The sequence below is a fragment of the Pantoea sp. NPDC088449 genome, assembly GCF_044753225.1.
Taxonomy (GTDB): domain Bacteria; phylum Pseudomonadota; class Gammaproteobacteria; order Enterobacterales; family Enterobacteriaceae; genus Pantoea; species Pantoea floridensis.
The window spans coordinates 1,317,760-1,375,430 of record NZ_JBIVMT010000001.1; the positions used below are offsets into that span (position 1 = coordinate 1,317,760).

Annotated in this window: 54 protein-coding genes and 2 tRNA genes (1 of these 56 running past the window's edge); 29 read left to right on the top strand and 27 right to left on the bottom strand. The window is 50.5% G+C overall.

Features of this window, described 5'->3' with window-relative positions:
* Positions 1-43: 43 nt before the first annotated feature.
* The 3 genes from trpB to ACIP6T_RS06240 all read left to right on the top strand — a co-directional run bounded on the left by trpB (position 44) and on the right by ACIP6T_RS06240 (position 2,647).
* Positions 44-1,237, top strand: a complete 1,194-nt coding sequence (trpB, locus tag ACIP6T_RS06230) for a tryptophan synthase subunit beta (protein WP_097097195.1) — start codon at positions 44-46, stop codon at positions 1,235-1,237.
* Positions 1,237-2,040 carry a tryptophan synthase subunit alpha gene (gene trpA / locus ACIP6T_RS06235; RefSeq protein WP_400455986.1) on the top strand — a complete coding sequence of 268 codons (804 nt, stop codon included), beginning with the start codon at positions 1,237-1,239 and terminating at the stop codon, positions 2,038-2,040. Before trpB ends, trpA begins: the two co-directional genes overlap by 1 nt.
* 292 nt (positions 2,041-2,332) lie before the next feature.
* Positions 2,333-2,647 (top strand): BON domain-containing protein, encoded by a 315-nt coding sequence (locus ACIP6T_RS06240; protein ID WP_097097193.1) that lies wholly within the window; start codon positions 2,333-2,335, stop codon positions 2,645-2,647.
* Positions 2,648-2,694: 47 nt separating this feature from the next.
* Here the strand turns inward: ACIP6T_RS06240 and ompW are convergent, their stop codons facing one another.
* Positions 2,695-3,327 (bottom strand): outer membrane protein OmpW, encoded by a 633-nt coding sequence (ompW, locus tag ACIP6T_RS06245; RefSeq protein ID WP_400455988.1) that lies wholly within the window; start codon positions 3,325-3,327, stop codon positions 2,695-2,697.
* A 245-nt stretch (positions 3,328-3,572) separates the two neighbouring features.
* Here ompW and ACIP6T_RS06250 point away from each other — a divergent pair, with 245 nt between their 5' ends.
* The 4 genes from ACIP6T_RS06250 (at position 3,573) to yciA (ending at position 5,824) form a co-directional block, all read left to right on the top strand.
* On the top strand, positions 3,573-3,932 hold the full coding sequence (locus ACIP6T_RS06250; protein WP_097097191.1) for a YkgJ family cysteine cluster protein: 360 nt from the start codon (positions 3,573-3,575) through the stop codon (positions 3,930-3,932).
* A gap of 84 nt (positions 3,933-4,016) precedes the next feature.
* Entirely contained in the window at positions 4,017-4,751 is a 735-nt protein-coding gene (locus ACIP6T_RS06255; RefSeq protein WP_097097190.1) for a YciC family protein, read from the top strand.
* 59 nt (positions 4,752-4,810) lie between these two features.
* Positions 4,811-5,350 carry a septation protein A gene (locus ACIP6T_RS06260; protein ID WP_097097189.1) on the top strand — a complete coding sequence of 180 codons (540 nt, stop codon included), beginning with the start codon at positions 4,811-4,813 and terminating at the stop codon, positions 5,348-5,350.
* 54 nt (positions 5,351-5,404) lie between these two features.
* Positions 5,405-5,824 carry an acyl-CoA thioester hydrolase YciA gene (gene yciA, locus ACIP6T_RS06265; protein WP_400455991.1) on the top strand — a complete coding sequence of 140 codons (420 nt, stop codon included), beginning with the start codon at positions 5,405-5,407 and terminating at the stop codon, positions 5,822-5,824.
* A 54-nt stretch (positions 5,825-5,878) separates the two neighbouring features.
* On the opposite strand, the gene tonB is transcribed toward yciA, so the two are convergent.
* Complete coding sequence (gene tonB / locus ACIP6T_RS06270; protein ID WP_400455992.1) at positions 5,879-6,607, bottom strand: TonB system transport protein TonB; 729 nt, start codon at positions 6,605-6,607, stop codon at positions 5,879-5,881.
* A gap of 204 nt (positions 6,608-6,811) precedes the next feature.
* Between tonB and ACIP6T_RS06275 the strand changes: the two genes are divergently transcribed.
* On the top strand, positions 6,812-7,108 hold the full coding sequence (locus ACIP6T_RS06275) for a YciI family protein (RefSeq protein ID WP_007892393.1): 297 nt from the start codon (positions 6,812-6,814) through the stop codon (positions 7,106-7,108).
* Between the two features lie 189 nt (positions 7,109-7,297).
* Here ACIP6T_RS06275 and ACIP6T_RS06280 read toward each other — a convergent pair whose 3' ends face one another.
* Entirely contained in the window at positions 7,298-7,471 is a 174-nt protein-coding gene (locus ACIP6T_RS06280) for a YciY family protein (RefSeq protein ID WP_097097186.1), read from the bottom strand.
* Between the two features lie 162 nt (positions 7,472-7,633).
* Between ACIP6T_RS06280 and cls the strand changes: the two genes are divergently transcribed.
* Positions 7,634-9,094: a cardiolipin synthase gene (gene cls, locus ACIP6T_RS06285; RefSeq protein WP_097097185.1), complete on the top strand. Its 1,461-nt coding sequence runs from the start codon at positions 7,634-7,636 to the stop codon at positions 9,092-9,094.
* A 37-nt stretch (positions 9,095-9,131) separates the two neighbouring features.
* The gene (locus ACIP6T_RS06290) at positions 9,132-9,461 is read left to right on the top strand and encodes an HI1450 family dsDNA-mimic protein (RefSeq protein WP_196250121.1); all 330 of its coding nucleotides are present in this window, start codon (positions 9,132-9,134) and stop codon (positions 9,459-9,461) included.
* Between the two features lie 43 nt (positions 9,462-9,504).
* On the opposite strand, the gene oppF is transcribed toward ACIP6T_RS06290, so the two are convergent.
* The 7 genes from oppF to ACIP6T_RS06325 all read right to left on the bottom strand — a co-directional run bounded on the left by oppF (position 9,505) and on the right by ACIP6T_RS06325 (position 18,117).
* The gene (oppF, locus tag ACIP6T_RS06295) at positions 9,505-10,509 is read right to left on the bottom strand and encodes a murein tripeptide/oligopeptide ABC transporter ATP binding protein OppF (protein WP_345829583.1); all 1,005 of its coding nucleotides are present in this window, start codon (positions 10,507-10,509) and stop codon (positions 9,505-9,507) included.
* Positions 10,506-11,525 (bottom strand): ABC transporter ATP-binding protein, encoded by a 1,020-nt coding sequence (locus ACIP6T_RS06300; protein WP_097097183.1) that lies wholly within the window; start codon positions 11,523-11,525, stop codon positions 10,506-10,508. The genes oppF and ACIP6T_RS06300 overlap by 4 nt, the downstream gene beginning before the upstream one ends.
* 11 nt (positions 11,526-11,536) lie before the next feature.
* Positions 11,537-12,445, bottom strand: coding sequence for an oligopeptide ABC transporter permease OppC (oppC, locus tag ACIP6T_RS06305; protein WP_400455996.1), 909 nt, complete (start codon positions 12,443-12,445; stop codon positions 11,537-11,539).
* A gap of 15 nt (positions 12,446-12,460) precedes the next feature.
* Positions 12,461-13,381, bottom strand: a complete 921-nt coding sequence (gene oppB, locus ACIP6T_RS06310; RefSeq protein WP_007892378.1) for an oligopeptide ABC transporter permease OppB — start codon at positions 13,379-13,381, stop codon at positions 12,461-12,463.
* 80 nt (positions 13,382-13,461) lie between these two features.
* The gene (gene oppA / locus ACIP6T_RS06315; protein WP_345829581.1) at positions 13,462-15,102 is read right to left on the bottom strand and encodes an oligopeptide ABC transporter substrate-binding protein OppA; all 1,641 of its coding nucleotides are present in this window, start codon (positions 15,100-15,102) and stop codon (positions 13,462-13,464) included.
* A 157-nt stretch (positions 15,103-15,259) separates the two neighbouring features.
* Positions 15,260-16,873, bottom strand: a complete 1,614-nt coding sequence (locus ACIP6T_RS06320) for an ABC transporter substrate-binding protein (RefSeq protein ID WP_400455998.1) — start codon at positions 16,871-16,873, stop codon at positions 15,260-15,262.
* A gap of 596 nt (positions 16,874-17,469) precedes the next feature.
* Positions 17,470-18,117, bottom strand: coding sequence for a YchE family NAAT transporter (locus tag ACIP6T_RS06325; protein WP_097097181.1), 648 nt, complete (start codon positions 18,115-18,117; stop codon positions 17,470-17,472).
* 446 nt (positions 18,118-18,563) lie between these two features.
* Between ACIP6T_RS06325 and adhE the strand changes: the two genes are divergently transcribed.
* The gene (gene adhE, locus ACIP6T_RS06330) at positions 18,564-21,239 is read left to right on the top strand and encodes a bifunctional acetaldehyde-CoA/alcohol dehydrogenase (protein WP_097097180.1); all 2,676 of its coding nucleotides are present in this window, start codon (positions 18,564-18,566) and stop codon (positions 21,237-21,239) included.
* A gap of 53 nt (positions 21,240-21,292) precedes the next feature.
* On the opposite strand, the gene tdk is transcribed toward adhE, so the two are convergent.
* On the bottom strand, positions 21,293-21,913 hold the full coding sequence (tdk, locus tag ACIP6T_RS06335; RefSeq protein ID WP_345829573.1) for a thymidine kinase: 621 nt from the start codon (positions 21,911-21,913) through the stop codon (positions 21,293-21,295).
* 413 nt (positions 21,914-22,326) lie between these two features.
* Here tdk and hns point away from each other — a divergent pair, with 413 nt between their 5' ends.
* The gene (gene hns / locus ACIP6T_RS06340; protein WP_097097178.1) at positions 22,327-22,734 is read left to right on the top strand and encodes a histone-like nucleoid-structuring protein H-NS; all 408 of its coding nucleotides are present in this window, start codon (positions 22,327-22,329) and stop codon (positions 22,732-22,734) included.
* Positions 22,735-22,830: 96 nt separating this feature from the next.
* Here the strand turns inward: hns and ACIP6T_RS06345 are convergent, their stop codons facing one another.
* From ACIP6T_RS06345 to rssA, 5 genes are all read right to left on the bottom strand, one after another.
* The gene (locus tag ACIP6T_RS06345; RefSeq protein ID WP_400456002.1) at positions 22,831-23,838 is read right to left on the bottom strand and encodes an NAD-dependent epimerase; all 1,008 of its coding nucleotides are present in this window, start codon (positions 23,836-23,838) and stop codon (positions 22,831-22,833) included.
* Positions 23,839-23,852: 14 nt separating this feature from the next.
* Positions 23,853-25,196, bottom strand: coding sequence for a UDP-glucose dehydrogenase family protein (locus tag ACIP6T_RS06350; RefSeq protein WP_400456004.1), 1,344 nt, complete (start codon positions 25,194-25,196; stop codon positions 23,853-23,855).
* A 23-nt stretch (positions 25,197-25,219) separates the two neighbouring features.
* Complete coding sequence (gene galU, locus ACIP6T_RS06355) at positions 25,220-26,128, bottom strand: UTP--glucose-1-phosphate uridylyltransferase GalU (protein WP_007892362.1); 909 nt, start codon at positions 26,126-26,128, stop codon at positions 25,220-25,222.
* A gap of 193 nt (positions 26,129-26,321) precedes the next feature.
* On the bottom strand, positions 26,322-27,338 hold the full coding sequence (rssB, locus tag ACIP6T_RS06360) for a two-component system response regulator RssB (protein ID WP_097097175.1): 1,017 nt from the start codon (positions 27,336-27,338) through the stop codon (positions 26,322-26,324).
* A gap of 102 nt (positions 27,339-27,440) precedes the next feature.
* Positions 27,441-28,346: a patatin-like phospholipase RssA gene (rssA, locus tag ACIP6T_RS06365; protein WP_097097174.1), complete on the bottom strand. Its 906-nt coding sequence runs from the start codon at positions 28,344-28,346 to the stop codon at positions 27,441-27,443.
* Positions 28,347-28,442: 96 nt separating this feature from the next.
* Between rssA and ACIP6T_RS06370 the strand changes: the two genes are divergently transcribed.
* The 5 genes from ACIP6T_RS06370 to xthA all read left to right on the top strand — a co-directional run bounded on the left by ACIP6T_RS06370 (position 28,443) and on the right by xthA (position 31,083).
* Positions 28,443-28,898 carry a YchJ family protein gene (locus tag ACIP6T_RS06370; RefSeq protein WP_097097173.1) on the top strand — a complete coding sequence of 152 codons (456 nt, stop codon included), beginning with the start codon at positions 28,443-28,445 and terminating at the stop codon, positions 28,896-28,898.
* Between the two features lie 57 nt (positions 28,899-28,955).
* Positions 28,956-29,804, top strand: coding sequence for a formyltetrahydrofolate deformylase (gene purU, locus ACIP6T_RS06375; protein WP_097097172.1), 849 nt, complete (start codon positions 28,956-28,958; stop codon positions 29,802-29,804).
* A gap of 144 nt (positions 29,805-29,948) precedes the next feature.
* Positions 29,949-30,033, top strand: a tRNA-Tyr gene (locus tag ACIP6T_RS06380).
* Positions 30,034-30,073: 40 nt separating this feature from the next.
* A tRNA-Tyr gene (locus ACIP6T_RS06385) sits at positions 30,074-30,158 on the top strand.
* A gap of 118 nt (positions 30,159-30,276) precedes the next feature.
* Positions 30,277-31,083, top strand: coding sequence for an exodeoxyribonuclease III (gene xthA / locus ACIP6T_RS06390; protein ID WP_400456007.1), 807 nt, complete (start codon positions 30,277-30,279; stop codon positions 31,081-31,083).
* A gap of 33 nt (positions 31,084-31,116) precedes the next feature.
* Here the strand turns inward: xthA and ACIP6T_RS06395 are convergent, their stop codons facing one another.
* The 4 genes from ACIP6T_RS06395 to ACIP6T_RS06410 all read right to left on the bottom strand — a co-directional run bounded on the left by ACIP6T_RS06395 (position 31,117) and on the right by ACIP6T_RS06410 (position 35,105).
* Positions 31,117-31,413, bottom strand: coding sequence for a YnjH family protein (locus tag ACIP6T_RS06395; RefSeq protein WP_097097170.1), 297 nt, complete (start codon positions 31,411-31,413; stop codon positions 31,117-31,119).
* Positions 31,413-33,335 carry a DNA topoisomerase III gene (locus ACIP6T_RS06400; protein WP_345829562.1) on the bottom strand — a complete coding sequence of 641 codons (1,923 nt, stop codon included), beginning with the start codon at positions 33,333-33,335 and terminating at the stop codon, positions 31,413-31,415. The genes ACIP6T_RS06395 and ACIP6T_RS06400 overlap by 1 nt, the downstream gene beginning before the upstream one ends.
* A gap of 21 nt (positions 33,336-33,356) precedes the next feature.
* Complete coding sequence (gene selD, locus ACIP6T_RS06405; protein WP_400456010.1) at positions 33,357-34,400, bottom strand: selenide, water dikinase SelD; 1,044 nt, start codon at positions 34,398-34,400, stop codon at positions 33,357-33,359.
* Positions 34,401-34,553: 153 nt separating this feature from the next.
* A complete protein-coding gene (locus ACIP6T_RS06410) occupies positions 34,554-35,105 on the bottom strand; it encodes an NAD(P)H nitroreductase (protein ID WP_097097167.1) in 552 nt (183 codons plus the stop codon).
* Positions 35,106-35,274: 169 nt separating this feature from the next.
* Between ACIP6T_RS06410 and sppA the strand changes: the two genes are divergently transcribed.
* From sppA to pncA, 3 genes are all read left to right on the top strand, one after another.
* A complete protein-coding gene (gene sppA, locus ACIP6T_RS06415; RefSeq protein WP_097097166.1) occupies positions 35,275-37,134 on the top strand; it encodes a signal peptide peptidase SppA in 1,860 nt (619 codons plus the stop codon).
* Between the two features lie 85 nt (positions 37,135-37,219).
* Positions 37,220-38,233, top strand: a complete 1,014-nt coding sequence (gene ansA / locus ACIP6T_RS06420) for an asparaginase (protein ID WP_097097165.1) — start codon at positions 37,220-37,222, stop codon at positions 38,231-38,233.
* 15 nt (positions 38,234-38,248) lie between these two features.
* Positions 38,249-38,857: a bifunctional nicotinamidase/pyrazinamidase gene (pncA, locus tag ACIP6T_RS06425; RefSeq protein ID WP_097097164.1), complete on the top strand. Its 609-nt coding sequence runs from the start codon at positions 38,249-38,251 to the stop codon at positions 38,855-38,857.
* 35 nt (positions 38,858-38,892) lie between these two features.
* On the opposite strand, the gene ACIP6T_RS06430 is transcribed toward pncA, so the two are convergent.
* Together ACIP6T_RS06430 and msrB are read right to left on the bottom strand one after the other, a co-directional pair.
* The gene (locus ACIP6T_RS06430) at positions 38,893-39,174 is read right to left on the bottom strand and encodes a DUF1315 family protein (protein ID WP_345829553.1); all 282 of its coding nucleotides are present in this window, start codon (positions 39,172-39,174) and stop codon (positions 38,893-38,895) included.
* Positions 39,175-39,176: 2 nt separating this feature from the next.
* On the bottom strand, positions 39,177-39,587 hold the full coding sequence (gene msrB / locus ACIP6T_RS06435; RefSeq protein ID WP_097097162.1) for a peptide-methionine (R)-S-oxide reductase MsrB: 411 nt from the start codon (positions 39,585-39,587) through the stop codon (positions 39,177-39,179).
* Positions 39,588-39,925: 338 nt separating this feature from the next.
* Here msrB and gapA point away from each other — a divergent pair, with 338 nt between their 5' ends.
* Together gapA and ACIP6T_RS06445 are read left to right on the top strand one after the other, a co-directional pair.
* A complete protein-coding gene (gene gapA / locus ACIP6T_RS06440; protein ID WP_007889697.1) occupies positions 39,926-40,924 on the top strand; it encodes a glyceraldehyde-3-phosphate dehydrogenase in 999 nt (332 codons plus the stop codon).
* A gap of 74 nt (positions 40,925-40,998) precedes the next feature.
* Positions 40,999-41,871 carry a D-hexose-6-phosphate mutarotase gene (locus ACIP6T_RS06445; protein WP_400456014.1) on the top strand — a complete coding sequence of 291 codons (873 nt, stop codon included), beginning with the start codon at positions 40,999-41,001 and terminating at the stop codon, positions 41,869-41,871.
* A 12-nt stretch (positions 41,872-41,883) separates the two neighbouring features.
* On the opposite strand, the gene ACIP6T_RS06450 is transcribed toward ACIP6T_RS06445, so the two are convergent.
* Both ACIP6T_RS06450 and ACIP6T_RS06455 read right to left on the bottom strand, forming a co-directional pair.
* Positions 41,884-42,735 carry an aldo/keto reductase gene (locus ACIP6T_RS06450; protein WP_345829550.1) on the bottom strand — a complete coding sequence of 284 codons (852 nt, stop codon included), beginning with the start codon at positions 42,733-42,735 and terminating at the stop codon, positions 41,884-41,886.
* An 80-nt stretch (positions 42,736-42,815) separates the two neighbouring features.
* On the bottom strand, positions 42,816-43,565 hold the full coding sequence (locus ACIP6T_RS06455; RefSeq protein WP_097097159.1) for a MipA/OmpV family protein: 750 nt from the start codon (positions 43,563-43,565) through the stop codon (positions 42,816-42,818).
* Positions 43,566-43,972: 407 nt separating this feature from the next.
* Here ACIP6T_RS06455 and yeaG point away from each other — a divergent pair, with 407 nt between their 5' ends.
* From yeaG to ACIP6T_RS06485, 6 genes are all read left to right on the top strand, one after another.
* A complete protein-coding gene (gene yeaG, locus ACIP6T_RS06460; protein ID WP_097097158.1) occupies positions 43,973-45,907 on the top strand; it encodes a protein kinase YeaG in 1,935 nt (644 codons plus the stop codon).
* Between the two features lie 90 nt (positions 45,908-45,997).
* Positions 45,998-47,272, top strand: coding sequence for a YeaH/YhbH family protein (locus ACIP6T_RS06465; RefSeq protein ID WP_097097157.1), 1,275 nt, complete (start codon positions 45,998-46,000; stop codon positions 47,270-47,272).
* A 231-nt stretch (positions 47,273-47,503) separates the two neighbouring features.
* Positions 47,504-49,231, top strand: a complete 1,728-nt coding sequence (locus ACIP6T_RS06470) for a potassium/proton antiporter (RefSeq protein WP_097097156.1) — start codon at positions 47,504-47,506, stop codon at positions 49,229-49,231.
* Between the two features lie 77 nt (positions 49,232-49,308).
* Positions 49,309-49,542 (top strand): DUF1480 family protein, encoded by a 234-nt coding sequence (locus ACIP6T_RS06475; RefSeq protein WP_097097155.1) that lies wholly within the window; start codon positions 49,309-49,311, stop codon positions 49,540-49,542.
* 376 nt (positions 49,543-49,918) lie between these two features.
* On the top strand, positions 49,919-51,385 hold the full coding sequence (gene wbaP, locus ACIP6T_RS06480) for an undecaprenyl-phosphate galactose phosphotransferase WbaP (protein ID WP_400456018.1): 1,467 nt from the start codon (positions 49,919-49,921) through the stop codon (positions 51,383-51,385).
* Positions 51,386-51,503: 118 nt separating this feature from the next.
* Positions 51,504-52,697 (top strand): multidrug effflux MFS transporter, encoded by a 1,194-nt coding sequence (locus ACIP6T_RS06485; protein WP_097097153.1) that lies wholly within the window; start codon positions 51,504-51,506, stop codon positions 52,695-52,697.
* On the opposite strand, the gene dadX is transcribed toward ACIP6T_RS06485, so the two are convergent.
* Together dadX and ACIP6T_RS06495 are read right to left on the bottom strand one after the other, a co-directional pair.
* Positions 52,690-53,760: a catabolic alanine racemase DadX gene (gene dadX / locus ACIP6T_RS06490; protein WP_345829543.1), complete on the bottom strand. Its 1,071-nt coding sequence runs from the start codon at positions 53,758-53,760 to the stop codon at positions 52,690-52,692. The genes ACIP6T_RS06485 and dadX overlap by 8 nt on opposite strands.
* Positions 53,761-53,781: 21 nt before the next feature.
* Positions 53,782-55,083, bottom strand: a complete 1,302-nt coding sequence (locus ACIP6T_RS06495) for a D-amino acid dehydrogenase (protein WP_097097151.1) — start codon at positions 55,081-55,083, stop codon at positions 53,782-53,784.
* A 494-nt stretch (positions 55,084-55,577) separates the two neighbouring features.
* Between ACIP6T_RS06495 and ACIP6T_RS06500 the strand changes: the two genes are divergently transcribed.
* Positions 55,578-57,113, top strand: coding sequence for a SpoVR family protein (locus ACIP6T_RS06500; RefSeq protein WP_097097150.1), 1,536 nt, complete (start codon positions 55,578-55,580; stop codon positions 57,111-57,113).
* Positions 57,114-57,146: 33 nt separating this feature from the next.
* Here ACIP6T_RS06500 and fadR read toward each other — a convergent pair whose 3' ends face one another.
* On the bottom strand, positions 57,147-57,671 hold the 3' portion of the coding sequence (fadR, locus tag ACIP6T_RS06505) for a fatty acid metabolism transcriptional regulator FadR (protein ID WP_097097149.1). It continues 195 nt past the right edge of the window; the window shows 525 of its 720 coding nt (coding positions 196-720); its start codon lies beyond the right edge, outside the window; the stop codon is at positions 57,147-57,149.

A 57,671-nucleotide genomic window follows, 5' to 3' on the forward strand; every position in this document is an offset into this window, starting at 1 on the left:
CGCTTGCCCGCCATCGTGCGGGCCGAATAAGGAAGATGAAAAAATGACCACGTTATTGAATCCCTATTTTGGCGAGTTTGGCGGCCAATATGTGCCGCAAATCCTGATGCCAGCGCTGCGCCAGCTGGAAAATGCCTTCGTCGAAGCACAGCGCGATCCGGAGTTTCAGGCCGAGTTTACTGACCTGCTGAAAAACTATGCCGGGCGTCCAACGGCTTTGACGCTGTGTAGTAATCTCACCAAAGGCACAAAAACGCGCCTTTATTTGAAACGTGAAGACCTGCTGCACGGCGGCGCACACAAAACCAACCAGGTGCTGGGTCAGGCATTGCTGGCGAAGCGCATGGGTAAAAATGAGATCATCGCTGAAACCGGCGCGGGTCAACACGGCGTGGCCTCGGCGTTAGCCTGCGCCCTGCTCGGCATGAAGTGCCGCATTTATATGGGTGCTAAAGATGTTGAACGCCAGTCGCCAAACGTATTTCGTATGCGTTTGATGGGTGCGGAGGTCATTCCGGTACACAGCGGCAGCGCAACATTGAAAGATGCCTGTAATGAGGCATTGCGTGACTGGTCTGGCAGCTACGAAACCGCGCACTATATGCTCGGCACCGCGGCGGGTCCGCACCCGTTCCCGACCATCGTACGTGAATTCCAGCGCATGATTGGTGAAGAGACAAAAGCCCAGATTCTGGAACGCGAAGGCCGCCTGCCAGATGCGGTGTTAGCCTGTGTTGGCGGCGGTTCGAATGCGATCGGCATGTTTGCTGACTTTATCGACGAAACCAGCGTGGGTCTGATCGGCGTTGAGCCTGCTGGTCACGGTATCGAAACCGGGGAACACGGCGCACCGCTAAAACATGGTCGCGTGGGGATCTATTTCGGCATGAAAGCACCCATGATGCAGACAGAAGAAGGCCAGATTGAAGAGTCCTACTCGATTTCCGCCGGTCTGGACTTCCCGTCAGTTGGCCCGCAACATGCACATTTGAACAGTATTGGCCGTGCGGAATATGTCTCGATTACTGATGACGAAGCGCTCAGCGCCTTTAAAGAGCTATGTCGCTCAGAAGGGATTATCCCTGCGTTAGAGTCATCGCATGCGCTGGCTCACGCGTTGAAAATGATTCACGAGAATCCGGATAAAGAGCAGCTGCTGGTGGTTAACCTCTCCGGCCGCGGCGACAAAGACATCTTCACCGTTCACGATATTTTGAAAGCCAAGGGAGAGATCTGATGGAACGTTATAATCAGCTGTTTCAACGTCTGTCGGCGAAAAAAGAAGGCGCTTTTGTGCCCTTCGTCACCCTCGGCGATCCCTCGCCTGAACTGTCGCTGAAGATCATTGATACGTTAGTCGCTGGCGGCGCAGATGCTTTAGAACTCGGTATTCCGTTTTCCGATCCGCTGGCAGATGGTCCAACCATCCAGGGCGCTACGCTCCGTGCCTTTGCCTCCGGTACCACCGTGGCTCAGTGTTTTGAAATTCTGGCAACCGTACGCCAGAAATATCCTGACCTGCCGATTGGTCTGCTGATGTACGCTAATCTGGTGTTCAGTAAAGGTATCGATAATTTTTATGCGCAGTGCGCCGCCGTGGGTGTGGATTCGGTGCTGGTAGCGGATGTTCCGGTGGAGGAGTCGGCGCCATTCCGTCAGGCAGCAATGCGCCACAACGTGGCACCGATCTTTATCTGTCCGCCGAATGCGGACGATGCGCTACTGCACGAAATTGCTCAGCACGGTCGCGGTTACACCTATTTGCTGTCCCGTGCTGGTGTTACCGGCTCAGAGAATCGTGCAAGCCAGCCGCTGCATCATCTGGTTGAGAAGCTGCGTGAATTCAATGCGGCTCCGCCGCTGCAGGGGTTTGGTATTTCCGAGCCAGGTCAGGTAAAGGACGCCATTGCAGCAGGCGCTGCAGGTGCAATTTCCGGCTCAGCGATTGTGAAAATCATTGAACGTAAACAAAACGATCCCGCCAGCCTGCTCAGCGAACTGAAAACCTTCGTTAGCAACCTGAAAGCAGCCACCCTCTAAAATCACGAGGCCTTATTCGCGCACGCGGATAAGGTCTCGTTTCTACATTTTGTTTCCCTGCAACGTCTGTGCTGCCGCTCAGATCTGCTCGTTTTAATCAATCAAAATCACTTTTAACCTGCACCACCAGCCTAACCTGGTTGATAAACGTGTAATTGGATCAATAAGTGGCAAAAATCACGCATTTCTAACTTTTTCGCATCGAGGGGTTTGCCGATTGCGCAAGCTCAGACCACAATTAACTGCGCCGCCCCATTGCGGCGAAACATCATCTAAGACAGGGAGATAACCAATGAATTTTTTCAAAGTCGTTGCAGGATTTTTGATGGCTGCAGTAGTGGCACTGACGCTGAGCGCTTGTGCACCAACAGCAACAAAAGAAGGCACGGGTGGATACATCGACGATACGGTTGTCACCACCAAAGTTAAGGCACAGTTGTTAAATGATGAATCGCTGAAATCTACTGAGATCAACGTTGAAACCTTCAAGGGCAAAGTCCAGCTGAGTGGTTTTGTTAGCTCACCACAGATGGCTAACCGTGCCGTTGCAGTAACGCGCAGCGTAGCGGGTGTTAAATCTGTGGTTAACAATATGCAGATTAAATAACACAACGGGCGACCATCTGGTCGCCCGTTTCCTTTACGGCATCCCCGTTAGAAACGGTAACCCACGCCGAAGAAGAATACCCAGGGATCGATGCGAGTATTAATATTTTGCTGCTCACCGTTGGCTTTGAATTTCACCTCTGTATCAATGTCCATGTACCACAGCGATGCATTCAGCATCCAGTCGCGGTTGATTTGATAATCTAAACCAACCTGCCCCGCCAGACCCCACGAATCTTTCACACTGAGATCGCTTAAACCGGCGTCTTTGCCTGTCTGATTAAATTTTGCATCATAAAAAGTGGTGTAGTTGATACCCGCGCCGACATAAGGACGCACTTTGCTATGGCTATCAAAGAAATAGTATTGCGCCATTAATGTCGGTGGCAGCTGGCGCACGGTGGCGAGGTTGCCGGTGGCGCCGAGGCCAACTTTATGACGGAAGGGGGTTGCTGCTAACAATTCAACGCCAATGTTGTCCGTCGCCATATAGGTAAAGGTTAAACCAAGTTGGGTATCGTTACTTACATTGAAGCCGCCCATTCCCAGCACATTGTCAGAGCCTTCGGTCGGACGTACGGTCGCGCTACCTGCGCGCATAAAGAAATCACCTGCTTCATGAGCCAGTGCCAGTTGCGGGATGGCCAGTGCCATTAGCAGCGCGCATTTTGCCAGTTTCATAATCACTCCTTTGCCAAATAAAGTAGGGTCTTAATCGTGTTCGCGGCACAACATTTACCCCTTTTTTGGTAAAAGATCATCTTCCTCAATATAAATTAATCACTTAAAAAACAATGAATTGATTCAGATCAATTTTGGCTTTACACGGCGCAATAATTGTCTGCTTGCGAAAATTTTTTGGGGTGATTATTTTACTTTTTCCTGAGTGATTTTGGTTCGATGCATGAGGAGTGGCGGGCGATCAGATGAGCGATTTACTTAACCCCTGTATGACGTGTGGCGCATGTTGCGCGTACTTCCGTGTCTCCTTTTACTGGGCCGAAGCCGATGATGGCGCCGGTGCCGTACCCGTTGAGTTAACCGAACCGTTAGGCCTACTGATGCGCAATATGCGCGGCACCAACGATCGTCAGCCGCACTGTATTGCGCTGCAAGGGGACGTTGGCGGCTGCGTATCCTGCGGTATTTATCAGCAACGTCCGTCGCCTTGCCGTGAATTTTCGATGTCTGGAGAGAACGGGGAGGTGAACGAAGCCTGCGATCGCGCCCGTGCGCGCTATGGCCTTCCCGCCCTTTTTCACCCTTCTTTACCTGAGATGACATAAAGTTATCGCAATGCGGGTGCCAGCACGCCAATAGAACATGTACAATCGCCGGGTTAATTAATCCGGTTCTTTCAAGGAGTTTACATGTCTATCACGGCAAGCTCGTTATACCGTGACACAGGAAATTTTTTGCGCCATCAGTTGGTTACTATTTTACTGATGGCGCTGCTGACCTCGTTCATTACTGTGATTGTCGGCCATGCGTTAACGCCTGGTGAAGAGCAGCTATCGTTGTTAAGTCAGTCAGATGACAGTGCATCGTCGCTGTTTGAGCTCGTGCAGAATATGTCACCCGATCAGCAACGAATTCTCCTGCGTGCATCTGCGGCGGGAACCTTCGCGGCTCTGATTGGCAACACGCTGCTGCTGGGTGGCATGCTATGCCTGATCCCCATGGTTTCTGGTGGACAACGCGTCAGTGCGCTGCGTGCGATTGGCGCTTCTGCGCCCATGCTGCCAAAGCTACTGTTGCAAACTTTCCTGATCACGCTGCTGGTGCAACTGGGCTTTATGGTACTGATGGTACCGGGCGTGATTCTGGCGATACTGTTTTCGCTGGCGCCAGTGATTCTGGCCAGTGAAAAGCAAGGGGTCTTCGCTGCCATGCGTGCCAGTATGCGTCTCGCGTGGAAAAACATTAAGGTCATTGCGCCAGCGATCGTGCTGTGGCTGCTGGCAAAAATCGTTTTAATGTTCTTCTTTTCATCGCTGACCGTACTTCCTGCGAACATCGCTTCCGTGGTGTTAAACGCGCTGGGCAATCTGGTCTCCGCTGTATTGATTATCTATCTGTACCGGCTCTATATGCTGTTACGTTAATCGTTAAGGCGCTCAATTGGGCGCCTTAACTGTACGCTCCTGCCCTAATTGGAAACGCTATGAAGCAGTTACTCGATTTTCTTCCCCTGGTAGTTTTCTTCATCTTCTACAAGCTGTACGACATTTTTGTGGCATCTGGCGCACTCATTGTTGCGACTGGCTTGGCGCTGGTCGTCAGCTGGGTGCTGTATCGTAAGCTGGAAAAGATGACCATTTTTACCTTCGTGCTGGTAGCCGTTTTTGGCACGCTAACGCTGGTGTTCCATAACGATGAGTTCATCAAATGGAAAGTCACCGTGATCTACTCCTTGTTCGCACTGGCGCTGCTTTATAGCCAGTGGTTCATGAAACAACCGTTGATCCAAAGCATGCTAGGTAAAGAGCTACAGCTGCCTTCAGGCGTTTGGCGTCATCTTAATATTGCCTGGGCGATTTTTTTCCTCGCTTGCGGTCTGGCAAATATTTATGTTGCGTTTTGGTTATCGCAGGAGTTTTGGGTTAACTTTAAAGTGTTCGGTCTGACCGGCCTGACCCTACTCTTCACCCTGCTAAGCGGCGTATATATCTGGCGACAGATGCCGCAACAAGAACAAAAATAAAGCGACTCCGCCCGATATTGTCGGGCTTCTCTTCACCTGCAGAAGAACTGAGCAATGGAAGAAAAACATAAGTCGCCGCAAGGCGAAATGGTATTGCGCACTCTGGCAATGCCCGCAGATACCAATGCCAATGGCGATATTTTTGGTGGCTGGTTGATGTCGCAGATGGACATGGGCGGCGCCATTAAGGCGAAAGAGATTGCCGAAGGTCGCGTTGTCACCGTGCGCGTTGATGGGATGACATTCCTCAAACCGGTAGCGGTGGGCGATGTGGTGAGTTGCTATGCTCGCTGCATCCGCACCGGCAATAGTTCGATGACCATCAATGTTGAAGTGTGGATTAAGAAAGTCTCGTCTGAACCTATCGGTCAGACTTACTGTGCCACTGAAGCGGTATTTGTCTACGTGGCCGTTGATAACACCGGGCAATCTCGCCCCCTGCCGCCCGGCAGAAGCAATCTAAGCGATGTTTAAAACGCAAAAAGCGGTCATCTGACCGCTTTCTTTTTGCTCATCAATCACATGATTTTACTCAATATTCGCGCCACCATTAATACGGAACACGATATTCATGGTCAGATTTTTACCTGGACGACCGGGTTGATAGCGCCATTTCTTCATAGCCTGTTTCACTTCTCGCTCAAACATATTGCGCGGTTCAGCAGATAAAATCTCCACGTTGTCTACGCGACCATCACTATCCACATCAAACTGCACGCGTACGCGTCCTTCTACGCGCAGCGCAAATGCACGCGCGGGATAGGCTGGCTTACTCACATTCATCGCTTTCGGGCCATCTGAAACGCTTGGGGTCGCAGTCGGATTTGCTTTAGGTGCTGTCGTTGGGCGTGTCTGCGTAGTAGGCGCCTCTTGTTTGATCGGATTTTCCTGTGGCTTCACTTCCTGCCGTGGTTTCGGCTCAGGCTTTTTCTCAACCTTAGGCTTCGGTTTGGGTTTAGGCTTCGGCTTAGGTTCAGGTTTAGGAATGGGCACTGGCTCAACCTTGGGCGGTTCAGGCGCCACTTCTGGCTCTGGTTCGGGCTCTGGCGGCGGCGGTGTCACCTCTGCGGGTGCAGGCTCTGGCTGCACTTCCGGCGCCACAAGGGACACGCTAATTGGCTGTGACGCTTTTGGAACTTCAATGACCTGATGAAAGGATGCATAGAGAATGCCAGCAATCAACGCACCGTGAAGTACCACGGATAAAATTACAGCAACAGGAGTACGTGTAGGAAAAGGCGTAGTCAACGTGGTCATATCATTCATGTTCATTGAGTGAAGCGCAGATTTTAAATGCAAATAGCAATCAGTTTCAATAAGCGATGTGTAAGGCACCCATTTTAAGGCTTTTTTAACCCTCTTTGCGCTGAATGACAGTGTAAATATCTTTCGTTTGCACTCTGATTAACGATCACTTAACGTGTCACGCAATTTCGGCAAGTCTAACGGGAGTATCCCATCGTGCTTTACGTCATTTATGCGGAAGATACCGCTGATTCACTGGAAAAACGCAATTCGGTACGTCCCGCGCATCTTGCTCGTTTGAAGCTGCTGCAGGATGAAGGCCGTCTGATTGCTGCAGGCCCGCTACCAGCGGTTGATAGTAATGATCCAGGTCCGGCGGGTTTCACCGGCTCCGTGATTATCGCTGAGTTCTCCTCACTGGAAGTCGCGGAATCCTGGGCCAAAGATGATCCCTATATTGCAGCAGGCGTCTATGAGAAAGTCGCGGTTAAGCCGTTTAAACGCGTTTTCTGATTTATGTGGCAGCCTGTTTTACTGCTTTTGGCGGTGTTTGTACTCATTGGCAGGGCACTCCTGGTATGGCGTCAGCAAGGCTGGCGCAACGCACGACAGCACATCGTCATGCTAATTGTACTAGCAGCAGCATTACAGATGGTCAACGTGATCGTGGTGCTACGCGGCGCATAAAGCCGCGTATGCCAATCAGACCATTTGTGAAATAAATAGAATAGAGCGCCGATGTTGTTGCGCCACCTGATGACGAATGGTGTGGATACGTTTGTATCGACGCGATTGCCCTTCCAGCCAGCGAGCACGGCGACGATGTACCTGACGTAACATTCTCCAGCGCGCCACTTCATTTTTGCTGCGTCTCATCACATCCTCTCAGACAGGCTAAACTCGGCAGGGATTATAAAGATCTGCTCCAAAATGCCAAATCGAAACCTTCATCGAAGTGTCATTCACGATTAAAGGTTTCACTACCTGTAATCAGCACGTAAACTTTGCACTTCAAAGCGCGAACAGGATGTCCACTTAATGACCACATTTTATACCCTTATCAGTTGGTTGCTGCTCTTTGGCTACTGGTTGCTGATTGCGGGTGTCACGCTACGCATTCTGATGAAACGGCGCGCGGTGACCTCGGCAATGGCCTGGCTGCTGATCATCTATATATTGCCGCTGGTGGGTATAATCGCTTATCTCTCATTTGGTGAACTGCATTTGGGCAAACGGCGTGCTGAACGTGCCCGCACCATGTGGCCTTCAACCGCTAAATGGCTTAACGATCTTACGCAGTGCCGCCACATTTTCGCCACAGAACATAGCGAAGTCGCGCGCTCGTTGTTTGAGCTGTGTCGTCATCGCCAGGGGATTGCCGGCGTTAAAGGCAATCAGTTGCAGTTGCTGACCAGCTCCGATGATGTCATGCATGCGCTGATTCGCGACATCCAGCTGGCGCGCCATAATATCGAGATGGTGTTCTATATCTGGCATCCCGGCGGGTTAGCCGATGAAGTAGCAGAATCACTGATGGCTGCATCGCGGCGCGGCGTACATTGCCGCTTAATGCTGGATTCAGCCGGTAGCGTCACCTTCTTCCGCAGCCCGTGGGTCAATATGATGCGCAATGCGGGCATCGATGTGGTTGAAGCGCTTCAGGTAAGCCTGCTACGTGTGTTCCTGCGTCGTATGGATTTACGCCAGCATCGGAAAGTGGTGCTAATCGATAACTACATCGCCTACACCGGCAGCATGAATCTGGTCGATCCACGCTTCTTTAAGCAGGATGCCGGTGTCGGACAGTGGATCGATCTGATGGCACGCATGGAAGGTCCCGTGGCCACCACAATGGGCATTGTGTATGCCTGCGACTGGGAAATTGAAACGGGTAAACGTATTCTGCCGCCGGCACCTGATGCGAATGTCATGCCATTCGAGCAGGAAAGTGGCCATACCATTCAGGTGATCGCCTCCGGTCCCGGCTTCCCGGAAGATATGATTCATCAGGCACTGCTCACCGCGGTTTACTCAGCACGTGAGCAGTTGATCATGACAACGCCCTACTTTGTACCCAGCGATGACTTGTTACACGCCATCTGCACCGCTGCATTACGTGGGGTTGAAGTCAGCATTATTGTACCGCGCCACAATGATTCGTTGCTGGTTGGTTGGGCTAGCCGCGCCTTCTTCACCGAACTGCTCGAAGCCGGCGTAAAAATTTATCAGTTTGAAGATGGCTTACTGCATACCAAAAGCGTTCTGGTGGATGGGCAACTGAGTTTAGTGGGCACTGTTAACCTGGATATGCGCAGCCTTTGGCTTAATTTTGAGATCACATTGGTGGTAGATGATGATGGCTTCGGCAGCGATCTCGCCACGGTACAAGATGATTATATCGCCCGCTCACGCTTACTGGATGGTGCGCGCTGGGCGAAACGTGCCTGGTGGCAGCGCATCGTTGAACGACTGTTTTACTTCTTTAGCCCTTTACTGTAAAACGAGCGAAAATATTACCGCCTCACGGCAAGCAGGAATGACCATGGATTTAAACAATCGCCTTACTGAAGATGAAACGCTGGAGCAGGCTTACGATATTTTTCTTGAGCTGGCAGGCGACAACCTTGATCCCGCAGACATCATTCTTTTCAATCTGCAGTTTGAAGAGCGCGGGGGCGCAGAGCTTTTCGATCCTTCTGAAGATTGGCAGGAACATGTGGATTTCGATCTGAACCCCGACTTCTTCGCTGAAGTGGTGATTGGATTGGGCGAAGCCGATGGCGAGCCGATTACAGATGTGTTCGCGCGCGTCCTGCTGTGCCGTGAAAAAGATCACAAGCTCTGCCACATTCTGTGGCGCGAGTAAGTATCCTATAAAAAAACGCCGGGCATCCACCCGGCGTTTTTATTTATAGCGGATCGACTTTTAAACACGAAACCGCATGGCGGAAGCTGCCTTCCAGCAGCGGCCGCGTTTTTGCACACTCTGGGCCAGCAATCGGGCAACGCGTACGGAATACGCAACCTGATGGCGGATTAATTGGCGACGGTAGTTCCCCTTCCAGCAGCTGGATCTGCTTATTCTTCTCCAGATCAGGGTCAGGAATCGGCACCGCCGACATCAGCGCACGCGTATAAGGATGCTGCGGATTGTTATACACCGCATCGTAGGTGCCCAGCTCCACGGCATGGCCAAGATACATCACCAGTACGCGGTCGGAGATGTGTTTGACCACCGCCAGATCGTGCGCGATAAAGATCAGCGACAGCCCCATTTCGCGCTGCAACTTTTGCAACAAGTTAACGACCTGCGCCTGGATCGACACGTCCAGCGCCGACACGGGTTCATCGCAGATGATCAGTTTCGGTTCAAGGATTAAAGCGCGCGCTATTCCAATACGCTGACACTGACCGCCAGAGAACTCATGCGGATAGCGGTTGATAAGGTTCGGCAGTAAACCGACCTTCATCATCATGCTTTTAACCTTATCCTTTACTTCCTGGCGCGGCATTTTCGGGTAATAGGTGCGTAGCGGTTCAGCAATGATATCGCCGATGGTCATACGCGGATTGAGCGACGCCAGCGGATCCTGGAAGATCATCTGGATATCGCTGCGTGCCTGGCGCCACTCTTCCTGGCTTTGCCCCAGCAGATCGCGACCGAGCCACGCTACGCGTCCCTCCGTGGCTTTTACCAGCCCGATAATTGCGCGAGCCAGCGTCGATTTTCCGCAGCCCGACTCGCCTACAACGCCGAGCGTTTCACCTTCGTAGAGACGCAAGCTGACACCATCAACTGCTTTTAGCGTGTGAGGCGGCTGCCAGAACCACTGTTTGCCATCCTTAATTTCGAAGTGCACCTTAAGATCGGCGATCTCGAGGAGGACTTTTTTCTCTTCAACTACGGCACTCATACTAACTCCTCCACCGGCTTGAAGCAGGCACGCAGACGACCTTCAGCAAAAGGTTCCAGCGGCGGTGCCTTGGCGCAAATGTCCATGGCGTAGGCGCAACGAGGCTGGAATGGACAGCCTTGTGGTAAGCGCAGCAGGTTTGGCGGGTTGCCAGGAATAGTGGTCAGCGACTCACCTTCTTCGGCATCCAGACGTGGCACTGCACTTAGCAGGCCAATTGAATACGGATGCGCAGGCTGATAGAACACATCGCGCGCGCGACCATATTCCATCGTTCGACCGGCGTACATCACCAGCACTTTGTCACAGATTCCCGCTACGACACCGAGATCGTGGGTAATCATCACGATCGCGGTGTTGAATTCGCGCTTGAGCTCATTCAGCAACGTCATGATCTGTGCCTGAACAGTCACGTCGAGCGCGGTGGTGGGCTCATCAGCAATCAGCAGTTTTGGCCGACACAGTAGCGCCATCGCAATCATTACACGCTGGCGCATACCGCCAGAGAACTCGTGCGGGAACATCTTCATGCGTTTACGTGCTTCCGGCATTTTCACTGCGTCCAGCATACGCACTGACTCTTCAAACGCCTGTGCGCTGTTCATGCCCTTATGTAACTTCAGCACTTCCATTAACTGCTCACCCACGCGCATATAGGGATTGAGCGAGGTCATCGGATCCTGGAAGATCATCGAAATCTGCTCAGCACGCAGCTTGTTGAGCTTGTTTTCCGGCAGATTAAGGATCTCTTCGCCATTAAACTTCGCCGAACCGCCTATACGTCCATTTTTCGCCAGCAGCCCCATCAAGGCAAACGCAGTTTGCGATTTACCTGAGCCAGATTCCCCCACAATTCCAAGCGTTTCACCCGCATGCAGCGAAAAGTTGAGATCGTTCACAGCTGTTACATCGCCATCATGAGTACTAAAGGTGACACGCAAATCTTTTACATCCAGTAGCAGGTTACCGTTTCCCGCACGCGCAGCTATTGCTGGCTGAAATTCATGGATAGTCATCGGGAAACTCCTTAACGATCTTTCGGGTCGAGGGCATCACGCAAGCCATCGCCGATAAAGTTAAAACAGAACAGCGTGACCACAAGGAAGCCTGCAGGGAACATTAGTAACCACGGCGACACTTCCATTGAGTTAGCACCGTCGCTAAGCAGCGCGCCCCAACTGCTCAGGGGCTCTTGCGTACCGAGTCCGAGGAAACTGAGGAAAGATTCAAACAGAATCATGCTCGGAACCAGCAGCGAGGCGTACACCACCACCACACCCAGCACATTAGGCACGATGTGACGCAGTACGATATTGAAAGTACTTACGCCCCCTACCTGCGCCGCTTCGATAAACTCTTTACGTTTCAGGCCCAGCGTCTGACCGCGCACGATACGCGCCATATCCAGCCACGACACCATGCCAATTGCCACAAAGATCAGCAGAATGTTGCGACCAAAAAAGGTTACCAGCAGGATGACGAAGAACATAAACGGGAAGGAGTTGAGGATCTCGAGGATACGCATCATGACTGAGTCAATTTTACCGCCCAGATAACCGGCTAATGAGCCATAGAGCGTGCCCACCAGTACCGCGATCAAGGCGGAAGCGATGCCGACCATCAGCGAGATACGGCCACCAATCGCGACGCGCACCAGCAGATCGCGTCCCGATGAGTCGGTACCAAACCAGTGGCCTGAAACCGTATCCGGCGCGGCAGACATCATCGCCCAGTCGGTATCGTCATATTTGAACTGCGACAACATCGGGGCAAGCACCACGAACAGCGTGATCACCAGTAATACCAGTAAACTGATAAAGGCGGCGCGGTTATGGATAAAGCGACGACGTGCATCCTGCCAGAGGCTGCGTCCTTCGACTTCCAGTTTTTCGCTGAAGGCATCCAGAGCTTCGCTGTTTTTCTTACTTAACATCATGGGCGAGCTCCACAATCAGTAACGGATTTTTGGATCGATAACGGCATAGAGCACATCAACGATCGCGTTAAACAGAATGGTCAGCACGCCAACCAGAATGGTTAGACTCATCACCAGCGAATAGTCACGGTTCAGTGCCCCGTTAACGAACAGCTGACCGATGCCAGGCAAACCATAGATAGATTCAATCACCATTGAACCGGTGATAATACCGACAAATGCTGGCCCCATGTAGGATAAGACTGGCAGCATAGCGGGCTTCAGCGCATGGCGCAGCACGATACGACGCAGCGGCAAGCCTTTAGCGCGTGCTGTACGGATGAAGTTTGAGTGCATCACTTCAATCATCGAACCGCGGGTAATACGCGCGATGCTGGCAATATAGGCCAATGAGAGCGCCACCATCGGCAGCAGCATGTAATTCCATTGGCCGCCGTTCCAGCCGCCGCCAGGCAGCCAGCGTAGGGTTATCGCAAAGACCAGCACCAGTAATGGTGCCACGACAAAGCTGGGGATCACCACGCCGGTCATCGCGACCCCCATCACGGCATAATCCCACAGACTGTTTTGCTTTAAGGCCGCGATGACGCCGGCCGTCACGCCCAGCACCACGGCGAGGAAAAATGCCGCCAGGCCGAGTTTGGCTGAAACCGGGAAGGCATGGCCTACCAGATAATTCACCGAGTAATCTTTGTATTTGAACGATGGCCCAAAATCACCGTGTGCTAACTGCACCAGATAGCTCAGGTATTGTTTGCCTATCGGATCGTTGAGATGGTATTTCGCTTCGATATTTGCCATCACCTCTGGCGAAAGCACACGCTCGCCGGTAAATGGACTGCCGGGTGCCAGTCGCATCATGAAGAAAGAGATGGTGATGAGAATAAATAGCGTCGGGATGGCTTCGAGGAGCCGACGCAGGATGAATTTTAACATTGCCGTACCTACCAGGCTGTTGCTTCACAAATTAAAAAGGCGGTGCCGCAGCACCGCCACTGTCGATAGCCTGAGTGCTATTAATGTTTAATGATATACAGGTTTTTATCGACGGTTTTATCCAGCGGATCGTTACCGGTATAACCACCCACGTAAGGCTTCACCAGACGTGCGTTGACGTAGTAGTAAACTGGCACGATGGTGCTGTCTTTATCCAGAATCTGCTCTGCCTTCTGATAATCCGCTACACGCGCCTTATCATCTGTGGCTTTAACGGCATCGTGGATAACTTTATCGAAGTCAGCGCTCTTATAATGTGAGGTGTTACTGCTGCTGTCAGACAGCATGATGTTCAGGAACGATGTGGGTTCGTTGTAATCGGCACACCATGCGGCACGGGAAACATCAAAGTTGCCCTGATGGCGCGTATCCAGGAAGGTTTTCCACTCCTGGTTCTCCAGCTTGATGTTCACACCGATATTTTTCTTCCAGATAGAAGACGCCGCGATCGCCAGTTTTTTATGCAGATCGGAAGTGTTATACAGCAGGTTGAAGGTCAGCGGCTTGTCTGCGGTATAACCCGCTTCAGCCAGCAGTTTTTTCGCTTCTTCATTACGCTTGTTCTGATCCCACTTGAACCAATCTGGTGGCAACAGTTCCATACCATCGGTGGCTGGCGGAGTAAAGCTGTAAGCCGGCTGCTGGCCTTGAGCCAACACTTTGTTCACCATGATGTCACGATCCAGACCAAGCTTCAGTGCGGTACGTACGCGTGGATCGGTGAACGGGGCTTTCTGGTTGTTAATTTCGTAGTAGTAGGTGCAGAGATACGGCTTCACCATCAACTCTTTGCCATTATCACGCTGCAGCTTTTTGAACAGCTCGATGGGCATGTTGTTATAAGTGATATCGCTGCCGTTTTCAGAGAAGTAACGGTTAACATCACTGACTTCAGAGTTGATAGGCAGGAACGTCACTTTGTTCAATACGGTGTGCTCGTTATCCCAATATTGCGGATTGCGCACCAGCGTCACACGCTCGTTAATTACGTGTGATTCAAGTTTAAAGGCGCCATTGCCCACCCAGTTTTGCGGTTGGGTCCACTGATCGCCAAATTTGTCGATGGCGGGTTTATATACCGGAGACATGACGGAGTTAATCAGCAACTTGTAGAAGTACGGCACCGGCTCGCTCAGCGTCACTTCCAACGTATGATCATCAATTGCTTTGACACCAAGATCGGAGGTTGGCTTTTTGCCAGCGATGATGTCATCAACATTCACGATGTGGCCATATTGTGGATAGCTAGCGTACGGGGATGCGGTTTTTGGATCGACCAGACGCTGCCAGCTGTAAACGAAATCTTGTGCGGTTACCGGCTCACCATTAGACCACTTAGCGTTCTTGCGCAGATGGAAGGTCCAGACTTTATAATCTTTATTTTCCCAGCTTTCAGCCACGCCCGGTACCGGCTTGCCATCGCTATCGCTGGTGATCAGGCCTTCATATAGGTCACGCGCGATGTTGTCTTCAGGCACACCTTCAATTTTGTGTGGATCCAGCGACTGTACCTCATCGCCGTTACCGCGGACCAACTCCTGTTTTGCTGCCAATTCAACGCCTGCTGGCACTGTTGCTGCCAGCGCGGCATTCCCTGCCAGCGCGCCGATTGCTGCTAATACGCCTGCAGCAATCAGGCTTTTTTTCGTGATGTTGTTCATTATTACGCTCCAGTTTTATTATCTTTACCAGGTCGATTCATCGCCTGGCGTCCCCTTTTCGGGTGGTCTTCGCCTGTCTGAACGAAGACCCGAATCACCCTTTAGGGTTTACCACGGTAAAGTGCCGTCCGACTGTAGCGTCGGATCGATACATTACTCAATGTTTCTTTATGTAATAGTATTTCAACGCCAGCATAACCTGCGGGTCTTTACCGGTGAAGCCGCCAACCCAAGGCTTAACCAGTCTCACGCTTACGCGGTAATAGACTGGCACAATGGGCGAGTCTTTATCGAGTTGCGCTTCCGCCTGCTGATAAAGCGAGGCACGGCCTGCTTCATCCGAATGCATGAGTGTTTGCTTCATTAATTGATCAAATTCTGGGCTGTTATAAAAGGCCGTATTAATCGACGAACCGCTTAATAACATATTCAGGAAAGTTGACGGTTCGTTATAATCGGCGCACCAGGTTGCACGGACCACGTCGTACTGCGCCTGATGCCGCGTTTCAAGTAGCGTTTTCCACTCCTGATTCTGTAATGTGACCACAGCACCGAGATTCTTTTGCCACATTGATGCTGCAGCGATCGCCTGCCTCTTATTCTGCTCAGATGTGTTATACAGCAGCGTAAAACGCAGCGGATTTTGTGGGTTAAAACCCGCCTGCGCTAATAATTCTTTCGCCATGGCATTTCGCTCTGCCTGGGTTTGTTGTGCCCAGGCAGGAGGAGAAAGTGTAATGCCATGGGTGAACGGCGGTGTTAAGCCATAGGCAGGAATTTGTCCTTGCCCCATAATCTTTTGCGCAATAATGTCGCGGTCAAGTGTTAACTTCAAAGCGGCACGCACCCGCCCATCATTGAAAGGCGCTTTTTTATTATTAATTTCATAGTAAAACGTGCATAAAAGAGGGCTGACTTTGACCTCGTCGCCGAGATCCTGCTGCAGTTTTTTAAACATCTCTGGCGGGACCGCGCTGTTAGTCATATCGGTCCCCCCGCTGCGATAGCGATTAATATCACTATTTTCCGAGGAGAGCGGTAAAAACACACCCTCCTCGATTACGGTATGTGCATTATCCCAATAGTCAGGATTGCGTTTAACTACGATTTTTTCATTCACCACCCATTCACTTAATGTAAAAGCGCCATTGCCTACATAGTGATTCGGCTGTGTCCACTGCTCACCCCACTGCTCAATGGCCGGACGATAAACCGGTTTCATGGCACTGTGCGCCAGCATGGCAACAAAATAGGGAACGGGTTCAGAAAGGGTAACCTGAAGGTGATGGTCGTCGAGAGCTTTAACGCCGAGTTCACCAGGCGCAGCTTTGCCAGATAGAACAGCGTCAATATTTTCAAGGTGTGCAGTTTGCAAATAGCTGGCGTAGGGCGACGCGGTTTTAGGATCGGCCAGACGCTGCCAGCTATAAACGAAGTCATGCGCGGTTACCGGTTCGCCATTACTCCATCGCGCATCGTTGCGCAGCGTAAAAGTCCAAATACGGCCGTTGTCACTTTGCCACGAACTGGCGACGCCTGGCACCAGTTGTCCGTTATTGTCGGTTTCAACGAGCCCTTCCAGTAAATTACGCATGACATTCGATTCAGGCACGCCTTCTGCCTTTTGCGGATCTAATGTTGCTACTTCACTGCCATTATTAATAACAATCCGTTGCACATCTGATAATGGGGTACCAGCCGGGATTTGTGCTGCCTGGCTCTGTGCCAGTATTCCCGCAAGGCATAAGGCTAGCACCGAAGGTGCAGCCATTTTCGCTACCATGCATTTCATCAACAAATATCAACCTTACTCATAAGCCTGATAGGATGTAAGCAAAAAGCGTACACATTTGTCGCTATCAGATAAAAAATTTGTGGATGAGCCGAAATTATCAGAACCGTTGCCCGCGCGCCAAAGCTAAACTGCAAAAATGTTAGCAGATTCTCTTTTATCACGATCGGACATGCAGTGAAAGAGTTAATTTTTATCCAGAATTATCATCTAATTTTTTGATTTTAAAATAATTTTTGATGATTTTGCATGTAATCTATCCATCTTAGCTATTTTTTAATAAGTTATTCCAATATAACCATATAACTCCTCATCATCCCTACTATTCGTTATTGAATTGGCGAATAACCTTTTAGACATGCTAATTAGTACGAATTAGGCAGAAGATTTATCTGTGATAATTATCACAATATTGAAGCGCTTTTAGATGCGGGCTACAAAAGTTAGTAGTAAAAGTGATGATGGCTGCGATGACTTTAGCAATAAGAATAAAATAACCAAAATGGTGCAATTAATCACTTGCGCGCACCATTTTGGGTCAAACATGCGGCGTTACAAAAAAAATAACTGTGGGGTCAGTTAAGGAGTCCAGGAAAAATCGATTTCATGCCAGTTACGATAAACTCGATACCTAAAGCCATTAATAATAAGCCCATGATACGCGTAATGACGTTAATCCCCGTTTGACCAAGTAACCGAACCATTAAAGGTGCAGCACGAAAAAGAAGCCAACAGCTAAAAGCAAAAATGGCAATCGCAATACTTAAGCCAAGTAAATTTTGCCAACTGTTATAGCGCGTGCTCCATACAATGGTTGAACTTATCGCACCGGGCCCCGCCATTAATGGTAAGGCCAGTGGCACCACGCCAATACTTTCACGAATGGCGCTCTCAGACTTCTCCTGCTTATTTTGCTTATCTTCCCCGAGCTTCCCGCTGATCATCGACATCGCTATGGTGACAACCAAGATTCCCCCCGCAATACGGAACGAATCAATTGAGATACCAAAGACATGTAAAATGCCATCCCCGAGAAAAAGGGAAGTCCAGAGAATGATGGCGACGGCCAAATTTGCCGTAAGATTGGTTTTGTTGCGCTCCGCTACACCCTGGTAGCTGGTCATACTGATAAAAACCGGGATGATGCCCACCGGATTCACTAAGGCAAACAACCCGACAAAAAACTTAATGTAGCCGGAAAGATCGAGTAGTACGGGATTCAAAGTGGGCTCCGGTAAGGTCTGAATTGAAAATCGCGCTTAATGTAGTGCAAAAGCCGGGCGTAAAACCAGAGGTAAAGGCAGAAAATTATGCTACCTGTCCCGGTCATAACCAGTTTATCTGACTACTGTTACTCAAAAGTTATAACGATGCAGCTTGAGCGTTCAGAGAATGTGGCAAAGCACACTAACTTTACTTGCGAAAGTTAGTGCTGAAAGGTGTCAGCTTAGGTTCGAATTGATCCAAATCATTATTTACCTACCTCAACAGGGGTAATCTTACCCCATCGAAACCACTTCCGGAGCGTTTAGGCATCTTGACCAGGAAACCCTTTTAGTAAGCAAAGACAATACAGTCGTTAACTTGAGCAATTTATAAGCTTAACGTGACTATACTTCTGGATCAGGCTTGTTTACTAAAAGAGTTTAACTTCCTTCAGGAGAGCACTATGGCCGTTACTAATGTTGCCGAACTTAATGCACTGGTAGAGCGTGTTAAAAAGGCACAGCGTGAATTCGCTAATTTTAGTCAGGAACAAGTGGATGCAATTTTCCGCGCTGCCGCCCTCGCCGCTGCAGATGCCCGTATTCCACTGGCCAAAATGGCCGTCGCCGAATCTGGCATGGGTATTGTTGAAGATAAAGTGATCAAAAACCACTTCGCTTCAGAGTACATTTACAATGCCTATAAAGATGAAAAGACCTGCGGTATCCTTGCAACCGACGACACCTTTGGCACCATCACCATTGCCGAACCCATTGGCTTAATCTGCGGTATTGTACCCACCACTAACCCAACTTCTACTGCTATTTTCAAGGCGTTGATTAGCCTGAAAACCCGTAATGGCATCATCTTTTCCCCACATCCGCGCGCAAAAGATGCCACGAATAAAGCGGCTGATATTGTTCTGCAAGCTGCAATCGCTGCAGGTGCACCGAAAGACATCATTGGCTGGATTGATGCCCCATCGGTTGAACTGTCGAATCAATTAATGCATCACCCAGATATCAATTTAATCCTTGCCACCGGTGGTCCAGGCATGGTGAAGGCGGCGTATAGCTCTGGCAAACCTGCCATTGGCGTTGGTGCGGGCAATACCCCAGTCGTGATTGATGAAACAGCCGACATCAAACGTGCAGTTGCATCAATTCTGATGTCGAAAACCTTTGATAACGGCGTGATTTGTGCTTCTGAACAATCTGTTATTGTGGTTGATTCAGCATATGACGCTGTACGCGAACGCTTTGAGAGTCACGGTGGTTATCTGTTGCAGGGCCAGGAGCTGAAGGCCGTTCAGGACATTATCCTGAAAAATGGTGCATTGAATGCCGCCATTGTAGGGCAGCCAGCAGCGAAAATTGCCGAACTGGCGGGGATTACCGTACCGGCAAATACCAAAATTCTTATTGGTGAAGTGAAGCTGGTAGACGAGTCTGAACCGTTTGCGCATGAAAAATTATCACCGACATTAGCCATGTATCGCGCTAAGGATTACCACGACGCCGTTGATAAAGCGGAAAAACTGGTAACTATGGGTGGTATTGGACATACCTCATGTCTGTATACCGACCAGGATAATCAGATTGAGCGCGTACACTACTTCGGCGATAAAATGAAAACCGCTCGTATTCTTATCAATACCCCAGCGTCACAAGGCGGTATCGGTGACCTGTATAACTTCAAGCTGGCTCCGTCACTGACACTGGGCTGCGGTTCATGGGGGGGTAACTCCATTTCTGAAAACGTGGGACCTAAACATCTCATCAACAAGAAAACCGTGGCCAAGCGAGCTGAAAATATGTTGTGGCATAAACTTCCGAAGTCTATCTACTTCCGTCGCGGCTCACTGCCGATTGCCCTTGAAGAAGTGGCAACTGACGGGGCTAAACGCGCCTTCATCGTTACTGACCGCTTCCTGTTCAATAACGGTTATGCCGATCAAGTTACTCGCGTACTGAAATCACACGGCATTGAAACTGAAGTGTTCTTTGAAGTTGAGGCAGATCCAACGCTGAGCATTGTGCGTAAAGGCGCGGAACAGATGAACAGTTTCAAACCTGACGTGATCATTGCCCTCGGCGGTGGTTCACCGATGGACGCTGCAAAAATCATGTGGGTCATGTACGAACATCCTGAAACGCATTTTGAAGAGCTGGCGCTGCGCTTTATGGACATCCGTAAACGTATCTATAAGTTCCCAAAAATGGGGGTGAAAGCACGTATGGTTGCCATCACCACCACCTCTGGTACAGGTTCTGAAGTGACTCCATTTGCGGTAGTTACTGATGATGCAACAGGCCAGAAATATCCGCTTGCAGACTATGCACTAACCCCAGACATGGCAATTGTTGATGCTAATCTGGTGATGGATATGCCGCGTTCTCTCTGCGCATTTGGCGGCCTTGATGCGGTGACACACTCACTTGAAGCTTATGTGTCAGTATTAGCCAATGAGTATTCAGATGGTCAGGCACTTCAGGCGCTGAAATTGCTGAAAGAGAACCTGCCTGCCAGCTATCGTGACGGCGCTAAAAATCCGGTTGCACGTGAGCGTGTTCACAATGCAGCGACTATCGCGGGTATTGCGTTTGCTAACGCATTCCTTGGAGTATGTCACTCTATGGCGCATAAACTGGGTTCTGAGTTCCACATCCCGCATGGCCTTGCTAATGCGCTGCTTATCTCAAACGTGATTCGTTATAACGCGAATGACAATCCAACTAAGCAGACGGCTTTCAGCCAGTATGACCGCCCTCAAGCACGCCGTCGTTATGCTGAAGTGGCCGATCATCTGGGACTTTCAGCTGTAGGCGACCGTACCGCGCAGAAAATTGAAAAACTGCTGGCCTGGCTGGAAGAGATGAAAACACAGCTGGGAATTCCAACCTCTATCCGCGAAGCGGGTGTACAGGAAGCTGATTTCCTCGCGAAAGTAGACAAACTGGCAGAAGATGCATTCGATGACCAATGTACTGGCGCCAACCCACGCTATCCGCTGATTGCTGAACTGAAACAAATTATGCTGGATACCTTCTACGGTCGTGAATTCTCTGAGTCTTACAGTGAAAAAGCTGCTGAGACAAAAGCAGAAGTGAAAATCGAGAAGAAAACCAAAAAAGCCTAAATAGTTTTAACTTAAAAAACCCGCTTCGGCGGGTTTTTTCATCTGCCTAAAAACTAAGCCTGCGGTTGTTGTGTCCCATATATCGCTCTTAATGAGCCTTCATCAATAGCTTGTTTATAATGTTTGCGGCACACAGAGATATAACGTTCATTGCCACCAATTACGACCTGCTCCCCCTCACTGAAAGGCTTTCCGTTGGCATCGAGGCGTAACACCATGCTAGCTTTACGGCCACAGTGACAGATGGTTTTTAGCTCGACAAGTTTATCAGCCCAAGCCAGTAAATATTGGCTGCCAATAAATAGCTCACCGCGGAAGTCCGTACGTAAGCCGTAGCACAATACGGGAATATCCAGATTATCTACTACATTAGACAATGCCCTAACCTGTTCTCGCGTGAGGAACTGGCTTTCATCGACCAGCACGCAATGCACGGGTTGCTTAGCATGCTCGTTGGCTATTTCCTGATCCAGTTGCGTGTTAGCGTTATATAAAAAAGCCGGAGACGATAGTCCGATGCGTGAACTGACCTTGCCGGCACCAAAGCGATCATCAATTTCTGCGGTATAAACCAGTGAACGCATACCGCGCTCATGGTAATTATAGGAAGATTGTAGTAGAGCCGTTGATTTACCTGCATTCATCGCAGAGTAATAAAAATAAAGTTGGGCCATTAGAAGAATCTCATCGCAACCTATATTCGTTGCGCCGCAGTTTACCATAAAGTTGTAAAGCTGTAGCGATGCATTATTTTTATCATCTGCTCAATTTAACAACAGCAACACACTCTTTAGATGTCTACATTACGAACATAGCACAATTTGATAAAGTAGTTCATGCGCTAATATTTGATTCATTACTATTACCACTGACGTGAAGGAATTCACGGAATGCCAAGCATACCGTACAAAATCACTACCAAAGAAAGTTACAAAACGCGTAAATATATTTTGCGCAGCGTTCAAAACCCACCTCTATTTTTTAATTTACGTTTTGCTTTTAAATCTGGCTATTGCAGTTATTTTTTTGCACCACTATTATGAGTTGGCAGAACCACTCCCATTTATTATATTTTGAGATTAGGACAATGAGCGAAGCACTTAAAATTCTTAATAATATCCGTACATTGCGCGCACAAGCTCGTGAATGCTCTCTGGAAACATTAGAAGAGATGCTGGAAAAGCTCGAAGTTGTGGTCAACGAGCGTCGTGAAGAAGATTCCCATGCACAAGCGGAAAATGCAGAACGTAATCGCAAACTGGAACAATATCGTGAGATGTTGATTGCGGATGGCATCGATCCAAATGAGCTATTGCAGGCTTTATCTGAAACGAAAGCACCGGGTAAAACCAAGCGTGCTGCTCGTCCAGCTAAATATTCCTATGTTGATGAGAACGGTGACAACCGCACGTGGACCGGTCAGGGACGTACGCCTGCTGTGATTAAAAAAGCTATTGAAGAACAAGGTAAAAAACTGGACGATTTCCTGCTGTAATCTCTCCAGTGCTTCGAATTGTGATTAGTGAAGAGCGCGTTCACTTTACACCAGATAAGAAAAAGGAAGCCAAAGGCTTCCTTTTTTCATAGAGATTTATTGTTGATAGAAGCTTCGGTACCAATCAACAAAATTTTTGACACCCTTCTCTACGCCGGTTTGCGGACGGAAATTAATCGCCTCATAAAGCGGTTGCGTATCAGCACTGGTACTCAACACATCGCCAGGTTGCATTGGCAGCATATTTTTCTTTGCCTCAATTCCCAGCGCTTTTTCCAGCGATTCAATATATGTCATTAAACTGACTGGCTGGCTATTACCAATGTTGTAAACACGATAAGGCGCAGAACTGCTTGCCGATGAGCCTGCTTCTACAGTCCAGGCTTCATCTGGCTGCGGGATAACATCCTGCAATCTAACAATCGCTTCGGCTATATCATCAATATAGGTAAAGTCGCGGGTCATTTGACCATTGTTATAAACATCAATTTTCTCACCTGCTAACATCGCACGCGTAAATTTGAAAAGCGCCATATCTGGGCGTCCCCATGGACCATAAACAGTGAAAAAACGTAATCCAGTGGTTGGCAGTTGATAGAGATGCGAATAAGTATGCGACATCAACTCGTTAGCTTTTTTTGTGGCCGCATACAGTGAAACAGGATGGTCAACGGAGTCATCCGTTGAAAAAGGCATTTTGCGGTTCAGACCATAAACTGAACTGGATGAAGCATATAGCAAGTGGCCAATTTTATGATGGCGACAGCCCTCAAGAATATTGAGGTGACCGATTAAATTAGCATCGGCATAAGCGTGGGGATTTTCAATTGAATAACGTACGCCAGCCTGCGCGCCTAAGTGAATTACACGCTCAAATTTGTGTTCTGCGAACAAAGAAGAAATGGCCTGGCGATCCGCCAGGTCCATTTTTACGAATATAAAATTGGGATGTGTAGCATTCTGATCTAAACGGGCCTGCTTAAGGCTGACATCATAGTAGTCATTCAGGTTATCGATACCGACAACCTGGTGACCCACTGCCAGCAAGCGCTGGCTGACGTGAAATCCAATAAAACCTGCCGCGCCGGTGACCAGAAACTTCATACATCCCTCATTATTTATTCTACGATTTGAATAGACGCTCCGCGGCCGATTGCATAGTACGTAAAGCCGCGCTTGCTGATACGCTCTGGATCATACAGGTTACGACCATCAAAAATCACGGGTTGTTTTAACGCGGTCTTGATGACATCGAAATCTGGTGCACGGAAGTTTTGCCATTCGGTGCAAATCACTAAGCCATCTGCTCCCTGTAGCGCAGCTTCCTTGGTGCCCATCAATTTCAGGTCATCACGATGGCCGTAAACGCGCTGAGCTTCATCCATCGCTTCCGGGTCAAATGCCTGAACTGTTGCGCCAGCTTCCCATAACGTTTCCATCAGCACACGGCTGGATGCTTCACGCATGTCATCCGTATTAGGTTTGAACGCCAGTCCCCACAGAGCGAACGTTTTGCCGCGCAGATCGTCGCCAAAATGGCGCTTAATGAAAGTCGGCAGTTTGTTCTTCTGCGAGTCGTTAACGTCCTCAACGGCCTGCAGCAGGCGTGGAGTGTAACCGATTGATTCAGCAGTGCGAATCAGCGCCTGTACGTCTTTCGGGAAACACGAACCGCCATAGCCACAGCCAGGATAGATGAAGTGATAGCCGATACGTGAATCAGAACCAATTCCCTGACGCACTTTCTCAACGTCGGCTCCCAGACGCTCAGCCAGGTTTGAGATCTCATTCATAAAGCTGATTTTGGTGGCCAACATACAGTTCGCTGCGTACTTCGTCAGCTCTGCACTGCGGATATCCATCAAGATCATACGATCGTGGTTACGATTGAACGGCTCGTAAAGTTCACGCAGCAATTCAACAACTTCATCGTTGTCAGTACCAACCACGATGCGCTCCGGACGCATACAGTCATTAACTGCAGCACCTTCTTTGAGGAATTCCGGGTTAGAAACCACGTCAAAAGCAATATTTACATCGCGTTTCTGCAGGGTTTCAGTCATTACCGCACGAACCCGATCCGCAGTACCAACGGGCACAGTGGATTTGTCGATAACGACTTTATGATCGTTCATGTGCTGTGCAATGGTGCGCGCAACTGCGGTCACATATTTCAGATCGGCAGAGCCATCTTCATCGGGAGGCGTCCCCACAGCGATGAATTGCATTACACCATGATTTACGCCCTCTTCCGCATTGGTGCTGAACTTCAGGCGACCAGACTCATAGTTTGACATTACGAGCGGCGTCAGGCCCGGTTCAAAGATCGGAATATGACCTTTCTTCAAGTTTTCGACTTTCTTTTCGTCGACATCAATACAGAGAACGTCATGTCCGACTTCGGCTAACACCGCAGCCTGAACCAGACCGACATAGCCGATACCAAATACAGTGACTTTCATTGAATTATCCTGTGTTTATTGAGTTACTTTTTATTGCCTACTGCGCCTTCAAGCCATTGGGTGAAATCTTTACCCAACACTGGATGACGAACGCCGTACTCAACAAAAGCCTGCATGTAACCCAGTTTGTTACCGCAGTCATGGCTTACACCGTTCAGGTGATAGGCTTCTACCGTCTCTTTTTCCATTAGCATAGCAATGGAGTCAGTCAACTGAACTTCGCCACCCGCACCTGGAGGTGTTTTCGCCAGCAGCGGCCAGATATCAGCAGATAACACATAGCGTCCAACCACAGCCAGGTTTGACGGGGCTTCAGAAGCTTTTGGCTTCTCAACGACGCCAACCATTGGTGCGCTCTGGCCTGGGGCAAGATCGGCACCCTGGCAGTCAACCACACCATAAGCGGTGACATCCGCAACCGGCTCAACCATGATCTGGCTACGACCACTCTCTTCATAACGAGTCAGCATCTCTGCCAGGTTGTCTTTGGTTGGATCAGATTCGTATTCATCAATGATTACGTCGGGCAGGATAACGGCGAAAGGTTCATCACCAATCAGTGGATGTGCACACATCACCGCGTGGCCCAAACCTTTAGCAATGCCCTGACGAACCTGCATGATGGTGACATGCGGTGGGCAGATAGATTGGATTTCATCCAATAGTTGGCGCTTAACACGTTTTTCCAGCATTGATTCCAATTCAAAACTGGTATCAAAGTGGTTTTCAATGGCGTTTTTAGAAGAGTGTGTAACCAGCACAATCTCATTAATGCCTGCTGCAATGCACTCATTCACGACATACTGGATCAACGGCTTATCGACAAGCGGTAACATCTCTTTTGGAATAGCTTTCGTCGCAGGCAGCATACGCGTACCAAGACCTGCAACAGGGATTACCGCTTTTTTTACTTTAGTCTTATAGGCAGACATCTAAATACCTCTCTTAATAGGCCGTTCAAGTTAATACTTGATATGTCGGTTTAAAAACGAAATGAGTATACCAGTTACTATCAGACGGATTTATCCTGGATGGAGTTAATCCGCGGAATTTAAGACTATTACCCAAGTGTAAAGCCTGCCCCTGGTCCTGTCTTCAACCCGCGAAAAATTTTAATCCGATGGGTTATTCTTCCGCTGATAGCATCAGGCGAAGCCTCCCACCGGCGCCCCAGATATGACACTGCCAGGCATCGGCACGTTGGCTGATTTGGTTGAGATGTGTGCTACCCATAGTACCAAGCGGCACACCATTACTGAGTTGAATTTGATGAGTATTAATATGCAACGTCGCATTAAGCCCAGCTGAAACCAGAATCAGATTCTTGAGCTGACGATGGTAATAGCCAACTAATAGCGGGAATTGTCCGCTCAAATTGGCCTGCCGCAGCAACATGTTAACCTGACGTAATAATCCATTAAGCTCTGGCAATCGCTGTTTCTGACCGGATAATTGTTCCTGTAGCAAGCCATTAAATAACGCCCGCAATAAAAGTGCGGCCAGAACCCCGTTGTCACCTGCCCTGGTAACATCAAGACAGTAGAAAGCAAGATCGTTATCAGACAGTGCCGCAATATCCAGCACTAAACCCGGCTGTTCTGCCATCGTCAACTGACGGTAGTTAATGCGGCAATTGGCGATCGTTTGCTGCACGGGTGGTTGCAACTGTTTTAGCAGCTTGGAGGCGGCAAGGGGATCGCTGACTAACGCATCCCAATCCTGGAAAAGCTGCTCGTCCTCCTCGACTTTCGACGTGAACATCGAGGGATAAAGACACTCAAAAACCGCCTCTCTGAAGCGTTCAAGGTTTTTTAGCGGCTTAAGGAGCACATCTTGTACCCCCAGTCGCAGCACATGGGCAATGTCAGCCATATTTTGCGTTGCCGAGATAATCAGTATGGGGACGTTATTGCCGCGGCTGCGAATACGCTCAACAAATGGAATGCCGCCCATACGCGGCATTTCAAGATCGCAGACAACCAAATCCACCGACTGCGCGGATAATAGTGTTAAGCCATCGAGACCATCACCTGCTGCTAATGTGCTGGCGCCCAAGTTGGTCAATAAGTTGTCAATTAATGAACGGAAAACGACCTCATCTTCGACAATGAGAATCTTTTTGCCGATTAGCGGTTTCTCCATTCTCTCCCCCTGCGTACCAGATAATTCAATAGTGGTTCATAAAATGCAGTTGCGCCTTTCAGAATTGGCTGAAGTAGCAACACCTGTGAATGAACAACCTGACTATCTGCTACGGACCAGCGGTAATAGTTCATCCATTTTTTTCTCAACGGCGGCCTTGCCAGCCGCGATGGCTTCTTCTGCACGATGAAAGTCCAATGTGGAAATTTGAGGACAAAACGGCTGAATCAGCACATCCGGCGGGTCGCCCGCCATGCGGTTACGTTTCAGGCGATTTTCCAGTACCTGGATGGACGTAGACATAATCTCCATCGCACCCGGCGTTTGAGTAGCTCGGCGTTGCGTCAAACCCACAATGCGCTGACGCAATTTTTTTCCCCAACTCAGCGCTTCAACTGCCGCCGCTTCTTCACCGCTTTGCGGTGTCACTGAAAGTAAATCTTGCTGCATCAGGTGTGCGTCATGCTGGAGATCCACAGCAATAACGATGTCGGCACCTAGCGCGCGGGTTAATGAGATGGGTACGGGATTCACTACTGCACCATCCACCAACCAATATCCATTGTAAGCGATAGGTGGTAGTAAGCCTGGCATACTACAGGACGCACGCACAGCCTGATGTAAATCGCCCTCCGTTAACCACACCTCTCTTCCCGTACTGAGATTGGTTGCCACAACGCCAAAAGGTTTATCGCATCCATCAATTAACTCGTTTGGGATGAGTTGCCGGATATGGCTAAAAACCCGATCCCCCCGCAGCAAACCACCGCGCTGCCACGAGAGATCCATTAGACGGATGACATCCCAATAGCGGAATGCGCTCACCCATTTTTCCATCACACCCAGCCGGCCATTCACATAGGCTGAGCCAACCAACGCGCCGACTGAACAACCCGCCACGACATCGATTTCAATGCCTGCTCGTTCTAACGCATTAATAACACCAATGTGTGCCCAACCTTTAGCGGCACCTGAACCCAGTGCCAGCCCGATCCTTACTTTTCTCATCTCACCTCGTGATTGGCTTGTTGCGTAGCATCACGCCTGACAGTCGGCTACCATAGCGCACGCTTTAATTTACTTTAATCACTTCCAGGAGATGACGTGTCTGAAAAGTGCCCTTGCTGCAGCGGAAAGGAGTATAGCTTATGTTGTCAGCCCTTTCTGATTGGACAAGCGAACCCATTAAGTGCTGAGCAATTAATGCGCTCACGCTACACCGCCTATGTTGTTAAAAATGCTGCCTGGCTGGCTGCAACCTGGCACTCCAGTAAACGGGTGGCGGATCTCGAGACGTTATTATCCGAAAGTTTTTCCGGTACTGAATGGCTGGGTTTGAATGTAACTTGTTGTAATCAAGGAAGCCATGAGAATGAAGCCTTCGTAACGTTTTTTGCGCGATACCTCGAAAAAGGCCGTACTTCGGCGATCTATGAATGTTCACGCTTTCTTCGCGAGGATCAACGCTGGTACTATGTAGACGGAACAACACCTGAGTTGGGACGTAACGATCGCTGTCCTTGTGGCTCCGATAAAAAATACAAAAAATGTTGTGGCTAATCTGGACAGATACACAACGGCTTTACCATTCATCGCTTTGACAGGACTCTGATCGAGATGCAAGCGCAAACCATCCAACGAAAAGTATTACGTACCATTTGCCCAGATGCGAAAGGTCTGATCGCCAAAATTACTAATATTTGCTACAAGCACGAGCTCAATATTGTGCAAAATAATGAGTTCGTCGATCACCGTACCGGGCGCTTTTTCATGCGCACTGAGCTGGAAGGTATTTTCAACGACAACACCTTGCTGGCCGATCTTGATGGTGCACTGCCAGCAGGATCAGTGCGTGAATTACAGAGCGCAGGCCGTCGTCGTGTTGTCATTCTGGTCACCAAAGAGGCACATTGCCTGGGCGATTTGCTGATGAAAAGCGCTTTTGGCGGTCTTGATATGGAGATTGCGGCGGTCATTGGTAACCATGAAACGCTGCGCTCGTTGGTCGAACGCTTCGATATTCCGTTTGTGATGGTGAGTCATGAAGGCCACACGCGCGAAGAACACGATAACCGTATGGCAGACGAAATTGACCGCTATCAGCCGGATTACGTGGTGCTGGCCAAATACATGCGCGTATTAACACCGGCCTTCGTGCAGCGCTACCCTAATCAGATCATCAATATTCACCACTCCTTCTTGCCGGCTTTCATCGGCGCACGTCCGTATCATCAGGCGTATGAGCGCGGCGTGAAAATCATCGGCGCAACCGCGCACTATGTGAACGATAACCTTGATGAAGGTCCAATCATCATGCAGGACGTTATCAACGTCGATCACAGCTATACCGCAGAAGAGATGATGCGTGCTGGACGTGATGTAGAGAAGAATGTATTGAGCCGCGCACTGTATAAAGTGCTGGGTCAGCGTGTGTTCGTTTACGGCAACCGCACGATCATTCTTTAACCGCTTTGGCGCTGAACTGCACAACTCTTCAGCGCCACGCATAAAAAGTGGGCAAACGATTTTTATTTTCAGTGACGGTGCTTTACAGGCTGAGCGCATTTGGTATGATGCGCCCCGCTTTAAGAGGCAATGATTCAGGCCAGTGGTGGGATTCCCGAGCGGCCAAAGGGAGCAGACTGTAAATCTGCCGTCACAGACTTCGAAGGTTCGAATCCTTCTCCCACCACCATCTGAATCGTCTCCCTGAAGCCACAATATGTAACATCCCTGGTGGGATTCCCGAGCGGCCAAAGGGAGCAGACTGTAAATCTGCCGTCACAGACTTCGAAGGTTCGAATCCTTCTCCCACCACCATCCAATGTCTTCCCTCCCTTTCGCTTTACTTGTTGATTTCTCCCGCTACGCACCATGACTTTTGCCGAAAAACTCGTTACCATCCCGACACTCTTTTGCGGATAAAAATGGCAGCGAAATGAAATTTGTCTCCTTCAACATCAACGGTTTGCGCGCACGCCCGCACCAATTAGAAGCATTAGTTGAAAAGCATCAGCCAGATGTCATCGGCTTGCAGGAAACCAAAGTGCATGACGATATGTTCCCGCTCGAAGACGTTAGCAAACTGGGCTATCACGTGTTCTATCATGGGCAAAAAGGACATTATGGTGTCGCGCTGCTGACTAAAGCTGAACCAATTACCGTGAGTCGTGGTTTCCCAGGTGATGACGAAGAAGCACAGCGTCGTTTGATCATGGCGGAAATACCGAGTTCTATCGGTAATATTACCGTAATCAATGGTTATTTCCCTCAGGGTGAAAGTCGCGACCATCCGACCAAATTCCCGGCCAAAGAGAAGTTCTACCGCGATTTGCAGAACTATCTTGAGCAGCAGCTGGCCGTTGATAAACCGGTGTTAATCATGGGTGACATGAATATCAGCAGCACTGATTTTGACATCGGCATCGGTGAGGATAATCGCAAACGTTGGCTGCGTACCGGGAAGTGTTCGTTCCTGCCAGAAGAGCGGGAATGGATGGATCGCTTACTGCAGTGGGGGCTGGTTGATACCTGGCGCGATAAATTCCCAGCAACCAACGACCGTTTCTCATGGTTTGATTACCGTTCAAAAGGCTTCGATGATAACCGTGGACTGCGCATTGACTTGCTGTTAGCGAGCCAACCGTTGGCCTCGCGCTGTGTTGATAGTGGCATTGATTACGACATTCGCAGTATGGAAAAGCCGTCGGATCACGCACCGGTTTGGTCAACATTCAAGCTGTGATACAGCAGCGTGGCGTTTTTACGCCACGCGCTTTTATTTGATGATCTTCCAGATAAGCGGATTGGTGCCTATCGCTTTCTCATCACGTCCGCACTGCAGTAATACACCTTCCGCCTTTACTACCGCCCCTTCTGAATAGCTGCGGTTCTCATAGGTACAGCATTGCATGCAGTTGCTTTGCCGATTATTTTGTCCCTGTGTCCAGACTTCTGGCGGCATATCTACCACGACATCGGTATTTCCCATTCGATTATTTTCCGGCTGGCGATTAGCCAGCGCGGCAGTGCTGCATAACAGCAGTCCACTAAGCAATATCATTACATTCCGCATCACTCTGTCTCCTTGGTTTTGCGACGAGCCGTTTTCGGTTTGGCTTTCTTTTTTGGGCCAGGCGCTGTCAATCCGCGAAAGGCCTGTAACGAGGGACGCTGGCGCGCTTCACCAATCAGCCCAATCAAGGTGCTGACCAGCGGCTGCATAAACTCATCATATCGGCAGGCTTTTTCACTGATGCGTGTCAGTGTGGACTCCCATTGCGCCGTCATATCCGGACGGGCAGCCATTTCAGGCAACGCATGAATCAGCGCCCTACCAGCCTCCGTTGAATGAATATAGCGTCCCTTTTTTACCAGGAAAGTGCGGCGGAACAGTAATTCTATAATGCCTGCACGCGTAGCTTCCGTACCTAAACCATCGGTCGCACGCAGAACTTTCTTTAATTCTTTATCCTGAACAAAACGCGCTATGCCTGTCATTGCCGATAACAAGGTCGCATCGGTGAACGGACGCGGCGGCTGCGTTTGCTTTGCCAGCACTTCACCACGCTCACACAGCAGTTCATCGCCTTTGCTGACTACCGGCAGCGGCGTGCCATCGTTCTCTTCATCACGTTCTTTGCTGCCCAACAGTGCACGCCAACCTGCCTCAGCCAGAAAGCGTGCTTTGGCAATGAATTTTCCTCCGCCGATGTCGAGATCGATAACGCATTTGCGAAAGATCGCATCCGGACAAAACTGCATAAGATACTGACGCGCGATTAACCCATAAATGCTGGCTTCATTTTCCGTAAGATTCACTTTGCTGGCGCGAGCGGTGGGGATAATCGCGTGGTGAGCATCCACTTTTTTATCGTCCCAGCAGCGATTCTTCTGGTCAGGATTAAAATCAGCGGGTGGCGTTAAATTGGGCTGATGTGCCTGTATGGCGTTCAATACCGCATGACGCCCGGCAAAATGCTCATCAGGCAGATAGCGGCTGTCAGATCGCGGATAAGTGATCAGCTTGTGAGTCTCATACAGCCGCTGGCAGCAATCTAATACGGTCTGCGCGCTGAGCCCGAAACGCTTACCTGCTTCAATTTGCAGGCCTGAAAGTGAAAACGGCAGCGGCGCAGTATCCGATTCGCGCTTATCGTTATAGCCGGTGACCAGCGCAGGTTTGCCGTTAATACGCTCCAGCACGTGATCCGCCAGCGGTCGATGTAACAATCGCCCCTCTTCATCCTGCCAGGGCTCACAGGCATCACTCGGCACCCAGCTGGCAACAAAGCGTTCGTCTTTTGGCGTGACGATGTGTGCTTTGACTTCGAAGTAATCCTTCGGGATAAAGTTCTCAATCTCTTCATCGCGACGCACCACCAAGCCCAGCACCGGCGTTTGTACACGCCCGACTGACAGCACGCCATCGTAACCGGCATTACGCCCCAGCAAGGTCCATGCGCGGGTCATATTGATGCCATACAACCAGTCGGCACGTGCGCGCGCCAATGCCGACACGCACAACGGAATAAATTCACGATTTTCACGCAAGCGCCCGACGGCACGTTCTACTGCCGAAGGATTGAGGTCGTTAATCAGGCAACGCTGTACCGTTTGGCGTTTTTCTGGCGCGAGTTGCAGGTAATCCAGCACCTCATCCACCAGCAGTTGGCCTTCACGGTCGGGGTCTCCCGCATGCACCACAACGCTGGCTTGCTGCAGCAATCCTTCGATCACTTTCAGCTGCTTCGCTACCGAAGGACGCGGCTGTAAGCGCCACTTATCAGGAATGATCGGCAGATCGGCCAGATTCCAGCGCGCATAGCGGCTGTCGTAACTATCGGGCTGCGCCTGCTCCAACAGGTGCCCAACACACCAGGTCACAACCTGGTCATTCCCGCAGGCAATATAACCATCACCACGACGATGCGGTTTCGGCAACACGTCGGCAATCGCACGCGCTAAGCTAGGTTTTTCAGCAATAAACAAACGCATGGATGGCGTCGTTCCTTAACATCAGGTAATTACGGTAATCAGAGGATGATCTGCGTTGGCGGCAAACAACTCGCCTATTAGCGCGGCAGTGACACCTGCTTCTGTCGCGCAACGTTGAAACTCTTCTACGGCGTCAGGTTGAACCGCGACTAACAGACCGCCGGAAGTTTGCGGATCGCAAAGCAATGCGCGTGTTGCATCATCAAGAGGAGAAATAGATGCACCGTAGCTGGCAAAATTACGGCTGGTGCCACCCGGTACCGCACCCGCAGCGATGTAGTCATCTACGCCCGCCAGTCGCGGCACATTGTTTGCCATCAGCTCAGCACGCAGCCCTGAACCCTGGCAGATTTCACTCAAATGCCCCAGCAAGCCAAAACCCGTCACATCGGTCATGGCACTGACGCCATCAAGTTTGGCAAAGTCTGCGCCGGCGTTGTTGAGCTGGCACATCACCTCAGCCGCTAAGGATTGATGTTCTGAACGCAGCAGGCCTTTTTTCTCAGCGGTAGTCAGAATGCCAATCCCTAACGGCTTGGTAAGGAATAGCTGACATCCTGCCTGTGCCGCACTGTTCTTTTTCACTCTTGCCACATCGACAATGCCGGTAACGGCCAGACCAAAGATAGGTTCTGGCGCGTCAATCGAGTGACCACCAGCCAGCGCGATTCCCGCTGCCTGACAAGCGGCGCGGCCGCCTTCGACCACCTGTTGCGCCACCTCCGGACTAAGCACATTCACGGGCCAGCCTAGAATGGCGATCGCCATGATCGGTTTCCCGCCCATGGCATAGATATCGCTGATGGCATTGGTGGCGGCGATACGGCCAAAGGTAAAGGGATCGTCGACGATCGGCATAAAGAAATCCGTGGTGCTGACCACAGCTGTACCGTTGCCAAGATCGTACACTGCGGCATCATCACGCGTTTCATTACCGACCAGCAGTTGCGGATCGTGAAATGGACTCAGCTCACTGTGGAGAATGGTTTCCAATACCTGCGGCGAAATTTTGCAGCCGCATCCAGCACCATGGCTGTACTGCGTTAAACGGAGTGATTCACTCATGGCGAGGTCCTTATGCGCTAAACAGAAGGCGCTATGTTAGCCTGGCTGCAGGCTGGTGGTAAGTGCTGCGCGGCCTAACCTCGATCTTTCGCACAGGCTATGTGCAATCTCTGCAACAGCGCATAACGTGCCGCATAAGCTCGCCGCTGTCTGTCAGAAATAACTGACAAACCGTGCAGTGTCAGGTGCCACAACCGTGGTGTTGGCTTTCAACTGCGGCGTACCCAGATAGAGAAAACCAACAATCGCATCCTGCTCACGGCAGCTAAACGCTTCACGAACGAGTGGATGATCGGTCCATGGCCCGCTACGCCAGATGCCGTTAAAGCCTTGCGCGACAGCAGCCATCTGCATCGCCATTACCGCGCAACTGGCAGAGGCCAACTGTTCCCAATGCGGTACTTTGGCATTCTCTTCACAATGCGCCACTACAGTAATGATCATCGGCGCGCGGAATGGCGCCGAAGCCGCTTTGTCGATGGCTTTTTGCTCCAAGTTGCTATCGCGTGCGGCTTGTTCCAGCACGTTGCTAAAGCGATCGCGCCCTTCATTTTCAACAATAATGAAGCGCCATGGCTGCAGCGTGCCGTGATCCGGCGCGCGCATGGCGGCGTGCAGAATATTTTGCAGGGCTTCACCCGTTGGAGCCGGTTCTGCCAGGCGTGAGGCCGAGCGACGATTCACTAATAAATCCAATGCATCCATTATTCTTCTCCCATGAATAAAAAGCGTGGCCTAATCCTGGCACAGCACGATCTTTTGTAACAGTCTGGCGCGATTTCCTGCTGACTTTTCGCACGCCGCTCTTTAGGATGAACGCGACATCGGGGCTGACCGCGTGCTGGCTGCCCTGTTACGTGAATATGGAGAGTTTATGCGCACACTGTGGCGAATTATTTCCGGTCTGTTCCGCTGGAGCTGGCGGGTACTGAATTTTATTCGGGAATTTATTCTTAATTTATTTCTTATTGTATTGATTCTGGCGGGCGTCGGGATTTGGATGCAAGTTTCCAGTTCAAGCAGTAATGAACCGGTCCAGCAAGGTGCACTGAAAATCGATCTGAGCGGTGTTCTGGTCGACAAACCTTCCGTCAGTAATCGTCTAAGCCGCATCAGCCGCCAGCTGTTGGGCGCGAATAGCGATCGTTTGCAGGAAAACTCTCTGTTTGATGTGGTTGATGCGATCCGCCAGGCGAAGACGGATAAAAACATCACTGGCATCGTGCTTGAACTGCGTGACTTTGCCGGCGGCGATCAGCCTTCCCTGCAATATGTTGGTAAAGCGCTGCGTGAATTCCGCGATGCTGGCAAACCGATTTATGCTGTGGGCGATAGCTATAGCCAGGCACAATATTATATTGCCAGCTACGCCAACAAAGTTTATCTCTCGCCGCAAGGTACGGTGGATCTGCACGGTTTTGCCACCAATGGCCTCTATTACAAAACGCTGCTGGATAAATTAAAAGTCAGCTCACATGTTTTCCGCGTCGGAACCTATAAATCTGCCGTTGAGCCATTCCTGCGCGACGATATGTCACCCGAAGCGCGCGATGCCGACGGTCGCTGGGTTGGTCAGCTTTGGCAGAACTACCTGAATACGGTGGCGGCTAACCGCCAGATCACAACCGACCAATTGTTCCCAGGCGCAGCGGGCATTATTAGCGGCCTGCAAGCCGTTCAGGGCGATTCAGCGAAATATGCGCTGAATAATAAGTTAGTGGATGTACTTGATACGCGCGCAGCCGCCGATCAGGAGCTGGTCAAAACCTTTGGCTGGGATAAAGCGAATAACGATTATCGCAGCGTGAGCATTTACGACTATACCGTTAAACAACCGCCTCAGAATCAGGATGGCAACATTGCGGTTATCCTCGCCAGCGGCGCCATTATGGACGGTGAAGAGAGTGCCGGAAATGTCGGTGGTGATACCACTGCATCTCAGATTCGTGATGCGCGACTCGATCCAAAAATCAAAGCCATCGTACTGCGCGTCAATAGTCCTGGCGGCAGCGTTACCGCCTCCGAGGCAATACGTGAAGAGCTGGCTGCGGCGCACGACGCCGGTAAACCGGTGGTTGTTTCGATGGGCGGTATGGCGGCATCTGGCGGCTACTGGATTTCAACACCGGCTGATTACATTGTGGCGGCACCGAGCACCCTGACCGGTTCCATCGGTATCTTCGGCGTGATTAACACCGTTGAAAACAGCCTTAGCGCCATTGGCGTGCATACAGATGGTGTTGCCACCTCACCGCTGGCAGATATGGCCACGACTAAAGCGCTGCCGACTGAAGTACAACAGTTGATGCAGCTGACGATTGAGAATGGCTATCGTAATTTCGTTGGATTAGTGGCGGCATCACGCCATAAAACACCCGAGCAAATTAACGCCATTGCGCAGGGCCACGTATGGACCGGAAGTGATGCCAAAGCCAATGGGCTGGTTGATGCGTTGGGCGACTTTGATGATGCCGTGGCAAAAGCCGCTGAGTTGGCTAAGGTCGGCAAACCACAGCTGAGCTGGTATCAGGATGATCCGGGTATGATTGATCTGCTGTTAAATCAGATGAACGCCTCGGTACAAGCCGTTTTACCCGCCGCCCTTAAGGTTTGGCTCCCTGCTCCAATGCTCGATGTGATGAGCGCTGTGAAAGAACAACCGGGATTGCTTAATAATCTTAACGATCCGCAAAACCGCTACGCTTTCTGCCTAAACTGCGGCAACGTACGCTAATCTTTACAGCCCGGCCGCTGGTCGGGCTGCTTTTCGTTGGCAATCCCCTTATACTGCGCGTTTTACGGCAAGTCTGAGCTTCTTCATGCAAAAGAAAAATATCTATGTGGCCTACACGGGCGGCACCATCGGGATGCAGCGTTCGGCGCAGGGCTATATTCCGGTATCCGGTCATCTCCAGCAGCAGCTAACTACGATGCCGGAGTTCCATCGACCTGAAATGCCCGATTTTACTATCCACGAATATCAGCCGCTGATGGACTCCTCGGATATGACGCCGCAGGATTGGCAATCGATTGCTAATGATATTAAGCAAAACTACGATCGCTATGATGGTTTTGTCATCCTGCATGGTACTGACACAATGGCCTTCACCGCGTCAGCCCTCTCATTCATGCTGGAGAACCTCGCCAAACCGGTCATTGTGACAGGTTCACAAATTCCATTGGCCGAATTGCGTTCTGACGGGCAACAAAATTTGCTCAATTCACTCTACGTTGCAGCAAATTATCCTATCAACGAAGTGGCCCTGTTCTTCAATAACACGCTGTTTCGTGGCAACCGAACCACCAAAGCGCACGCCGATGGCTTCAATGCCTTTGCTTCACCGAATCTGCCCCCCTTACTGGAAGCAGGGATTCATATAAAACGCCTGAATACGCCCGCAGCACCGCAAGGCCATGGTGAATTGATGGTGCACCCGATCACGCCGCAGCCGATTGGTGTTGTCACGATCTATCCCGGCATTTCTGCGGATGTGGTACGTAATTTCCTGCGTCAACCGGTGAAAGCGCTGATTTTGCGTTCTTATGGCGTGGGTAACGCACCACAGAACGCTGAATTCCTCGCAGAACTGCAACAGGCCAGCGATCGTGGCATTGTCGTCGTGAACCTCACGCAATGCATGTCTGGCAAAGTGAATATGGGTGGTTATGCTACGGGTAATGCGTTAGAGCATGCCGGCGTCATCAGTGGTTTTGATCTCACGGTTGAAGCGACATTAACCAAACTGCATTTTTTGTTGAGCCAGAATCTTACCAGTTCGGAAATTCGTGCCAAAATGCAGCAGAATTTACGCGGCGAACTGACCGAAGATTAATACGGAGCGAAACTGATGAAACGGGCATTGATAATTATCGATATTCAAAACGATTTTTGCCCCGGCGGCCCAATGGCGGTTCGTGATGGTGATCAAACCGTGGCGGTAGCAAATCGCTTTGCGCGAGAGTTTCATGACCGGGGCGAGTGTGTCGTGGCATTGCAGGATTGGCATCCTGCCAATCATGGCAGTTTTGCCTCCATTTCAGGTGAACCCGTTTACACGCTAGGTGAGTTAAACGGATTAGCGCAAATCTGGTGGCCGGATCACGGCATTGAAAACACTCCAGGCGCGGATTTCCATCCTCAACTTGATCGCGCACTGATTGATGCGGTATTCCACAAAGGTGGTGATGTCGAAGTCGATAGCTACAGCGCTTTTTTCGATAACGGACATCGACGCAAAACAGAACTCGACAACTGGCTGCGTGAGCGAGGCATCAGCGATTTAGTGATGTTAGGTCTTGCTACCGATTACTGCGTCAAATACAGCGTGCTGGATGCGTTAGAACTGGGCTACAACGTCGAGGTCGTTAAAGAAGGCTGCCGCGGTGTGAACCTGAATCCGGATGATAGCGATATTGCGTTCGCGCAGATGGAAGCGCAAGGTGCGGTATTAATCTGAAAATATGGGCTGGAGCAACCAGCCCTTTTTTATTTTTAGTGCAAGTTGATGCGCGTGACATCGGGCTCGATACCGAAATCTTCTTTAAGCTGTTTCTTCGACTTCATCACCATATCCCCACCTTTACTGATGGTCATATGTTGCGGATCGTCATTGTGGCGTGCCTGCCACAGCATGACCAGCTGCAGGCAGTTATCTTTCTGCTCTTGCGTCAGCGCGACGCCGTCCGGCCATTTGCCCGTTTCAACTGCCGTAGATAAACGCGCATACACTTCCGGCGTCATTGCCGCCAGCATCGTTTCCAGTTCCTGTTTCATGCTTAACCCTCTTGCTGATTGCCCTGCTCATCAGTGAAATTCAACGAGGCGGAGTTTACGCAATAGCGCTCGCCGCTTGGTTGAGGGCCGTCCGGGAATACATGCCCAAGATGAGCATCGCAGTTACCACAGCGAATTTCGACGCGGTGCATACCATGCGTATCGTCTTCCAGATAGCGAATAGCTTCATCACTATAAGGTTGATAGAAGCTTGGCCAGCCACAGCCTGAATCGTACTTCGTTTCGGAGAGGAACAGCGGCGAATTACAAACTAAGCAGTGGTAAATTCCTTCCTGCTTGTTGTGCAGCAACGCGCCCGAAAAAGGGGGCTCCGTTCCACGATGCTGAGTAACATAGCGCTGCATTTCGGATAGCTGCGCGATTTTTGCCTCGGGTGCGGTGTCTTTAGCCATTTTATCTTCCGGAGTGTCATTCTGAAAAAATCGACTAGTATTCTAACAAACGTACAACATCTATCGGGTCTTTTTTCGTGCTAACGCTTCTGACATCTCGGCAAGAGCACGATTTTGTGATGGGGATCACCCTTTGCAAAACTCATCCCTTTTCAGCCTGCATTCGGCGTAACATAGGCGCGCAATAAGGGTGCTGCGTAAGCGATTGCGCAACGAATTATTCCTGGTGTCGGAATTGACCTGTCGCAACAATTGACACGATTCCGCTTGACGCCTGGTAAGGTTTTTGTAATTTTACAGCCAACCTTTTATTCACTAACAAATAGCTGGTGGAATATATGACTATCAAAGTAGGTATCAACGGTTTTGGCCGTATCGGTCGCATCGTTTTCCGTGCTGCACAGCAGCGTTCTGACATCGAAATCGTCGCGATCAACGATCTGCTCGACGCCGATTACATGGCTTATATGCTGAAGTACGACTCTACTCACGGTCGTTTTGACGGCACTGTAGAAGTTAAAGACGGTGCGCTGATTGTTAACGGTAAGAAAATCCGTGTTACTGCTGAGAAAGACCCGGCTAACCTGAAGTGGGACGAAGTGGGTGTTGACGTTGTTGCTGAAGCGACCGGTATCTTCCTGACCGACGAAACTGCACGTAAACACATCACCGCTGGTGCGAAGAAAGTAGTTCTGACGGGTCCATCTAAAGACAGCACCCCAATGTTCGTGCGTGGCGCTAACTTTGACAAATATGCCGGCCAGGACATCGTTTCTAACGCATCTTGCACCACCAACTGCCTGGCACCGCTGGCTAAAGTTATCAACGATAACTTCGGCATCGTTGAAGGTCTGATGACCACCGTTCATGCAACCACCGCTACGCAGAAAACTGTTGATGGCCCGTCTCATAAAGACTGGCGCGGCGGCCGCGGCGCAGCACAGAACATCATCCCATCTTCTACCGGTGCGGCTAAAGCAGTAGGCGTAGTTCTGCCAGAACTGAACGGCAAACTGACCGGTATGGCATTCCGCGTTCCAACGCCAAACGTGTCTGTTGTTGACCTGACTGTTCGCCTGGAAAAACCAGCGACCTACAAAGAAATTTGTGCAGTGATCAAAGCTGAGTCAGAAGGCAAAATGAAAGGCGTGTTGGGCTACATCGAAGATGACGTCGTTTCTACCGATTTCAACGGCGAAACTCTGACTTCAGTATTCGATGCTAAAGCGGGTATCGCTCTGAACGACAACTTTGTGAAACTGGTTTCCTGGTACGATAACGAAACAGGTTACTCACACAAAGTTCTGGACCTGATTGCACTGGTTGCTTCTAAGTAAGCAAAGCGGTGAAACAGACAAGGGGTGACTTCGGTCACCCCTTTTTTTCGACTGGATGAAGAGAAGGTCTGACAATGCAAGATACGCTATATACCCTTCCGGTAGTGAATCAAATCACCCCCTATCTGTCACAGCGTCAGCAAGGTGATTTACCGATTCTGGTGGTAAGCCATCCAAAAGTCCGCGCGGCCATTGCGCTGCAGGGCGCACATCTCCTTTCATGGCAGCCGAGTGGACAACAACCGGTAATTTGGCTCAGTGAAAAGACACCATTTACTGCCGGTAAAGCGATTCGTGGTGGCGTGCCGATCTGCTGGCCATGGTTTGGTCCAGCAGGCGAACCGGCGCATGGCTTCGCGCGCAATATGCCGTGGACGTTGACTGCGCATGACGAAAACGATGATGCCGTCATGCTGACTTTTACGCTGGAAAGCAACGCACAGACCAAAAAACTGTGGCCGCATGACTTTACTCTGCTCGCTCGCTTCCGCATCGCAGAGCACTGTGAAATTGAGCTGGAAGCATATGGTGACTATGAAGCGACAGCCGCGCTGCACAGCTATTTTCAGGTTGCCGATATTGCGCAAGTGGAAGTCAGTGGCTTAGGAAAGAGCTTTATCGATAAAGTTAACGATAATTCGATTGGGGAATCCGATGGCAAACAGACCTATCCCAATCGAGTGGATCGTGTCCATACTGCCGCAGATGATTGTAGTGTAATCCATGATAGAGCGGGTAAACGTAAGATTGAAGTTTATCACCATTATCAAAGTGACGTTGTCACGTGGAATCCCGGTCCTGAACTATCCTGCAGCATGGGCGACATGGCCAATGAGGGATATAAAACCATGGTATGTGTTGAAACGGCGCGGATTAGTAAGCCATTAAAAAGTGCAGGTGAATCTCCTGCTCGCCTGAGCGCCACCCTTCGGGTCGTCAACAAATAAACTTCTGCAGGGCTATACGATATCCAGCGCTGTTTTACTCTGCGGCGCTGGAAACACCCCATCAATAATCGTGAGTTCTTCCTGACTGAGATGAATACTTAGCGCGGCAGCATTCTGTCGCACATGATCTTCACTGCTGGCTTTAGGGATCGCTAAAACACCCTCCATGCGAATGACCCATGCCAGCATTAATTGTGCCACGCTAATGCTCTTCTGTTGTGCAATTTGCTGCAGATGCGCATTCTCGAACAGCGCCTTTCTTAAGCGTCCCGCCTGCGCTAACGGACAATACGCCATGATTGGCATGCCACGGCGTTGGCATTCAGGCAGCAAATCATACTCAATGCCCCGGGAGGCTAAATGATAAAGCACCTGATTAGTTAAGCAGGCTTTGCCGCCTGGCTCATTCCACAGTTCCAGCATGTCGGCACTGTCGAAATTGGATACGCCCCAATGACGAATCTTACCTTGCTGCTGCAATGATTCCATCGCACGCAGGGTTTCTTCTAAAGGCACATTACCGCGCCAGTGTAATAGGTAGAGATCGAGGTAATCGGTTTGCAGACGGCGAAGACTGCGCTCGCAAGCCTCAATGGCATCAACTTCCCCGGCATTCCATGGATAAACTTTTGACACCAGCCAGGCTTGATTGCGACGCCCGCGCAGCGCTTCACCAACTACCTCCTCCGCACCCCCTTCGGCATACATCTCGGCGGTATCAATAACTTTTAATCCGAGTTCCAGCCCCGCCTGTAGCGCGGCAATTTCCTGACGGCGCTGAGCAACATTCTCGCCCATGTACCACGTTCCCTGCCCAATTGCAGGAATGGCGGCTTCGCCGGGAAACGTTATGGTTTTCATCACTCCTCCTCCGCTCCATTACGGGGCTCATTATTGGTGCAATGTAAGAAAAACGCCTCATTATGAGGCGTCCACTTTGCTTATCAGAAGGTATAACTAATGCCGGTCCAGAGGGTGAACTGCCCCTCTTTATTGACCATTGGACTGTCTTTAATTTCGCTGTCAAAGCGCGTATAGCGACCAGATAAGCTGGCATTCCAGCTATCAGTAATTTGATAGCTGGCGTTCATTTCCACATAAGGCGACCAACTGTCATCTGGGTGATATTCAGCGATGCCAGTACGGGTACTTTCGTGTGATGATACACCATAGTAATAGCGGTTCTGATTGGCACTGTTCCATATCGCACCGATACCCGGCGTCAGACTCAATGCGCCAAAATCGAAACGATAAAGATAGGTAAGATCCCACAGCATACCATTGCTGTTATTGAGTACATCGCCAAGCAGCGCGGTACGCACAATCCCCCAATCGGCGACGTGACGATAAGTAGCACCTGCCATCAGCGTCATGCGACGCTTATCGAGCGCTTTCATATCGCCTAAATCGTTATCTTTAGGATCATACTCCTGAGGCGAACCCAGTACGGTTAGCGAGAGCTGATTCTGTGGGTCTTTCCACAAGTAATAGCCGCCTTGCAGACTGTGGAACCAGAAGTTTTCACCTTCATAATTAATCACAGGAATCGGCAGATAGCGGTCTTGTCCCCCCTTATAAGGAGACTGGGCATAAATGACCGAAGCCCCAAGAGTTAAGGTTTCTGCATGAGTGGCGAACGCCACAAAATAACAAGGAACAACAAGAGCAAGCGCTTTAAGTTTGAATTGGTTCACAATTTATTCAGTCCATTAATATAACAATCACACGTAGAGTCTAACCAAATTTTTGCTATCGGTTAACGTCTAATGATGCTCTGGAGGCGGCGCGGAGGAATTATCTGAGCCGCCTCCTTGCTATCCATGCTTAGGTTGATTGTCTCAGTGCTTATGAGACTTTGTTATTGATATATCGCTGATTAAGGTTAAAAGTGGCAGCAGGTTTTCTGATTGCCTTCTACAGTTAAATGTAAGACGAGACTTTTTGTACGAGCAGAGTAACCGAAATAATTGTGTATCCCGATAAAAAAACGTCAGGTTGGCATAAGGGTTGCTGTACTCATTAAAGAATATCTTCCGGGAGCTGCTATAACCTTTAATTACGCTCCTTTACCTGTGCTAAAAACGAAAGGACGGGCATCGCTATGAATATATTCGATCACTATCGTCAGCGTTATGAAGCTGCCAAGGATGAAGAATTCTCACTACAGGAATTCCTCGCCATCTGTAAACAGGATCGTAGTGCATACGCCAACGCTGCCGAACGACTCTTAATGGCCATTGGTGAGCCGGTGATGGTTGACACTGCGCAAGAGCCACGCCTTTCCAGAATTTTCTCCAATCGCGTCATGGGACGCTACCCTGCCTTTGAAGAGTTTTACGGGATGGAAGAAGCGATTGAGCAAATCGTCTCCTACCTGAAACACGCTGCGCAGGGTCTGGAAGAGAAGAAACAGATTCTCTACTTATTGGGCCCAGTGGGTGGCGGTAAATCGTCGCTGGCTGAACGACTGAAAGCGCTGATGCAGCGAGTGCCGATTTACGTGTTAAGCGCGGATGGCGAACGCAGCCCGGTAAATGATCATCCGCTGTGCCTGTTCAACCCGCAGGAAGATGCCAATATTCTGGAAAAAGAGTATGGCGTACCGCGGCGTTATCTCGGCACCATCATGTCGCCTTGGGCAGCGAAGCGTCTGCATGAATACGGCGGTGATATCACTCGCTTTAAAGTGGTAAAAGTCTGGCCGTCAATTTTGGAACAGATTGCTATAGCTAAAACCGAGCCGGGTGACGAGAACAATCAGGACATCTCTGCGCTGGTCGGTAAAGTGGATATCCGCAAACTGGAAAATCACGCGCAGAACGATCCTGATGCCTACGGCTACTCAGGTGCATTGTGCCGCGCGAACCAGGGTGTGATGGAATTCGTTGAGATGTTTAAAGCGCCAATCAAAGTGCTACATCCGCTGCTGACCGCCACGCAGGAAGGTAACTATAACGGGACTGAGGGCATCTCTGCTCTGCCGTTTAATGGCATCATTTTGGCGCACTCCAATGAATCAGAATGGGTCACTTTCCGTAATAACAAAAACAATGAGGCGTTCCTTGACCGTGTTTACATTGTCAAAGTGCCTTACTGCTTACGCGTTTCTGAAGAGATTAAGATTTACAATAAGCTGTTGGATCACAGTGAGTTAACCACTGCTCCTTGCGCACCGGGAACGCTGGAAACGCTGGCCCGCTTCTCAATTCTGTCGCGCTTGAAAGAGCCGGAAAACTCCAGCATCTACTCAAAAATGCGCGTATATGATGGTGAAAGCCTGAAAGATACCGATCCAAAAGCGAAATCCTGGCAGGAGTATCATGATTACGCGGGCGTAGACGAAGGCATGAACGGGCTCTCTACGCGCTTCGCGTTTAAAATTCTGTCACGCGTGTTCAACTTTGACCATGCCGAAGTGGCGGCTAACCCGGTGCACCTGTTTTATGTGCTGGAACAGCAAATTGAGCGCGAACAGTTCCCGCAGGATCTGGCAGAGAAATACCTTGAGCATCTGAAAGGCTACCTGATTCCGAAATATGCCGAGTTTATTGGCAAAGAGATTCAAACCGCCTATCTGGAATCCTACTCTGAATACGGCCAGAACATTTTTGACCGCTACGTAACGTACGCTGATTTCTGGATTCAGGACCAGGAATATCGCGACCCTGATACCGGGCAGCTCTTCGACCGCGAGTCACTTAACGCCGAGCTGGAAAAGATCGAGAAACCTGCTGGGATCAGTAACCCGAAAGATTTCCGTAATGAGATTGTTAACTTTGTTTTGCGTGCCCGCGCGCAGAACAGCGGCCGCAATCCAAACTGGACCAGCTATGAAAAACTGCGCACGGTTATCGAGAAGAAAATGTTCTCGAATACCGAAGAGTTGCTGCCGGTGATTTCGTTTAATACCAAGACCTCGACGGACGAACAGAAAAAACACGATGATTTTGTCGATCGCATGATGGAAAAAGGCTATACCCGCAAGCAAGTACGCCTGCTGTGTGAGTGGTATCTGCGCGTGCGTAAATCGTCATAATCGTTACCTGTAAGCGATGCGGCATCATGGTGCCGTAACATGAGGCCGGGTATCCCGGCCTGAGCTTGCAATGCAGTTTGGGGGAGTTTTATGGCCTATTTTATCGATCGGCGTCTGAACGGTAAGAATAAAAGCGCCGTCAATCGGCAGCGCTTTCTGCGCCGTTATAAGTCGCAAATCAAGCAATCGATCTCCGAGGCCATCAATAAGCGTTCGGTGACTGATGTCGAGAGCGGCGAATCGGTCTCGATTCCAATTGACGATATTAATGAACCGAGTTTCCATCAGGGTCGCGGCGGCAGTCGCCATCGCGTCCACCCAGGGAACGATCACTTCGTGCAGAACGACCGTATCGAGCGTCCACAAGGCGGCGGTGGCGGTGGAAGCGGCCAGGGCAACGCCAGTCAGGATGGTGAAGGCCAGGATGAATTCGTTTTCCAGATTTCTAAAGACGAATATCTCGATCTGTTATTTGAGGATCTTGCGCTGCCGAATCTGCGCAAGAATCAGCATCGTCAGCTAAACGAGTACAAAACGCACCGTGCCGGATTCACCTCAAACGGTGTGCCTGCCAACATCAGCGTGGTGCGTTCGCTGCAGAATTCGCTCGCTCGTCGGACGGCGATGACTGCGGGTAAACGTCGCATGCTGCATGAGCTGGAAGACACACTGAAAGAGGTGGAGAACAGCGAGCCGGCTCAATTGCTGGAAGAAGAGCGGCTACGCAAAGAGATCGCTGAACTGCGTGCGCGCATCGAGCGGGTGCCGTTTATTGATACCTTTGATCTGCGTTACAAAAACTTTGAAAAGCGGCCGGAACCCTCCAGCCAGGCAGTCATGTTCTGCTTGATGGACGTGTCAGGTTCAATGGATCAAGCGACTAAAGATATGGCGAAGCGCTTTTATATCCTGCTGTATCTGTTCCTGAGCCGAACCTATAAGAACGTTGACGTGGTATACATTCGCCACCACACGCAAGCGAAAGAAGTGGATGAACAGGAGTTCTTCTACTCGCAGGAAACCGGCGGCACCATCGTTTCAAGCGCACTTAAACTGATGGATGAGGTGGTGAAAGAGCGTTATGACCCGGCACAATGGAACATCTACGCGGCGCAAGCTTCGGATGGCGATAACTGGGCTGATGATTCTCCACTCTGTCACGAGATTTTAGCCAAACATATTCTGCCAGTAGTACGTTATTACAGCTACATCGAGATTACGCGCCGAGCTCATCAGACCTTATGGCGCGAGTACGAGCACCTGCAGGCGATGTTCGATAACTTTGCGATACAACATATTCGCGAGCCAGAGGACATCTACCCTGTATTTAGAGAACTTTTCCACAAACAGGCTGCTGAAGCCTAAATTTATAAGCCGGTCACCGACCGGCTTTTTCTTTTCCGCAGCTACGCTCACTCCCCCTGAAAAACTGTGCTTTTTTCATACGAATTTAACCTTATATGGGATGCCGACCCGCAGAATGAAAAAAAGTGCAATTAAGCGCTGACAAGCTATTGATAAGGCATTATCTTTTCAGCTTGTCTGTGTGAATCCCCCCGCAGTTTGTTTTTTTGGTCCCGCCGCAGGAGAACGCCGTTGAATACCAGCATGATTTACAGTTTGTTCATTATTGGTTCCGTGCTGGTTGCAGCAAGTATTTTGCTGAGTTCATTCTCGTCACGCCTTGGCATTCCCATTCTGGTCATCTTCCTTGCGCTCGGCATGCTGGCCGGAATTGATGGCATTGGTGGTATTGCCTTCGACAACTACCCGGTTGCCTATCTGGTTTCTAACCTTGCGTTAGCTATCATCCTGCTGGACGGCGGTATGCGTACCAAAGCCTCCTCGTTGAAGGTGGCTCTTGGACCGGCGCTATCGCTGGCGACCGTCGGCGTGATGATCACCGCCGGTTTAACCGGCGTCGCTGCCGCGTGGTTATTCAAACTTGATTTAATGCAGGGTTTCCTGATTGGCGCGATTATCGGTTCAACTGATGCCGCCGCGGTGTTTTCGCTTTTAGGCGATAAAGGTCTCAACGAGCGCGTGAGCTCTACGCTGGAAATCGAATCCGGCAGCAACGACCCGATGGCGGTGTTTCTTACCATCACGCTGATCGACATGATTCAGCAGGGCCAATCCGGTCTGAGCTGGATGTTCGTGGTGCATCTGGTACAGCAATTCGGTTTAGGCATCGTATTAGGCCTCGGTGGCGGCTGGGCGCTGCAGCAGTTAATTAATCGTATTAATCTCGCGCAAGGTTTGTATCCACTGCTGGCGGTAAGCGGTGGCATCATCGTCTTTGCGCTAACCACCGTCATGGAAGGCAGCGGCATTCTGGCGGTTTATTTGTGCGGTTTCCTGCTGGGTAACAGCCCCATTCGCAACCGCCACGGTATTTTGCAAACCTTTGATGGCATGGCCTGGCTGAGCCAAATTGGCATGTTCATTGTGCTGGGCTTGCTGGTGACGCCGTCCGACTTATGGCACATCGCTGTGCCGGCGATGATTCTCTCCTTGTGGCTAATTTTAGTCGCGCGCCCCCTTTCCATTCTGGTTGGTCTTCTGCCCTTCAAAGGCTTCACCGGACGCGAACGCATCTTTATCAGTTGGGTTGGCCTACGCGGCGCCGTGCCGATTATCCTCGCGGTATTCCCGATGATGGCCGGATTAGAAAATGCCAAACTCTACTTCAACATCGCCTTCTTTGTCGTGCTGGTGTCGCTGATGCTGCAAGGTACGTCACTGGGCTATGCCGCTAAACGTGCAAAAGTTGTGGTACCGCCAACCGCATCGCCAATCAGCCGGGTTGGGCTGGATATCCATCCTGAGAATCCCTGGGAGCAATTCATTTATCAATTGAGCGCGGACAAATGGTGTGTGGGAGCAGCGCTGCGTGATTTGCAGATGCCGCGAGAAACACGAATTGCTGCCCTGTTCCGCGATAACGCACTGATGCACCCGAATGGTAATACGCGGCTAAAAGAGGGTGATGTACTCTGCGTTATTGGTCGTGAGCGTGATTTACCTGCCCTTGGCAAAATGTTCAGCCAATCGCCGCCGGTGGCGCTGGATCAGCGCTTCTTTGGTGATTTTATTCTGGATGCAGACGCTCGCCTGCGCGATGTGGCGCAAATATACGGGCTCGAGTTGGATGAGCAGACTAACGATCAACAGTCGCTGGGTCAGCTGGTGATGAGCCTGCTGGGCAGCACACCGGTGGTTGGCGATCAGGTCGAGTGGAACCAACTCACCTGGACCGTGGCCGAAAAAGAAGATAATCAGATCGTCAAAATTGGCGTGCGCGTAATGGAAGAGAAGGAATAATCCGAGCTCTTAACGCTCGTAAACTGCGTGTTAACGACTATGCTCACTATTCAACCCAGCAAACACGGGAGAATATAATGGAACACGTGGTAAAAATCGGTCGCTATGAAATTGTTGATGCAACGTTCAATAATGACAATATGGAGACTGTGAGTATTCCTGGCAAAACCAATCCCGGCCTGGTGGACCAACTCGACGGCTGGGACAGTGAAACCAGTGTGCCAGCGTCAATTGATGGTAAGGCTGTCGATTTGCAAATTGGGCACTATGACAAGGAGCAGGACCTGTGGGTACTAAAAAAACCTGCCTGATTGCCGTTACCGCCATTTATTAAAATGGCGGTGATTCCGAAAAGCAGTCTTAAAAATAAGCATTATATTGTCGAACATTGAGATTTTAGCCTTATTTTTCATCAGATTACCCCATTATTTCTTTAGTCATTTATTTCCTTTTCAGACTATTTCCATATTAACTCTGTCAAATAACTCCTGCATACTCTTAACCGTTGCTGCAGCTTTTCGTGACGTGTATCACGTCTCAAACGGTCCTTTCCATGCAGCGCTTATGGCAGCACTGACTTATATCTCGCTGAAAATATTATTTTTCCTGATTTTCAGCGGACCACTCCTGAGCGCGTACTTGATTCTGGTCAGGCCATCTTTTACTTAAGAAAAGAGAGCAGGTTTTATGGCAAGTACTTTAATAATGAACAATGCAACCCGCTCGTGGAGCGGACTGCGCAAAAACCTCATCGCAAAAGTCGCACTGAGTGTCTCCGATTTAATAGCATTAAATTTGGCATTGTTTTTATCTGCCGCCACCGTGCAAGGTATTTGGGGTGAACTGGATACGTTTATTCCGCCGCAACAGATTGAATATCGTTTTATTGCGCAGTTAGGTTTGTCCGTACTTTGTACCGCCTGGTTCTGGGTACGGATGCGCCATTACACCTACCGCAAACCGTTTTGGTTTGAATTAAAAGAGGTGATTAAAACGCTGTTTGTTTTCTCTCTGCTTGATCTGGCGCTGATTGCCTTTTCAAAATGGGACTTCTCCCGCATGGTATGGGTGTTCAGCTGGACCTATGCCCTGCTGCTGCTGCCGCTGATGCGAGCCGTGGTTAAGCGGGCCATTAACCGCGCAGGTCAATGGCAGAAGGAAACCATCATCATTGGTTCTGGTAAAAACGCCATGGAAGCCTATGCCGCGTTACAAAGCGAGGAGATCCTGGGCTACAACGTGCAGGCCTTTATCTCCCTCGATGATGACCAGCAGCATGAAAAAGTTAACGGCGTACCGGTTATCACCTGGAAAGATATCAACTGGCAAACCATGGACCGCGACAACACGCAATTTATCGTCGCAACAGAATATGAGCAGCAAGTGGTGCGCGATAAATGGCTGAAGTTCCTGTCTAAAATGAAGTGTCGGTCGATTTCCGTGATCCCAACGCTGCGCGGTGTACCGCTGTATGGTACCGATATGTCATTCATCTTCAGCCATGAAGTGATGATTTTGCGCGTGAGCAACAACCTGGCGAAACGCTCTTCTCGTTTCCTGAAGCGTACCTTCGATATTGTTGTCGCTTCTATGCTGCTGGTGTTCCTTGGTCCGGTATTTGGATTGCTATGTGCAATGGTGAAGCGTGACGGCGGTAATGCGATTTATGGTCATGAGCGCGTCGGTCAGGATGGCGTGAAATTCAAATGCCTTAAGTTCCGCTCAATGGTGACCAACTCGCAAGAAGTGCTGCAGAACCTGCTGGCAACCAGCGACGAGGCGCGTGCGGAATGGGATCGTGACTTTAAACTGAAAAACGATCCGCGCGTGACCAAAATTGGTAACTTCCTGCGTAAAACCAGCCTTGATGAGCTACCGCAATTGTGGAATGTGATTCGCGGTGAAATGAGCCTGGTGGGCCCACGCCCCGTCATCGAAGCAGAGCTGGAACGCTATGCGGGTGATGTGGATTATTACCTGATGGCCAAACCCGGCATGACAGGTTTGTGGCAGGTCAGCGGCCGTAACGATATCGATTACGATACGCGCGTTTACTTCGATTCCTGGTATGTTAAAAACTGGGCGCTGTGGACGGACATCGCCATTCTGTTTAAAACCGCGGGTGTCGTGGTGCGTCGCGACGGCGCTTACTAATACCCTCGACGCGATGCCTGCGCAGTTTGGCAGGCATCGCCTTTTCTTTTTATCCCTTTCTTTTTCCTCACAGAGTAATTACCCTTCCCGCTTGTTTAACAGGTCGTTTCGGTACGTAATGCAAAAATTCACCCTGATACTTCTAAGCCTCGTGCTGCTGGCACCGCTTGGCATTGATCTTTACCTCCCCACTCTGCCGCAAATCGCCGATGGCCTGAACAGCCCGGTGAGCCTCATCCAGCTCACCATTCCCCTGTTTTTGCTGGTGATGGGTATCGGTCAGCTGGTAACCGGACCACTGGTTGATAATTTTGGCCGTAAGCCAATCGCGCTGATTGGCCTGGGCTTGTACATCATTGGCAGCATCGTTGCGGCCACCGCCACGCAATGGCCGGTGTTCTTCCTGGCGCGCATCATCCAGGGTTGCGGCGTGTGCTGCAGCGCAGTAGTGGCCTTTAGTGGCGTGCGCGATCGCCTGAGTGGTGAAGATGCGGCTCGCGCTTACGGTTTTCTCAATGGCGCATTGAATATTGTTCCGGCTCTGGCTCCGCTGCTGGGTGGTATTCTGGCGGAAGCCTATGGCTGGCGCGCACCATTCTGGTTCCTGTGCGGTTATGCGGTAGTTATCGGATTGATTGTCGTCATCTGGCTGCCAGAAACGCGCCCTGCAGACACGCTGCGGGTAAAAGGGTTGCCGCTGGCGCAGTATGGCGCAATTGCGCGTGAACCACGCTTCCTTGCCTTCGCATTTGCTAATGCCGGTGCGTTGGGCATGGTGCTAACGTATGTTTCACTGGCGCCGCATGTGTTGATGACCGAAGGCGGCCTCACGCCACTCCAATTCTCCTTCGCCTTTGGCGCCAATGGTTTTTGGATCATGCTGGTAAGCGCCTTCGTGAATAAAACCATTCGCAAAGCGGGACGCCCGTTCTGTCTGGCGATGGGTTTTGCGACGATGTTGATTGGCGCCATTCTGCTGATGATGGGCACTGCACTCTTTCCGGCCGCATGGCAAAACCATTGGGCGCTATACATGATCCCGGTGGCCGTTTCTGTGGCAGGATTAGCGTTTACCGTCGGACCGGCCACCAGCTATGCGCTGGAGCCGTATCAACAGCAGGCCGGTGTCGCTGCAGCCTTACAAGGATTTATACAGATGGCGTGCGGTGCCGGTGGAAGTATGGCCATCGTGGCCCTACCGGTGGCGGAGAAATCGTCTCTGGCATTGATGATGCTGACGGGTGCAGCGCTGGCCCTCATCGCCTGGCGCTGCAGCAAAAATATGCGCGGCAGCGTGACCGCGCTTAAATAACCTCAACCGGAACGCGTGGCGCGAGCGCACACATCAGCTCGTAGCCCACCGTTCCGGCGGCTTTTGCAACCTCATCGATCTTAACCTGATTACCCCACAGCTCAACCTTCGAGCCAATTCCGGCCTGCGGGCAAGGTTCCAAATCGACCATCATCATGTCCATGGAGATCGCGCCCAGGGTTTGCGTGCGCACGCCATCAACGCAAACGGGTGTGCCCGTTGGTGCGTGGCGTGGATAACCATCGGCGTAACCGCAGGCGACAATACCAATACGTTGTGCGGCACGAGCATGATAGCGATACCCATAACCAACACCATCACCGGCATTTAATTGCTGTACGCCAATGATCTCGCTGTTAAGCGTCATCACCGGCTGCAATCCGGTGCTGGCGATATCCTGCCAGTCACCGCTGGGTGACGCGCCATAGAGAATAATGCCGGGACGTACCCAATCGAAATGTGCTTCCGGGTGCCACAACGTGGCCGCAGAGTTCGACAAGGAACGAGGACAATGCAACCCTTCTGCCGCCAGCTCCACACGCTTCATCGGCTCAATTAAGCCATCCGGATTTTCCGCATCGGCAAAGTGCGCCATCAGCGTCATCTCACCTACAGTCGGCAAAGCCCGCAGTTTTTGCCATGCCGCCTGCGCCAGTTCCGGTCGGAAACCCAGCCGATTCATGCCGCTGTTAATTTTCAGATAAACATCAACCGGCGCCGACAGCCGCGCTTTCGCCAGCGCCTGAATTTGCCAGTTACTGTGCACGCTGGTTGTAAGGCGATAACGATCGATCAGCGTTAAATCTTCCGCATGGAAAAAACCCTCCAGCAGGAGAATCGGTTTTTTCCATCCCTGCTCACGCAGCAGGATGGCCTCTTCCATATTTAACAGGGCAAACCCATCAGTTTCGGCGAGACTTTGCCACACGCGTGCCACACCGTGACCATACGCATTAGCCTTTACTACCGACCAGACGTGCGAGTGTGGAGCAGCCTGACGCACAGTAGCAAGATTGTGACGCAGCGCCTGTTGATTGATGGTGGCACCGGTTGGACGTGACATGCTTTAACTCTCCCTGAGGTTTTAACGCGTCGCGCTGGCGTTACGCAGTGGCGACGAATGGGGCTCAAAACCCGGCAGGTAGCGCAGCACGGACAAATCATCTGCGGCGATCGCCGGTTTCTGACCGGAAATTAAATCAGCCAGAAGCTGACCGGAACCACACGCCATCGTCCATCCCAACGTGCCGTGGCCGGTATTGAGATAGAGATTGGAGAGCGGCGTGCGTCCAACAATGGGCGTTCCGTCCGGGGTCATAGGACGCAATCCGGTCCAGAACGTGGCCTGTTCAACATATCCGCCCTCAGGATAGAGATCGCGGACCACCATCTCCAGCGTTTCACGTCGTGCTGGCAACAGTTTGGTGTTAAAACCAACAATTTCCGCCATGCCGCCCACGCGGATGCGATCGTCGAAGCGCGTCACCGCCACTTTGTAGGTCTCATCAAGGATGGTGGAAACCGGCGCAGCATCGGCATCTTTAATTGGAATCGTCAGCGAATACCCTTTCAGCGGATACACCGGGATTGAAAGAATATCTTTCAACAGCGCCGTCGAATAGGAACCAAACGCCACCACATACGCATCGGCTTTAATCACTTCATCGCCACACTTCACGCCATAAATGCGGTTACCTTCGCGCAGCAGTTGATCCACCGACGTGTTATAGCGGAAGGTGACGCCCGCCGCTGCGGCCATCTCAGCCAGACGCTGGGTAAACAATTGGCAATCGCCGGTTTCATCGTTAGGTAAACGCAGGCCACCGGTAAGTTTGTGTGCCGTGGCCGCTAGCGCCGGTTCGACATTTTTCAGTTGATGCGCTTCCAGCAACTCATACGGCACGCCGGCATCGCGCAGCACAGCAATATCTTTGCTGGCGCTTTCAAACTGCTGCTGAGTACGGAAAAGTTGCAGCGTCCCGCCCTGGCGACCTTCGTAAGCGATACCGGTGCTGGCACGCAGCGTTTTCAAGCAGTCGCGGCTGTATTCCGCGATGCGCACCATACGGCTTTTGTTCTCTTGATAGTGCTGCATGTCGCAGTTACGCAACATATTCCACATCCATTCCAGCTGGAACTTACTGCCATCGAGACGAACCGCCAACGGCGCGTGACGCTGGAACATCCATTTTACCGCTTTGAGCGGCACGCCCGGCGCCGCCCAGGGCGCGGCATAGCCTGGCGATATCTGTCCGGCGTTACCGGCGCTAGTTTCTAACGCCGCTGCGGGCTGACGATCGATCACCGTGACGTCATGTCCGGCCTGAGCCAAATACCAGGCGCTTGCAACCCCAACCACACCACTACCAAGAATCACTACGCGCATAAGCCCCTCGTCGCAGCAAAAGAACAATTAACTACTAACCAAGCCCAAGGCAGCATAATTTCACCGCCAATCAAATCTTACATTCGATCGACATATTTCACATGTTTTTCACCTGCCTGCACACTGAAATCATGCAGCACATCAAAAATCAGGATTTTTTATGCCTTAAAACCGTTATTCAGCCATTTATTATGCGTCAGGGAGTGGTTTACTCTTTTTTCAGGAGAAAGCGCCGCAGTCATACATTTAACTTATAAACAGAGCATTACTCTGCAATTTATAATAAAACCAATATTTATTACATGCGGCGTCTTAACTGGCGCTTTTTGAATGATTTTCTGCCAAAAGAATTCGATTGAGATCCAGTTTCGGATAAGCGACAGTGGACTATCATTGAAGTGTTCGCTCAGTTTTATTGGGCCATCTTTACTCAGGATGAGGCCTTAAACGATCGTGACAGGTAATCCCTGCCGCTTGCAAAACAGAGGTGCGCTATGACGACAATCTTTGACGAGCCAACCCGCAGCAGTAAACGACTCAGTGACGGCCCAGACTGGACCTTCGAACTGCTGGATGATTATCTGGCGGAAATTGACCGGGTAGCGAAAAGCTACGGGCTGGAAACCTATCCGCACCAAATCGAAGTGATCACCTCCGAACAGATGATGGATGCGTACTCCAGCGTGGGTATGCCGATCAACTATGCACACTGGTCGTTTGGCAAGAAATTCATTGAAACCGAACAACGCTATAAGCACGGTCAGCAAGGCCTGGCTTATGAGATCGTCATTAATTCCAATCCATGTATCGCCTATTTGATGGAAGAGAACACCATGACCATGCAGGCGCTGGTGATGGCACACGCCTGTTATGGTCACAACTCTTTCTTCAAAAATAACTATCTGTTCCGTAGCTGGACCGATGCCAGTTCAATCGTCGATTACCTGCTGTTTGCGCGAAATTACATTACCGATTGCGAAGAGCGTTACGGTGTGGAAGAAGTGGAACGTCTGCTGGATTCCTGCCATGCGCTGATGAATTACGGTGTTGATCGTTACAAGCGCCCGCAAAAGATTTCACTGCAGGAAGAGAAAGCACGGCAGCAGAGTCGTGAAGAGTATTTGCAGAGCCAGGTGAATACGCTGTGGCGCACGCTACCGCGCAAAGAGAAGGAGTCGGTACACGTTGAGGCTTCACGCTACCCTTCTGAGCCGCAGGAAAATCTGCTCTACTTCATGGAGAAAAATGCACCGCTGCTGGAATCCTGGCAACGTGAGGTGCTGCGTATTGTCCGCAAAGTCAGTCAATACTTTTATCCGCAGAAACAGACGCAGGTGATGAATGAAGGTTGGGCCACCTTCTGGCACTACACCATCCTGAATCATCTGTATGACGAGGGCAAAGTGTCGGAACGCTTTATGATGGAGTTCCTGCACAGCCACACCAATGTCGTGTATCAGCCGCCGTATAACAGCCAGTGGTATAACGGCATCAACCCGTATGCACTGGGCTTCGCAATGTTCCAGGATATCAAGCGCATCTGTCAGACACCTACCGAAGAAGATCGCTACTGGTTCCCTGATATTGCCGGTTCAGATTGGCTGAAGACCCTGCATTTTGCGATGCGCGAGTTTAAAGATGAAAGCTTCATCAGCCAGTTCCTGTCGCCAAAAGTAATGCGTGATTTCCGGTTGTTTACGGTGATGGACGATGACCGCAACAATTTCCTCGAAATTGCGGCTATTCATGACGAAGCGGGTTATCGCGCTATTCGGCAGCAGCTGTCGGCGCAATATAATCTGAGCAATCTGGAACCTAACATTCAGGTTTATAACGTCGACTTACGCGGCGATCGTTCTTTAACGTTGCGTTACGTGCCGCAACAGCGGGCACCGCTTGATAAGAGCCGTAAAGAAGTTCTGAAGCATGTACATCGCTTATGGGGCTTTGATGTCATTCTAGAGCAGCAGAATGAGGATGGCAGCGTAGAGTTGCTGGATCGATCGCCCGCGCGCGGTCCATCGCTATAACAAAAAAACCGGACTGTGAAGTCCGGTTTTTCTTTATCGTTTGCTGGCTAAATCATCCGGCATGCTTTTCTGCATTTTGTGCCAAATCTCGCCGCTGCGACGACCATAGTCGCGCACGCTATCAACGATCTGCTCTTGTGAAGGGTTGGCAACGCACAAATCCGCCAGCTGACGATAGAAGTTACGCGCCAGCTCACGCGCTTCGAGGTTGGAGAAATAGTGACGACCAACGCGGGTATAAAGTCCTTTAAGGCCATTTAAAATCAGACCATAAATAGGATTTCCAGAAGCAAAAGCCAATCCGCGGAACACACGGTAATCTAGCTCGGTATAAGCCTCTGCTTTGTCTTCCTCACTCAACGCATTTTCCAGTACTTCACGCGCTTTATCTGGATGATGACGCAGCGCACGGCTGATAAAAATGGAAGCAATATTCGTGCGCACCGACAGCAGATTATCAATCAACTGCGGCACGCTATCGTGGTCGAGACGAGCCAGAGTTTCGAGAATGTTTAAACCGGAGGTTTCCCAGAAATCGTTAACGCGCGTCGGTTTGCC

Coding starts and splice junctions, on each gene's coding strand:
- trpB (WP_097097195.1), top strand. CDS start 44: ATGACCACGTTATTGAATCCCTATTTTGGCGAGTTTGGCGGCCAATAT.
- trpA (WP_400455986.1), top strand. CDS start 1,237: ATGGAACGTTATAATCAGCTGTTTCAACGTCTGTCGGCGAAAAAAGAA.
- ACIP6T_RS06240 (WP_097097193.1), top strand. CDS start 2,333: ATGAATTTTTTCAAAGTCGTTGCAGGATTTTTGATGGCTGCAGTAGTG.
- ompW (WP_400455988.1), bottom strand. CDS start 3,327: ATGAAACTGGCAAAATGCGCGCTGCTAATGGCACTGGCCATCCCGCAA.
- ACIP6T_RS06250 (WP_097097191.1), top strand. CDS start 3,573: ATGAGCGATTTACTTAACCCCTGTATGACGTGTGGCGCATGTTGCGCG.
- ACIP6T_RS06255 (WP_097097190.1), top strand. CDS start 4,017: ATGTCTATCACGGCAAGCTCGTTATACCGTGACACAGGAAATTTTTTG.
- ACIP6T_RS06260 (WP_097097189.1), top strand. CDS start 4,811: ATGAAGCAGTTACTCGATTTTCTTCCCCTGGTAGTTTTCTTCATCTTC.
- yciA (WP_400455991.1), top strand. CDS start 5,405: ATGGAAGAAAAACATAAGTCGCCGCAAGGCGAAATGGTATTGCGCACT.
- tonB (WP_400455992.1), bottom strand. CDS start 6,607: ATGACCACGTTGACTACGCCTTTTCCTACACGTACTCCTGTTGCTGTA.
- ACIP6T_RS06280 (WP_097097186.1), bottom strand. CDS start 7,471: ATGAGACGCAGCAAAAATGAAGTGGCGCGCTGGAGAATGTTACGTCAG.
- cls (WP_097097185.1), top strand. CDS start 7,634: ATGACCACATTTTATACCCTTATCAGTTGGTTGCTGCTCTTTGGCTAC.
- ACIP6T_RS06290 (WP_196250121.1), top strand. CDS start 9,132: ATGACCATGGATTTAAACAATCGCCTTACTGAAGATGAAACGCTGGAG.
- oppF (WP_345829583.1), bottom strand. CDS start 10,509: ATGAGTGCCGTAGTTGAAGAGAAAAAAGTCCTCCTCGAGATCGCCGAT.
- ACIP6T_RS06300 (WP_097097183.1), bottom strand. CDS start 11,525: ATGACTATCCATGAATTTCAGCCAGCAATAGCTGCGCGTGCGGGAAAC.
- oppC (WP_400455996.1), bottom strand. CDS start 12,445: ATGATGTTAAGTAAGAAAAACAGCGAAGCTCTGGATGCCTTCAGCGAA.
- oppB (WP_007892378.1), bottom strand. CDS start 13,381: ATGTTAAAATTCATCCTGCGTCGGCTCCTCGAAGCCATCCCGACGCTA.
- oppA (WP_345829581.1), bottom strand. CDS start 15,102: ATGAACAACATCACGAAAAAAAGCCTGATTGCTGCAGGCGTATTAGCA.
- ACIP6T_RS06320 (WP_400455998.1), bottom strand. CDS start 16,873: ATGGCTGCACCTTCGGTGCTAGCCTTATGCCTTGCGGGAATACTGGCA.
- adhE (WP_097097180.1), top strand. CDS start 18,564: ATGGCCGTTACTAATGTTGCCGAACTTAATGCACTGGTAGAGCGTGTT.
- tdk (WP_345829573.1), bottom strand. CDS start 21,913: ATGGCCCAACTTTATTTTTATTACTCTGCGATGAATGCAGGTAAATCA.
- hns (WP_097097178.1), top strand. CDS start 22,327: ATGAGCGAAGCACTTAAAATTCTTAATAATATCCGTACATTGCGCGCA.
- ACIP6T_RS06345 (WP_400456002.1), bottom strand. CDS start 23,838: ATGAAGTTTCTGGTCACCGGCGCGGCAGGTTTTATTGGATTTCACGTC.
- ACIP6T_RS06350 (WP_400456004.1), bottom strand. CDS start 25,196: ATGAAAGTCACTGTATTTGGTATCGGCTATGTCGGTCTGGTTCAGGCT.
- galU (WP_007892362.1), bottom strand. CDS start 26,128: ATGTCTGCCTATAAGACTAAAGTAAAAAAAGCGGTAATCCCTGTTGCA.
- rssB (WP_097097175.1), bottom strand. CDS start 27,338: ATGGAGAAACCGCTAATCGGCAAAAAGATTCTCATTGTCGAAGATGAG.
- rssA (WP_097097174.1), bottom strand. CDS start 28,346: ATGAGAAAAGTAAGGATCGGGCTGGCACTGGGTTCAGGTGCCGCTAAA.
- purU (WP_097097172.1), top strand. CDS start 28,956: ATGCAAGCGCAAACCATCCAACGAAAAGTATTACGTACCATTTGCCCA.
- xthA (WP_400456007.1), top strand. CDS start 30,277: ATGAAATTTGTCTCCTTCAACATCAACGGTTTGCGCGCACGCCCGCAC.
- ACIP6T_RS06395 (WP_097097170.1), bottom strand. CDS start 31,413: ATGCGGAATGTAATGATATTGCTTAGTGGACTGCTGTTATGCAGCACT.
- ACIP6T_RS06400 (WP_345829562.1), bottom strand. CDS start 33,335: ATGCGTTTGTTTATTGCTGAAAAACCTAGCTTAGCGCGTGCGATTGCC.
- selD (WP_400456010.1), bottom strand. CDS start 34,400: ATGAGTGAATCACTCCGTTTAACGCAGTACAGCCATGGTGCTGGATGC.
- ACIP6T_RS06410 (WP_097097167.1), bottom strand. CDS start 35,105: ATGGATGCATTGGATTTATTAGTGAATCGTCGCTCGGCCTCACGCCTG.
- sppA (WP_097097166.1), top strand. CDS start 35,275: ATGCGCACACTGTGGCGAATTATTTCCGGTCTGTTCCGCTGGAGCTGG.
- ansA (WP_097097165.1), top strand. CDS start 37,220: ATGCAAAAGAAAAATATCTATGTGGCCTACACGGGCGGCACCATCGGG.
- pncA (WP_097097164.1), top strand. CDS start 38,249: ATGAAACGGGCATTGATAATTATCGATATTCAAAACGATTTTTGCCCC.
- ACIP6T_RS06430 (WP_345829553.1), bottom strand. CDS start 39,174: ATGAAACAGGAACTGGAAACGATGCTGGCGGCAATGACGCCGGAAGTG.
- msrB (WP_097097162.1), bottom strand. CDS start 39,587: ATGGCTAAAGACACCGCACCCGAGGCAAAAATCGCGCAGCTATCCGAA.
- gapA (WP_007889697.1), top strand. CDS start 39,926: ATGACTATCAAAGTAGGTATCAACGGTTTTGGCCGTATCGGTCGCATC.
- ACIP6T_RS06445 (WP_400456014.1), top strand. CDS start 40,999: ATGCAAGATACGCTATATACCCTTCCGGTAGTGAATCAAATCACCCCC.
- yeaG (WP_097097158.1), top strand. CDS start 43,973: ATGAATATATTCGATCACTATCGTCAGCGTTATGAAGCTGCCAAGGAT.
- ACIP6T_RS06465 (WP_097097157.1), top strand. CDS start 45,998: ATGGCCTATTTTATCGATCGGCGTCTGAACGGTAAGAATAAAAGCGCC.
- ACIP6T_RS06475 (WP_097097155.1), top strand. CDS start 49,309: ATGGAACACGTGGTAAAAATCGGTCGCTATGAAATTGTTGATGCAACG.
- wbaP (WP_400456018.1), top strand. CDS start 49,919: ATGGCAAGTACTTTAATAATGAACAATGCAACCCGCTCGTGGAGCGGA.
- ACIP6T_RS06485 (WP_097097153.1), top strand. CDS start 51,504: ATGCAAAAATTCACCCTGATACTTCTAAGCCTCGTGCTGCTGGCACCG.
- dadX (WP_345829543.1), bottom strand. CDS start 53,760: ATGTCACGTCCAACCGGTGCCACCATCAATCAACAGGCGCTGCGTCAC.
- ACIP6T_RS06495 (WP_097097151.1), bottom strand. CDS start 55,083: ATGCGCGTAGTGATTCTTGGTAGTGGTGTGGTTGGGGTTGCAAGCGCC.
- ACIP6T_RS06500 (WP_097097150.1), top strand. CDS start 55,578: ATGACGACAATCTTTGACGAGCCAACCCGCAGCAGTAAACGACTCAGT.